At 73.7% G+C, this 57,671-nt stretch carries 44 protein-coding genes (1 of these 44 running past the window's edge); 30 read left to right on the top strand and 14 right to left on the bottom strand.

Annotation, left to right across the window (positions count from 1 at the left end; genetic code table 11):
* The 6 genes in view from AB5970_RS12580 to AB5970_RS12555 are tightly spaced (at most 39 nt apart) and all read left to right on the top strand, a layout consistent with a single transcriptional unit that may run on beyond the window.
* Positions 1-3,496 carry the 3' portion of an SdrD B-like domain-containing protein gene (locus AB5970_RS12580; protein WP_370504287.1) on the top strand. It extends 1,682 nt beyond the left edge of the window, so 3,496 of the gene's 5,178 nt are visible here — the last part of the coding sequence; the start codon falls outside the window, past its left edge; it ends in the stop codon at positions 3,494-3,496.
* A 39-nt stretch (positions 3,497-3,535) separates the two neighbouring features.
* Positions 3,536-4,825: a multicopper oxidase domain-containing protein gene (locus AB5970_RS12575; protein ID WP_370504286.1), complete on the top strand. Its 1,290-nt coding sequence runs from the start codon at positions 3,536-3,538 to the stop codon at positions 4,823-4,825.
* 37 nt (positions 4,826-4,862) lie between these two features.
* Positions 4,863-6,851: a multicopper oxidase domain-containing protein gene (locus tag AB5970_RS12570; RefSeq protein WP_370504285.1), complete on the top strand. Its 1,989-nt coding sequence runs from the start codon at positions 4,863-4,865 to the stop codon at positions 6,849-6,851.
* Positions 6,852-6,880: 29 nt separating this feature from the next.
* Entirely contained in the window at positions 6,881-7,873 is a 993-nt protein-coding gene (locus tag AB5970_RS12565) for a multicopper oxidase domain-containing protein (RefSeq protein WP_370504284.1), read from the top strand.
* Between the two features lie 7 nt (positions 7,874-7,880).
* A complete protein-coding gene (locus AB5970_RS12560) occupies positions 7,881-8,426 on the top strand; it encodes a hypothetical protein (protein WP_370504283.1) in 546 nt (181 codons plus the stop codon).
* Positions 8,410-11,043, top strand: coding sequence for a S8 family serine peptidase (locus tag AB5970_RS12555; protein ID WP_370504282.1), 2,634 nt, complete (start codon positions 8,410-8,412; stop codon positions 11,041-11,043). The genes AB5970_RS12560 and AB5970_RS12555 overlap by 17 nt, the downstream gene beginning before the upstream one ends.
* Positions 11,044-11,045: 2 nt before the next feature.
* On the opposite strand, the gene AB5970_RS12550 is transcribed toward AB5970_RS12555, so the two are convergent.
* Entirely contained in the window at positions 11,046-12,968 is a 1,923-nt protein-coding gene (locus AB5970_RS12550; protein WP_370504281.1) for a copper resistance protein CopC, read from the bottom strand.
* A gap of 142 nt (positions 12,969-13,110) precedes the next feature.
* Here AB5970_RS12550 and AB5970_RS12545 point away from each other — a divergent pair, with 142 nt between their 5' ends.
* On the top strand, positions 13,111-13,902 hold the full coding sequence (locus tag AB5970_RS12545; protein WP_370504280.1) for a COG4705 family protein: 792 nt from the start codon (positions 13,111-13,113) through the stop codon (positions 13,900-13,902).
* A 5-nt stretch (positions 13,903-13,907) separates the two neighbouring features.
* Positions 13,908-15,302, top strand: a complete 1,395-nt coding sequence (locus AB5970_RS12540; RefSeq protein WP_370504279.1) for a sensor histidine kinase — start codon at positions 13,908-13,910, stop codon at positions 15,300-15,302.
* Here the strand turns inward: AB5970_RS12540 and AB5970_RS12535 are convergent.
* Positions 15,275-15,952 (bottom strand): winged helix-turn-helix domain-containing protein, encoded by a 678-nt coding sequence (locus AB5970_RS12535; protein ID WP_370504278.1) that lies wholly within the window; start codon positions 15,950-15,952, stop codon positions 15,275-15,277. The two genes, AB5970_RS12540 and AB5970_RS12535, sit on opposite strands and share 28 nt — an antisense overlap.
* A 52-nt stretch (positions 15,953-16,004) precedes the next feature.
* Positions 16,005-16,763 (bottom strand): ABC transporter permease, encoded by a 759-nt coding sequence (locus AB5970_RS12530; protein ID WP_370504277.1) that lies wholly within the window; start codon positions 16,761-16,763, stop codon positions 16,005-16,007.
* A gap of 107 nt (positions 16,764-16,870) precedes the next feature.
* Between AB5970_RS12530 and AB5970_RS12525 the strand changes: the two genes are divergently transcribed.
* From AB5970_RS12525 to AB5970_RS12510, 4 genes are read left to right on the top strand one after another with little or no spacing between them, the layout of a single operon-like run.
* A complete protein-coding gene (locus tag AB5970_RS12525) occupies positions 16,871-17,698 on the top strand; it encodes a COG4705 family protein (protein ID WP_370504276.1) in 828 nt (275 codons plus the stop codon).
* Positions 17,695-18,351 (top strand): DedA family protein, encoded by a 657-nt coding sequence (locus tag AB5970_RS12520; protein WP_370504275.1) that lies wholly within the window; start codon positions 17,695-17,697, stop codon positions 18,349-18,351. Before AB5970_RS12525 ends, AB5970_RS12520 begins: the two co-directional genes overlap by 4 nt.
* Before the next feature lie 15 nt (positions 18,352-18,366).
* Positions 18,367-19,896 (top strand): hypothetical protein, encoded by a 1,530-nt coding sequence (locus AB5970_RS12515; protein ID WP_370504274.1) that lies wholly within the window; start codon positions 18,367-18,369, stop codon positions 19,894-19,896.
* Between the two features lie 32 nt (positions 19,897-19,928).
* Positions 19,929-20,723 (top strand): class I SAM-dependent methyltransferase, encoded by a 795-nt coding sequence (locus tag AB5970_RS12510; RefSeq protein ID WP_370504273.1) that lies wholly within the window; start codon positions 19,929-19,931, stop codon positions 20,721-20,723.
* Here the strand turns inward: AB5970_RS12510 and AB5970_RS12505 are convergent.
* Positions 20,684-21,244, bottom strand: coding sequence for a CGNR zinc finger domain-containing protein (locus AB5970_RS12505; RefSeq protein ID WP_370504272.1), 561 nt, complete (start codon positions 21,242-21,244; stop codon positions 20,684-20,686). The genes AB5970_RS12510 and AB5970_RS12505 overlap by 40 nt on opposite strands.
* A gap of 85 nt (positions 21,245-21,329) precedes the next feature.
* On the opposite strand from AB5970_RS12505, the gene AB5970_RS12500 reads away from it, so the two are divergent.
* A complete protein-coding gene (locus tag AB5970_RS12500; RefSeq protein ID WP_370504271.1) occupies positions 21,330-22,295 on the top strand; it encodes an EamA family transporter in 966 nt (321 codons plus the stop codon).
* A gap of 38 nt (positions 22,296-22,333) precedes the next feature.
* Positions 22,334-23,281, top strand: a complete 948-nt coding sequence (locus tag AB5970_RS12495; protein WP_370504270.1) for a hypothetical protein — start codon at positions 22,334-22,336, stop codon at positions 23,279-23,281.
* Here the strand turns inward: AB5970_RS12495 and AB5970_RS12490 are convergent.
* The gene (locus AB5970_RS12490; protein ID WP_370504269.1) at positions 23,267-25,348 is read right to left on the bottom strand and encodes a tachylectin-related carbohydrate-binding protein; all 2,082 of its coding nucleotides are present in this window, start codon (positions 25,346-25,348) and stop codon (positions 23,267-23,269) included. The genes AB5970_RS12495 and AB5970_RS12490 overlap by 15 nt on opposite strands.
* 185 nt (positions 25,349-25,533) lie before the next feature.
* Complete coding sequence (locus AB5970_RS12485; protein WP_370504268.1) at positions 25,534-25,797, bottom strand: GlsB/YeaQ/YmgE family stress response membrane protein; 264 nt, start codon at positions 25,795-25,797, stop codon at positions 25,534-25,536.
* Positions 25,798-25,917: 120 nt separating this feature from the next.
* Between AB5970_RS12485 and AB5970_RS12480 the strand changes: the two genes are divergently transcribed.
* From AB5970_RS12480 to AB5970_RS12450, 7 genes are all read left to right on the top strand, one after another.
* Positions 25,918-26,733 carry a class I SAM-dependent methyltransferase gene (locus tag AB5970_RS12480; RefSeq protein ID WP_370504267.1) on the top strand — a complete coding sequence of 272 codons (816 nt, stop codon included), beginning with the start codon at positions 25,918-25,920 and terminating at the stop codon, positions 26,731-26,733.
* 62 nt (positions 26,734-26,795) lie between these two features.
* Positions 26,796-27,716 carry a S1C family serine protease gene (locus tag AB5970_RS12475; RefSeq protein WP_370504266.1) on the top strand — a complete coding sequence of 307 codons (921 nt, stop codon included), beginning with the start codon at positions 26,796-26,798 and terminating at the stop codon, positions 27,714-27,716.
* Between the two features lie 85 nt (positions 27,717-27,801).
* Positions 27,802-28,542, top strand: coding sequence for an SDR family oxidoreductase (locus tag AB5970_RS12470; RefSeq protein ID WP_370504265.1), 741 nt, complete (start codon positions 27,802-27,804; stop codon positions 28,540-28,542).
* A gap of 22 nt (positions 28,543-28,564) precedes the next feature.
* Positions 28,565-29,509 (top strand): RNA polymerase sigma-70 factor, encoded by a 945-nt coding sequence (locus AB5970_RS12465; RefSeq protein ID WP_370504264.1) that lies wholly within the window; start codon positions 28,565-28,567, stop codon positions 29,507-29,509.
* 37 nt (positions 29,510-29,546) lie between these two features.
* Positions 29,547-30,881 carry an NAD(P)/FAD-dependent oxidoreductase gene (locus AB5970_RS12460; RefSeq protein ID WP_370504263.1) on the top strand — a complete coding sequence of 445 codons (1,335 nt, stop codon included), beginning with the start codon at positions 29,547-29,549 and terminating at the stop codon, positions 30,879-30,881.
* 42 nt (positions 30,882-30,923) lie between these two features.
* On the top strand, positions 30,924-31,247 hold the full coding sequence (locus AB5970_RS12455) for a hypothetical protein (protein WP_370504262.1): 324 nt from the start codon (positions 30,924-30,926) through the stop codon (positions 31,245-31,247).
* A gap of 39 nt (positions 31,248-31,286) precedes the next feature.
* Complete coding sequence (locus AB5970_RS12450) at positions 31,287-31,952, top strand: hypothetical protein (RefSeq protein WP_370504261.1); 666 nt, start codon at positions 31,287-31,289, stop codon at positions 31,950-31,952.
* Positions 31,953-31,965: 13 nt separating this feature from the next.
* Here AB5970_RS12450 and AB5970_RS12445 read toward each other — a convergent pair whose 3' ends face one another.
* Positions 31,966-32,541 (bottom strand): DinB family protein, encoded by a 576-nt coding sequence (locus AB5970_RS12445; RefSeq protein ID WP_370504260.1) that lies wholly within the window; start codon positions 32,539-32,541, stop codon positions 31,966-31,968.
* Between the two features lie 39 nt (positions 32,542-32,580).
* Here AB5970_RS12445 and AB5970_RS12440 point away from each other — a divergent pair, with 39 nt between their 5' ends.
* Complete coding sequence (locus AB5970_RS12440) at positions 32,581-33,375, top strand: alpha/beta hydrolase family protein (RefSeq protein WP_370504259.1); 795 nt, start codon at positions 32,581-32,583, stop codon at positions 33,373-33,375.
* Between the two features lie 11 nt (positions 33,376-33,386).
* Here AB5970_RS12440 and AB5970_RS12435 read toward each other — a convergent pair whose 3' ends face one another.
* On the bottom strand, positions 33,387-36,791 hold the full coding sequence (locus tag AB5970_RS12435) for a S8 family serine peptidase (RefSeq protein WP_370504258.1): 3,405 nt from the start codon (positions 36,789-36,791) through the stop codon (positions 33,387-33,389).
* A 249-nt stretch (positions 36,792-37,040) separates the two neighbouring features.
* Between AB5970_RS12435 and AB5970_RS12430 the strand changes: the two genes are divergently transcribed.
* Positions 37,041-38,183: a class I SAM-dependent methyltransferase gene (locus AB5970_RS12430; RefSeq protein WP_370504257.1), complete on the top strand. Its 1,143-nt coding sequence runs from the start codon at positions 37,041-37,043 to the stop codon at positions 38,181-38,183.
* Here the strand turns inward: AB5970_RS12430 and AB5970_RS12425 are convergent.
* Both AB5970_RS12425 and AB5970_RS12420 read right to left on the bottom strand, forming a co-directional pair.
* Positions 38,180-39,808 (bottom strand): MFS transporter, encoded by a 1,629-nt coding sequence (locus tag AB5970_RS12425; RefSeq protein ID WP_370504256.1) that lies wholly within the window; start codon positions 39,806-39,808, stop codon positions 38,180-38,182. The genes AB5970_RS12430 and AB5970_RS12425 overlap by 4 nt on opposite strands.
* A 60-nt stretch (positions 39,809-39,868) precedes the next feature.
* Positions 39,869-42,709: a BTAD domain-containing putative transcriptional regulator gene (locus tag AB5970_RS12420; RefSeq protein ID WP_370504255.1), complete on the bottom strand. Its 2,841-nt coding sequence runs from the start codon at positions 42,707-42,709 to the stop codon at positions 39,869-39,871.
* A gap of 88 nt (positions 42,710-42,797) precedes the next feature.
* On the opposite strand from AB5970_RS12420, the gene AB5970_RS12415 reads away from it, so the two are divergent.
* Positions 42,798-43,493, top strand: a complete 696-nt coding sequence (locus AB5970_RS12415) for a hypothetical protein (protein ID WP_370504254.1) — start codon at positions 42,798-42,800, stop codon at positions 43,491-43,493.
* A gap of 6 nt (positions 43,494-43,499) precedes the next feature.
* On the opposite strand, the gene AB5970_RS12410 is transcribed toward AB5970_RS12415, so the two are convergent.
* From AB5970_RS12410 to AB5970_RS12395, 4 genes are read right to left on the bottom strand one after another with little or no spacing between them, the layout of a single operon-like run.
* The gene (locus AB5970_RS12410) at positions 43,500-43,853 is read right to left on the bottom strand and encodes a hypothetical protein (RefSeq protein WP_370504253.1); all 354 of its coding nucleotides are present in this window, start codon (positions 43,851-43,853) and stop codon (positions 43,500-43,502) included.
* Entirely contained in the window at positions 43,853-45,040 is a 1,188-nt protein-coding gene (locus AB5970_RS12405) for a hemopexin repeat-containing protein (protein ID WP_370504252.1), read from the bottom strand. Before AB5970_RS12405 ends, AB5970_RS12410 begins: the two co-directional genes overlap by 1 nt.
* A 23-nt stretch (positions 45,041-45,063) precedes the next feature.
* Complete coding sequence (locus AB5970_RS12400) at positions 45,064-45,423, bottom strand: hypothetical protein (RefSeq protein ID WP_370504251.1); 360 nt, start codon at positions 45,421-45,423, stop codon at positions 45,064-45,066.
* On the bottom strand, positions 45,423-46,592 hold the full coding sequence (locus tag AB5970_RS12395; protein ID WP_370504250.1) for a hemopexin repeat-containing protein: 1,170 nt from the start codon (positions 46,590-46,592) through the stop codon (positions 45,423-45,425). The genes AB5970_RS12400 and AB5970_RS12395 overlap by 1 nt, the downstream gene beginning before the upstream one ends.
* 114 nt (positions 46,593-46,706) lie before the next feature.
* Here AB5970_RS12395 and AB5970_RS12390 point away from each other — a divergent pair, with 114 nt between their 5' ends.
* The 6 genes from AB5970_RS12390 to AB5970_RS12365 all read left to right on the top strand — a co-directional run.
* Positions 46,707-47,462, top strand: a complete 756-nt coding sequence (locus AB5970_RS12390; RefSeq protein ID WP_370504249.1) for a M64 family metallopeptidase — start codon at positions 46,707-46,709, stop codon at positions 47,460-47,462.
* A gap of 51 nt (positions 47,463-47,513) precedes the next feature.
* Positions 47,514-49,904, top strand: a complete 2,391-nt coding sequence (locus AB5970_RS12385; RefSeq protein WP_370504248.1) for a hypothetical protein — start codon at positions 47,514-47,516, stop codon at positions 49,902-49,904.
* A gap of 14 nt (positions 49,905-49,918) precedes the next feature.
* Entirely contained in the window at positions 49,919-52,237 is a 2,319-nt protein-coding gene (locus AB5970_RS12380; RefSeq protein ID WP_370504247.1) for a hypothetical protein, read from the top strand.
* 4 nt (positions 52,238-52,241) lie between these two features.
* Complete coding sequence (locus AB5970_RS12375; RefSeq protein ID WP_370504246.1) at positions 52,242-54,569, top strand: hypothetical protein; 2,328 nt, start codon at positions 52,242-52,244, stop codon at positions 54,567-54,569.
* A 15-nt stretch (positions 54,570-54,584) separates the two neighbouring features.
* Positions 54,585-57,443 (top strand): hypothetical protein, encoded by a 2,859-nt coding sequence (locus tag AB5970_RS12370; protein ID WP_370504245.1) that lies wholly within the window; start codon positions 54,585-54,587, stop codon positions 57,441-57,443.
* Positions 57,440-57,671: hypothetical protein (locus tag AB5970_RS12365; protein ID WP_370504244.1), on the top strand; the 232-nt coding region annotated here is incomplete at its 3' end. The genes AB5970_RS12370 and AB5970_RS12365, both read left to right, overlap by 4 nt.

The raw sequence follows: 57,671 nt of genomic DNA, 5'->3' as shown, positions 1-57,671 counted from the left end.
GGCGATCCCCGACGTCACCGTGCTGCTCGAGGGCCTCGGTCCGGACGGCCAGCCCAACACGGCCGACGACACGATCCTCAACAAGTACGTCACCGACCACTGGCAGCAGCCGAGCGCGGACCAGGACCCGCAGGCGGACGGCAACGCGTTCACGCAGAGCTGCAACCCGATCCGCGACTTCTCCGGAACCGAGGTCACGGGCCAGTTCGCCGCGAAGATCGGACCGAACTGCCTCGAGGTGCCGCTCACCGGAGCGCACACCAAGGACGGCGCGTTCGACGGCGGCTACGCGTTCGCCGACTACTGCCCGAACGGCTACGACACGGCGGCCGACGACGGCACCTGCACGGGCGGGTCCGACCCCGTCCCGCTGGTCGCCGGCACCTACATCACGCACGTGGTCATGCCCAAGGACGCCCAGGACACCCGACCCTGCAACCCCGCGAACACCGACGGGTTCAAGGCCGTCAGCAGCGCCAAGGGCGTCATCCCCGGCGACGGCGAGGGCTGCCTCTACCGGCCCGTCCGTGAGGAGGACGTCAACGTCGACCTGGGCAACAAGTTCACGCCCGCGATCCCGCCGCCCGCGTGCACCGGCGACGACCACGTCATCGACCAGACCTCCCTGGTGACGCGCAGCACGTACTACGGCGTCGCGGGTGCGCACGCGCCCCTGTGCGACAAGCGCCTCGTCGTGCTGACCAACGGCCAGAACGCCAACGCCGACTTCAACATGATGACGAACTTCCGCACCGACCCCAACGGGACCGACGCGGCCGACGCCCGCACGGGCGACGTCCCCGAGCCGGGCCGCCTGGTCGGGCAGGTGTTCAACGACATCTACTTCGAGCGCAACCTGGCGTCCCCCTGGTACGGCGAGCCCCGGCCGATCGTCGGCATCCCGGTAGGCATCTACGCGCGCGTGGACACCGTCTGCCCGCAGGATCAGCCCGGCTGCGCCACGCCCAACGTGAACCTGCCGTACGACGCCAACAACTGGCGCCTGCTCACGACGGTGACCACGAGCCCCGACGGCTCGTTCGAGGCGCTGGTGCCGTCGACCGAGACGTTCAACTGCCCGATCCCGCAGGGCCCCTGCCCGGGCATGTACCTGGTCAAGGTCGACGACCCGGGCTCGAAGGCGCAGCCGAACGCCGGCTACAACCCGAACCTGCTGACCGCGACGACCCCGGCCGAGGCCTGGCCGGGCCTGACCACCCAGCTCGACCTCCCGCTCGACCCGATCTCGGGGACGGGCTGCGAGGACCCGGCCGTGCCGGCCCGCCCGGAGGTTCTCCAGGTGTCCACGCCGTACGTGCCGAACGCGGTCGCCGCGAACGGCGGCAACGCGGCGAACCCGCGGCGCATCACGATCCAGGCCGACTTCATCGGCACGGCCGGACCGACCGGGGCTACCGGCGGGCGCGTGACGCTCACGGACGACCGGACGGGCGGAGTGACCACCCTCACGCGCGCCAACGGCGGCATCGTCAGCTGGACCCCCGGGTCCGGCGCCATCCCGGACACCATCGTCATCCAGGTCCCGGCGCTGAGCCTCACGTTCCCGGCCGGCCAGAAGCAGCTCGCCATCACGACGGCGAACGCCAACGGCGGCGTGTCCAGCGTCAACGGGATCACCGTGCACGCCCTCGGCACGGGCGGCGGGGTCACCTACAACCCGCCCGTGGTCAACGTGGCCGCGCCCCCGCCGGGCGCCGGCACGGACGCGCACGCCATCCAGAACGCGATCGACGGCGCGGCCGCCGGCAGCCTGCTGGTGCTCCGCCCGGGCGTCTACAACGAGAACGTCGTGCAGTGGAAGCCCCTGAAGATCCAGGGCCTGGGGGCCGGCGGCATCATCGGCGCCCACGAGCTGCAGGCACGCGATCCCGAGGACCCGCGCTTCCACATCACCGGATCCGTCATCGACGGCCGCTACTTCCAGCAGAACGCGACGGCCTACGACGCGGTCATCGCCGCGCACGCGCCGTACGCGGTCGACGCGACCCTGCCCGCCATCCTGCGCGGCGCGGACCTGACCCTGGTGGCGAAGACCACCACGGCGTACGACGTGCCGAGCGGCGCGATCGGCGTCTTCAGCGCGGCGCGGACCGACGGCGTCGGCCTCATGACCGGCCAGGGCGAGGGCGCCGGCGGCATCCAGGTGCAGGCCAACGTCAACAACCTCCAGGTGACCAACACCGTGCTCGAGAACAACGGCGGCGTCGTCGCCGGCGGCATCGCCGTCGGGCAGCCGTACGCGCCCACGAGCCACAACTACAACGTCCGCATGGCCTACGACCGGTTCCTCGGCAACGGCGGCCTCACGCAGGCGGGCGGCGTCGGGATCTTCGACGGCTCGAACAACTACGAGCTGGCCAACAGCATCGTCTGCTCGAACTTCAGCGTGAACTACGGTGCCGGCGTCTCGCACATCGGGCTGAGCCCGAACGGCAGCATCCACGACAACCAGATCTACTACAACGACTCCGTCGACTCCGGCGGCGGCCTCGCGATCGAGTCCGAGCTGCCCGTCGGCGGCGGCCTCGGCGCGGGCACCGGCCCGGTCAACGTCGACCGCAACCTGCTCGCGGCCAACTTCAGCGGCGACGACGGCGGCGCGGTCTTCGTCCTCGACGCGCTGACCGCGGCGATCAACCTCCGCGACAACCTGGTGGTCGACAACGGGGCCGCGGACATCGCCGGCGGCATCATGCTCGACGACTCCTCCAACGTGCGGATCATCAGCACGACGGTCGCCAACAACGTGTCGACCGCCTCGTCGGAGAACTCGGACGGCCTGCCGCACTCCGCCGGCCTCGCGTCCGAGGCCAACGACCCGCTGTTCCAGGCGACGCTGCCCGCCGGTTCACCCGACTTCTCGCGGCCGGCCGCACTCTTCGACAACGTCTTCTGGAACAACACGGCGTACACCCTGAGCCAGCCCGGCCCGGGCGCGACGCTGGTCAACCAGGGCGTCATCGACCTCGAGATCCACGGGACGACCAACAACGCCGACACGTTCACACCGCGCTACTCCGACCTCACCAACGGCCAGATCCTCGGGCCGGACGGGGTGCAGCGCCCGGTGCCGGCCGGCCAGGGCAACATCAGCGTGGACCCGCTCTTCGTCAACCCGATCGGCATCACCAACGAGCTGACCGTGACCGGCTCCCGGCTCGACCCGCAGACCGCCGCGGTGACGCTCACCGCCGGCGACCCGCCCGTCGGCCTGACGAGCGACTTCCACCTCACGGGGGCCTCGCCGGTGGTCGACCGCGGCGTGCGCTGCTCGAACACCGCCTTCCCCGCTCCTGCCACCGCACTGAACGCGTGCACCGGTGGCGGCATCCAGGCGCCGACGCTCTCGCCCGCGCTCGGTGGCCTGGGCGACTACGACGGCCAGTACCGGCCGATGCTCCGCACCCTGCGGGTCAGGACGCCGTGGGACCTGGGTGCCGACGAGCTGGTCGGCGTCCCGGTCGTCCTGCCCTGACCGGCCCGATCGACCGTCATCGCCTCGAAGGAGGGTGACATGGACCATCGCCAGAACGGCCTCGACCGGAGGGCATTCCTCCAGTTCATGGGTCTTGGCGCCGTGGGGACGGTCGTCGCTGCCGACGTCGTCGGGCAGGGTCTCGTGGTGCCCGCGTCGGCGGCCACCTCCACGCTCTCCCTGATCGCGACCGACGGGTACATCAGCGTGCCCGGCCGCGAGGGCAACCCGCTCTACATCTTCGGGTTCGTCCCGGTGGACCCGAACCTGTCCGTCTCGCAGCTGATCTCCACCTACAAGGGCCACGCGAAGCACACCGCCCCGACGCTGGACTTCAAGCAGAACGACGACATCAAGATCACGCTGACCAACCTCGGCCTGGTGCAGCGCCCCGACCTCACGGACTCGCACACCATCCACTGGCACGGCTTCGACGTGCCGTCACCGCTGAACGACGGCGTGCCCGAGGTGTCCGTCGCCGTCCCGATCGCCAAGCAGTTCACGTACTTCTACCGCCCTCACCGGGAGGGCACGTACATGTACCACTGCCACTTCGAGGACGTCGAGCACGTGCAGATGGGCATGACCGGCATCGTCTTCGTGCGCCCGCTGCAGGACGGCACGCCTGTCGGCGGGTTCACGAAGTTCGCCTACAACGACGGTGACGGGTCGACGGGCTACCACCGGCACTTCGCCATCCTGCTCAACGAGCTGTGGCGGAACTTCCACGACGGCGACCGGGACATCCAGGAGTCGATCGCGACGGACTACGACCCTCAGTGGTTCACGCTGAACGGCCGCGCGTACCCGCAGACCCTGCTGCCCAACGACTCGCCGAGCCTGCCGCCGACCTCCCGCATCGCCACCCCGAACCCGAACTACGGCGACGTGGCCGACTACAGCCAGCCCAACTCGGCGCTCGTCCAGGTGAACCCGGGCGACCGGGTCCTGCTCCGGCTGGCGAACCTCGGCTACCAGCAGCACGCCATGCAGCTGCCGGGGATCCCGATGCACGTCATCGGCCAGGACGCCTCGCTGCTGCGCAACGGCGGCGTCGGCGGCGTGGACACCTCGTACTGGACGAACACCCTCTACATCGGGCCCGGTGAGGCGCGCGACGTCCTCTTCGACGCGCCCCCCTACGACCCGGCCCGGCCGTCGGGGTCGGACACGCGGGGCAGCTACAACGTGTACGTCTTCAAGAACCGCGACTGGCGCAGGCTCACCAACTTCGGAGCACCTCCCGGCGCGGGCGGGATGATGACCGAGGTCCGCGTCTACCAGACCCCTCTCCCCGCACAGACCGTCGTGAGCCAGACCTATGTCTGAGCGTGCGGCGACCCCGCGTCACGGAGAGAAGACCACGATGAGGCCACGAGCCCGGCACGCCGCCGCCGTCGCCGCCCTGGCGGCCGCGCTGGTGACCGCCGCGCCGTCGCCGGCCCTCGCCCTGCCGCCGGACGCGCCGAAGACCGGCATGGTGTGCACGCCGGGCACGGTGGTCGGCAGCACGCACACGTTCAACCTGGTCGCGCGCACGGGCTACATCGACACGCCGGACGGCAACAGCGTCTTCATGTGGAGCTACGCCAACGCGGACGCCCCGGACAACGGCGCCTTCCAGAGCCCCGGTCCGGTGCTGTGCGCCACGCAGGGACAGACCGTCGTCGTCAACCTCACCAACACCCTGCCGGAGGCGTCGGGCCTCGTGTTCCCCGGCCAGGACGGCGCCGTCACGGCGACGGGAGGGACACCCGGCCTGCTCACCACCGAGGCCGCGCCCACCTCGGGCACCGTGAGCTACAGCTTCGTGGCCGGCAGCCCCGGCACGTACCTGTACGAGAGCGGCTCGGACGTCGCCAAGCAGGTCGAGATGGGCCTGTTCGGCGCGCTCATCGTCCGCCCGAGCCTGGGCGCGGGCTTCGCCTACGGCGCGTCGACCGCGTTCGACCCCGGGCGTGAGTACCTCCTGCTGCTCAACGAGATCGACCCCGACCTCCACCACGCGGTCGAGACCGCGGGCACCTACGACCTCAACGCCCAGCGCGACCGGTACTTCGCCATCAACGGGCGCGAGTTCCCCGACACCGTGCAGGACAACGGCACGGCCCTGCTGCCCCGCCAGCCGTACGGCTCGCTCGTGCGGATCCGGCCGAACACGTCGCCGAGCACCCTGCCCGCGCTGGTCCGGATGATCAACGTCGGGCTGCTCAACCACCCGTTCCACCCGCACGGCAACCACACCACCCAGATCGCGCAGGACGGCCGACCCGTGGTCGCGACCGAGCACTTCGGCGAGACGATCGGCTCGGGGCAGACCGAGGACTTCCTGCTGCGCTGGGACGACGCCGACGGCTGGAGCCCGACCAACGCGTTCCCGGTCACTCCCCCGAACTACCGGAACGTGTTCTTCAAGGACGGCAACACCTACTACAGCGGCAGCCCGTACCTGGGCTACAGCGGGACCCTGCCCACGGGCACGGTGTCGCAGAACGTGTGCGGCGAGTGGTACTTCCCCTGGCACAGCCACGCTCTGAACGAGTTCACCAACTTCGACCAGGGCTTCGGCGGCATGGGGACCCTGCTGCGGGTCGACCCGTCCGGCGGCTGCACCGCCTACCCCACGTCGACCAGCATCGTCGGCGGCACGCTCAAGACCGGCACCGTCACGGCGCTCGGGGTCGACGACACCAGCTACTACCAGGTGAACCCCCGGACGACGACGCGGCCGACCGCGACCACGGCGGGCGCCACAACCATCACGGTCGCCTCCGCCGCTGGCTTCCCGACCACGGGCACCTACGCCGTCCGGATCGACAACGAGGTCCTGCTGGTCACGGGCGGTCAGGGGACGACCACCTGGACGGTCGCCCGCGGGCAGCTCGGCACGAGCGCAGCGACCCACCTGAGCGGAGCGACGATCACCGCGCTGGCCGACGACTGGTACGGCGGGTTCACGTCCGTGCCGGCCGGCAGCCAGAACCTCAAGGTGACCTACAAGGGCGCCGACTGCGCGACGACGACGGGCACCACCTGCGCGACCCTCACCACCAACGTGCCGCAGCAGACCGTCAAGATCTGCGACTGGACCGTGGGCGGGGCGGCAGGCTGCGCCACGGCGACGTCGGCCGGGTGGGTGACGCTGCCCGCGCCGCCGGCCCAGCCCCAGGGCGTGGGCTCGGCCGACGTCAGCTCGACCTGGACCGTGCCCAACCCGGCGACCGCCTACATCGGCACCGGGGCGAACACCGGTCAGATCCGGGTGCTGGTGCACAGCCAGCGCTTCACCGCACCCTCGCCGACCCCCTTCTCGACGTGGGGGAACCTCCTCAAGATCACGTACGACGCGCCATGACCAGGCACGAGCAGACCCGGAGGTGGGCGATGCCTGCACCCCTGCGCACGAGGATCACCGCACTCGTCGCGCTCGTCCTGGCCCTGGCGGGGCTCACCGTCGCCGTCCCGGCGGCGTCGGCCGCCCCGGTCGCCGTGTCCCTGTGCGCCGAGGCGGGCAGCGTGACGCTGCCCGGCGAACCCGCCGCCGTCCCGATCTGGGGCTTCGGTGTCGCGACGACGCCGGGTGACTGCTCGACCGCCACGCCGAGCCTGCCCGGCCCGGTCCTGTCGGTCACCGAGGGCGACACCGTCTCGATCTCGGTCGTCAACGCCCTGCCGCCCGGGACGAGCGGCGTGCCGCACACGATCTCGTTCGAGGCGCCGGGCATCGCGTTCGACCCCGGTCCGACGGACGCGCCGGTCGGCGGGACCGTGACGCGCACGTTCACCGCGGGCGCGCCGGGGACGTACGTCTACGAGAGCGGCGGCGACGCGGGCCGGCAGGAGGCCATGGGCCTGTACGGCGCGCTCGTCGTGCGACCGACCACGGCGGGCCAGGCCTACGACACGGCGGCGTCGGCCTACGACGTCGAGGCCGTGCTCGTGCTGAGCGCCGTGGACCCGGCGTTCAACGCGGCACCGGACACGTTCGACCTGCACGCCTACCGGGCGACGTCGTGGCTGATCGGCGGCAAGCCCTACCCGCAGACGGCGCCGGTGATCGCCACGGCGGGCCAGCGGGTGCTGCTGCGCTACGTGAACGCGGGCTTCGACAACTCAACGATGCTGCTGCTGGGCATGCACCAGCAGGTGCTCGCCCGGGACGCCCGGCTGCTCGCCCACCCGTTCGACGCCGCCGCAGAGACCATCCCCGCCGGCGCCACCGAGGACACGATCGCGACGGTGCCGGCCGGCGCCCCGCCCAGCCCGAACGGCTTCCCGCTCTACAACCGCCAGCTGCACGTGACCAACGGCCCGCAGAACGCCACCGACCCGAGCCCCGCGACCGGCGGCGGCGCGCTGACGTTCATCCACCCGTGAGCCCCCGGTGACGAGCCAGGCGACGGTCGGGGCGGACGCGACCCCACCCGCGACGAGCCCCGCGCGCCGGGTCGGGCCCCGCGTGCTCGGCCTGCTCGCGGGCGTGCTCCTCGCCGCGGCGGCGGTCGCGGTGGTCGTCTGGCTGTCGCAGCGGTCGTCGGCACAGGAGTCCGCCCCGGCGGCGGAGCCGGTCGCCGCGGTGTCGTGGGGACGGCCCGCCGTCACCGCCGACGAGCTGGTCCAGCGGAGCGGGGTCGTGATCACGGGCGTCGCTCTCACGGGCGGCGGGGGCCTGGTGGACCTGCGCTACCAGGTGGTCGACCCGGACACGGCGAACGCCCTGCACGACCCCGAGACGCCCCCGGCCGTCGTGGACGAGGAGACGGGGCTGGTGGTGCACGACCTGTTCATGAACCACTCGCACAGCGGCGCGTTCAAGGCCGGCGTCACCTACTACCTGGTCTTCGAGAACCCGAACAACTGGATCCACGAGGGCAGCGTCGTCTCGGTCCTCCTGGGGGACGCGCAGGTGGAGCATGTCGTCGTCGAGTAGCCGGGGCCCCGGCCGCCGGGCGCCGCTGCTCGCCGCGGTCCTCGGGATCGCCATGATCCTCGCGGGCGGTCCCGGCGCCGCCGCGGCGGGCCGGTCGGCCGTGCCCGCCGGCTCGATCGACCCGGTGCTGGCACAGCAGCTGGCCACCGCGTCGCCCTCCGACCTGCTCGACGTCGCCGTCGTCCTGACCTCGCACGCCGACCTCAGCGCCGCCCGCAACCTGCGGCGCCACGCTCGGCTCGGCGCGGTCGAGCGCGCCCTGCGCACCCACGCCGACCGGACGCAGCGGGGCCTGCGGTCGCTGCTCGCCACGCGGCAGGCGCAGCACCTCGCCACCGACGTTGTGCCGTTCTGGGTCACCAACGAGATCGACGTGCGCGCCACCCCGGCGGTGGTCCGGGAGCTCGCCGCGCGCGGCGACGTGGCGACGGTCCGGCCGCGGATCGTCCTGCACGCCTCGGCCCTGGAGCCCGTCACCACCGCGCCGAGCGCGGCGACGGAGCCGAACATCGACCGGATCGGTGCGCCCGCCGTGTGGGCGCAGGGGTTCCGCGGCCAGGGGATCGTCGTCGCCACCATGGACACCGGTGTCGACGCGTCCCACCCGGACCTCGCGAGCACGTGGCGGGGCGGCACGAACAGCTGGTACGACCCGAACGGCCAGCACCCCACGACGCCGACCGACGTCAACGGCCATGGGACCGCGACGATGGGGGTCATCGTCGGCGGCGCCGCGGGCGGCAGCTCGATCGGGGTGGCGCCCGCGGCGACATGGATCGCGGTGAAGATCTTCGACGACCGCGGGGCCGCGACGTCGACCGCCATCCACCGCGGCTTCCAGTGGCTCCTCGACCCCGACGGGAACCCCGCGACGGCCGATGCGCCGAACGTCGTCAACGACTCGTGGACCATGTCCACCGCGGGCTGCTCGCTCGAGTTCCAGGCGGACCTGCGCAGCCTGCGGGCGGCCGGGATCCTGCCCGTCTTCGCGGCAGGCAACGAGGGACCCACCGCGGGCTCGGTCCGCAGCCCCGCGAACAACCCGGAGGCCCTGGCGGTCGGGGGCACCGACAACGCCGACGCCCTCTACGCGGCGTCCGGCCGCGGGCCCTCGAGCTGCGCGGGCGCGAGCAACCCGACGCTCGCCGCGCCGGCGGTCGGCATCCGCACCACCGACCTGTACGGCCTCTACCTCACCGCCGACGGGACCTCACTGGCGGCGCCGCACGTCACGGGCGCGCTCGCGCTGCTGCTCGACGCGTTCCCGGACCTGTCGGCCGACCGTCAGGAGACCGCGCTCGAGGTAGGGGCGGTCGACCTCGGGCCCGTCGGGTTCGACGACGACGTCGGCTACGGACGCCTCGACGTCGCAGCCTCCTACCAGTGGCTGGCGACGACGCCGGACTTCACGCTCGCCGCGACGCCGACGTCCGTGACCGTCGCCGCCGGTGGCTCCACCACCGTGAGCCTGTACGTGGCGGCCGTGCGCGGCTTCACCGGCGACGTGGACCTGTCGCTGGCGGGTCTCACCCCGGCGCAGGGCGCCGGCACCTTCTCCCCCGTCCGCGTCGTGGGCGGGGTGGGCGGCTCGACGCTCACCGTGACCACCGACCCGACCCTGCCCGCCGGCTCCTACCCCCTCACGGTCACGGGGACCTCCGGCGCGATCGCGCACGCCGTCCCGGTGACGCTCGTGGTCCCGGCCGCCCCGTCGTTCACCGTCGGGGTCTCGCCCGCGACGGTCACGGCGCCCGCGGGCGGCTCCGCCACCGTCGCCGTCTCCGTCGCCTCGGTGAGCGGCTTCTCCGGCGACGTGTCGCTCTCGCTCGCCGGACTGGCGGCGCCGAGCGCGTGGAGCTTCGCACCCGCGGTCGTGACCGGCGGCGCGGGCAGCTCCACGCTCACGGTCACGACGGACGCGGCCCTGGCCGCCGGCTCCTACCCGTTGACGATCACCGGGACGAGCGGGACGACCACGCGATCGGCGACCGTCACGCTCGTCGTCCCGGCGCCGCCCAGCTTCACGCTCGGCATCGCACCCGCAGCTCGCACCACGAACGCGGGCGGCTCCGTGACCTTCACCGTCTCGGTCGCAGCGCTCAACGGGTTCGCCGGACCCGTGTCGCTGTCGTTCGCCGGCGTGCCGCAGGCGGCGGGCACGGGCACCTTCAGCCGTCCAGTGGTCACCGGCGCAGGAACCTCCGTGCTCACGATCGCCACGCCGACGACCGCGCCGGGCGGCACCTACCCGGTGACGGTCACGGGGACCAGCGGCGCCCTGGTGCGGACCGTCAGCGCGAGCCTGGTGGTGGTCGCCCGCGACTTCTCGGTCGCGGCGGCACCGTCCTCGGTCACCGTGACGCGCGGCCAGACGGCGTCGTCCGTGGTCACCGTGGCCGCGGCGGGCGGGTTCACCGGCCCCGTCTCGCTCGCCGCGACGGGCCTGCCCGCCGGGTCGTCCGCCACGTTCACCGTCAACCCGGTGGCGACCGCGGGCACGTCGACGATCCGCGTCCGGACGACCTCGCAGACACCGCGGGGCACGTTCACGGTCCGGGTCACGGGCACGAACGGCTCGCTCGCGCACCAGACCACCGTGACGCTGGTCGTGCGGTAGGCCTACCGCCGGCCCTCCACGGCCAGGTCGTGCGTGACCTCCACCGGCTGCGCGGCCGGTGCGCGGCGGCGTCCCGACCGCAGGTGGACGAGAACAGCGACGACGGAGGCGACGACCAGGAGCGCCGCGAGGACGTCCGCGTACGGGGCGAGCGGCCGTGCCTCGACCGGATCGGCCGGCGGGTCGACGCGCCACGCGACCGGGACGACGACGCGGGTGCCGGCGCGGTCCACCAGGGCGTCAACCCGGACCAGGCCCGCGGCGGTCACGTCGGCGGTGCCGAAGTACCGCTCGGCGGCGACCTGCCGGAGCACGACCTCGGACGTCTCCCCGCCGATCGCCAGCTCGAGCCGCACGGCGTCGATCGCGGCCGGTGCGGGCCGTCGGGTGCTCGTGACGGTCACGGTGAAGCCGTTGAGGCCGGGCCGGCTCGGCGTCGCGGCCAGCGTGACCAGCAGGTCCCCCACCGAGCCGCTGGCGACCTCGACCGATGCGGACGGCGGCACGGCCGCGTCGCCCCGCGGCGCGGTCTCGACGAGCAGGCCGACGGCCACGAGCAGCGCCGCGCCGACGCCGGCCTCGACCACCACCAGGCGGCGCGAGAACGGCCGCCCGCGGCCGAGCAGGCGCGCGCCGTGCAGGGTGGTCGAGTTGAGCAGCCCGAGCACGAGCACGACGGCCACCAGGGCCACCTTGACCAGCAGCGCGCGGCCGTAGGCGGTGCCGGTCAGGTCGTCGACCGACGCGATCTGGCGGCCGGCGCCGTAGAGCCCGGTGACGAGCACCAGGCCGACGCTCGCCAGGACCACCCGCGTGAACGCGGTCCGGCACTCGCGAGCCAGGGCCACGCCGCTCGCACCGGAGGCGTGCGGCCAGAGCAGCACGGCCAGCGCCGCGACCGCGCCCAGCCACAGGCACGCGCAGAGGATGTGCACGGCGTCGGCGACCACCGCGGTGGTCGGGTCGGGGTCCAGCGCCGCGGCGTGGCTGCCCAGCGCCTCGATCACCACGACGGCGAGGGCTGCCGCGGCTGCCGCACACGCGACCGCTCGGCGCGCGCGGGTCGATCCCCTCGGCGACCGCAGGGCGGCGAGGAGCACCAGCGCCGCGAGCAGCGCGACCTCGCGCCCGAGCCACAGCCGGCCCCACCGGGTGCCACCGAGCAGCCCGCCGGCCGTCGCCGCCCACGATCCGGCGGGCGGGCGCAGGAGTCCGACCTGCGCGGCCAGGTCCGCCAGGCCGACCAGCGCGCCGAGCGCCGCCGCGAGGCTCCCCAGGACGAGCAGACGGGCGCGCGCGGTGCGGGCGGTGACCAGGAGCGGCGCGGGCAGGCTCGGACGCCGGGACCGACCGACGACGATGCCGAGGACCGCCAGCGCCCCCACCAGCCCGGCCAGCGCGACCAGGCGCGCCCACCGCAGCGCGACGGCCTGCGGCGTCGGGCCGGTCGACGCGCCGACCGCCGGGCTCGGTGCCGCCGAGGCCGCCCCGACGGTGAACACCACCGTGCCCGACGACGTGTGGCCGTCGTCCTGCGCCAGCACCTGCCACAGGACCCCGTAGGTCCCGCTGCCGAGCACGGGCAGCGCCAGCGTGAGGACCTTCCCGTCCTCGGTCGGGACGGCGACCCGGGTGCCCGCGACCTCGCGTCCGCCGCCGTCGACCAGCCGCGCCGAGCTCAGCCGCGCGGAGATCTCCTCGTCGAACCAGAGGGTGACGGCCGACGGCGACGCGGTGAGCGCCGAGCCGCTGGCCGGGTCGGAGCGCACGAGCAGGGCGTGCGCCTGCGCGGCCGGTGCGGACAGGACGAGGGCGAGCAGCACGCCGGCGACGAGCACGCACGCCCGCACCGCGAGGACGCGCGCGCGACGGCGTGCGGCCGACGCGGGACGACGGCCGCCGACGGAGCCGATGGACGCGTTCACCGACGGATCCACCTTCCTGGCGATGGCGCACACACTAGGCGGGCAGGCTCGCGGGTGACGCGGGGATGACGAGACTGTCATCCGGCGGTCATGCGGACCGGGTCTCAGGCGATCCCAAGGTTCGCGCCGCCACCATGTGCCCGTGACGACCAGCGAGCCCACCGCCACCCGATCGACCACGAGCCTGACCGACGCGGCCAGCAAGGTGCCCGAGGTCACCGCGATCTTCTGGGCGGCGAAGGCCCTGACGACGGCGATGGGCGAGTCGAGCTCCGACTTCCTGGTCCGCGCCATGCCGCCCGAGCTCGCGGTGCTGCTGGGCGCCGCGGCGCTGGGCGTCGCGCTGGTGCTCCAGCTGCGCGCGCCCCGGTACGTGCCCTGGCGCTACTGGCTCGCGGTCTCGATGGTCGGCGTGTTCGGGACGATGGCGGCGGACGTGGTGCACGTCGGCCTCGGGATCCCGTACGAGGTCTCCACGGCGTTCTTCGCGGTGACGCTCGCCGCCGTCTTCGTGCTCTGGCACCGCACCGAGGGGACGCTGTCGATCCACAGCATCCGGACGGCCCGGCGCGAGTGGTTCTACTGGGCGGCCGTGATGGCCACGTTCGCGCTCGGCACCGCGGCGGGCGACCTGCTCGCGGTGACGTTCCACCTGGGCTACCTCGCCGCGGGGCTGGTCTTCTCCGTCCTGCTGCTGGTGCCGGCGATCGGGTACCGCTGGTTCGGGCTGAACGCGATCCTGGCGTTCTGGTGGGCCTACGTCCTGACCCGACCGGTCGGGGCGTCGTTCGCCGACTGGCTCGGGGTGTCGCCCGACCGCGGCGGCCTCGGCCTGGGCTCGGGGCGCGTCGCCCTCGTCCTGGCCGTCGCGATCGCGGCACTGGTGGTGCGGATGACGTCCGCGGATCGTGCGGAGCGTCAGCGGCTAGCGTGACCCGCATGATCGGACGCCGGCAGCTCTCCGTCCGGGCCCGGTCCGCGCTCGCGGCGGCGGGTGCCGTGACCCTGGCGCTCGTGCTCGCGTCGCTCGCGCTGCTGGTCGTGCTGCACGACTCCGTCGAGACCAATGCCGTGGCCACCGCGACCACCCGGGCGCACGACGTGGCGTCCGAGCTCACCACCGACGGCTCCGTGACCTCGGGCATCAACCTCACACCGGCCCCCGGCGACGTCGCCTTCCTCCAGGTCCTCCACGCGGGCGAGGTCGTCGCGTCGAGCCCCGCCGTCGCCGGGTTCCCGCCGCTGTCGAGCGTCCCGGCGACCGCAGGAACGGCCGTCGAGGTCCAGCCGGACGCGGTCGGACCGGGCGAGGGCCCGTTCGTCACCGTGGTGCTGGGGACCTCGGACGGCGTCGACGGCGCCGACACCGTGATCGTCCAGCAGTCGTACTCCGAGGGCAGCGAGACCGTGCAGGACGCCGCCCAGGCCCTCCTCGTCGCCGTGCCGCTCCTGGTGCTGGTGGTCGGCGCGATCACCTACCTGCTGACCGGGCGGGCACTGCAGCCCGTGGAGCAGATCCGCCGCCGCACGGCGCAGATCAGCGACGCGGACCTCGACACCCGGATCGACGTGCCGCGCACCGGCGACGAGATCGCGCGGCTCGCCGTGACCCTCAACGGGATGCTCGACCGGCTGCACGACGCGCAGCAGGCGCAGGTGCGGTTCGTCGCCGACGCCAGCCACGAGCTGCGCAGCCCGCTGGCGGCCGTCCGCGCCGAGCTGGACGTGGCGACGCGACGACCTCAGGAGGCGGACTGGGCGGCCACCGCGGCCGCCCTGCGCGGATCCACCGACCGCATGCAGCGCCTCGTGGACGACCTGCTGGTGCTCACGCGCACCGCGGAGAGCGGGTCGACGGACCGCGACCACGACGTGGACCTCGACGACGTGGTCGAGCACGTCGGCTTCGACGCGCACGCGCCCGCCGGCGTGGCCGTGGAGGTCCACACGACACCGGCGCAGGTGCGCGGCAACCCCCACGAGCTGGAGCGCGTCGTGCGGAACCTGACCGACAACGCCGTCCGCCACGCCGCCGGCCGCGTCCGGCTGTCGATGAGCGTGCACGGCGCCGAGGTGACGGTGCACGTCGAGGACGACGGGACCGGCATCCCGCCCGAGTCCCGCGAGGTCGTGTTCGAGCGGTTCGCGCGGCTCGACGAGGGGCGCGCGCGGTCCGCGGGCGGCTCCGGGCTCGGGCTGGCGATCGTCCAGGGCATCGTCGAGTCCCACGGCGGGCGGGTCGAGGTCGGCTCGTCGCCGCTCGGCGGTGCCGACGTCGTCGTCCGGCTGCCGCTGCGGCGCGATCCTCAGTCGTCGTCGGCCGCGACCCGGTAGCCCATCCCCCGCACCGTGAGGATGGAGCTGCGGGCGAACGGGGCGTCCACCTTGCGCCGCAGGTAGCTGATGTAGACCTCGACCACGTTCGGGTCGCCGTCGAACGCGGAGTCCCAGACGTTCTCGAGGATCTCCCGCTTGGTCACCACGTCGCCGCCGCGGCGCATGAGGAGCTCCAGCACGCCGTACTCGCGCGGCGTGAGCGCGATCTCGACCGCCCCGCGCGACACCCGCCGCCGGGCGGGCTCCAGCCGCAGGTCACCGGCGGTGAGCACGACGGGACGCTCGGGGGCCCCGCGGCGCACCAGCGCGCGCAGGCGCGCCAGCAGCACCTCGAACGAGAACGGCTTGGGCAGGAAGTCGTCGGCACCGCGGTCGAACAGGCTCACCTGCACGTCGTCGCCGTCGCGCGCCGTGAGCACGAGCACCGGGGTCCAGACGCCGCGCTCGCGCAGGCTCACCAGCACCTCGCGACCGCTGAGGCCGGGCAGCATGAGGTCGAGCACGATGGCGTCGTACGGCGTCTCGGTCGCGGCCCACAGGCCGTCCACCCCGTCGCGCATCACGTCGACCGCGATGCCCTCGCCCTCGAGCCCACGCCGGACGGCGTCGGCGATCTGCTCCTCGTCCTCGATCACCAGCACCTTCACGTGGGACCTCTTCCTGGCGCCGGACCGCACCGGACACCGTCCGTAGTCTGACCTAGTCGCGCGCCCCGACGCTCGGCCGCACCACGCCGACCCGGTCCGCCAGGAGCCGGGCGGTCACCACGGACGCCACGGACTCGGCCGCCAGGAGCCCGACGAGCACGAGCAGCTGCACCTGGGCCGCCTCCGCCGGCGAGGCACCGCCCAGCAGCAGCCCGACGAACGCACCGGGGAGCACCACGAGCCCGGCGCTGCGGGTCTGGTCCAGCGCCGGCACGAGCGCGCGCGCGACCGCCCGCCGCGCCTGCGGCACCACCGCCTGCCGCGGCGTGGCACCGATCGCGAGCCACCCCTCGACGGCGTCCCACCCGGCCGCGACGTCGTCCCGCAGCCGGATGCCGGTCAGCGACGTCGCGGTCATGGACCCGCCGATGATCTGCGCCGCGAAGGGCACCACGGTCTCCGCCCGCAGCGGCAGCGCGCCGCTCGCCAGGACCGGACCGGTCGCCGAGACGGCCCCGGCGGCGATGGCCAGCAGGGCGACGGGCAGGACGCCAACGCCCAGGCCGATCCGGCCGGTCGACGTCCACGCCGCGGCCGTGAGCATGACCGCGAGGTACAGGACCACGCCCCCGGGGTGCAGGAACACCCACGCGATGACGAGCGCGACGAGCGTCAGCTGCACCGCCGCGCGGGCGACCGCGACGATCGCGTCCCGCCGGACGTGCACGCGCGCGACGGTGAGCACCACGAGGGCGACCGCCACCAGGACGACGAGCGCGAGGGCGACCCGCGCGAGGGGTGCCGCCGTCATCGTGGGTCTGCGGGAGTGCTGGCGTGCATCGCTGCACCGTACGGCCTCCGGGCCCGTCCGTACGCCGACTCAGGGAATCTTCAGCGTCGCTCCCGGAGGCTGCGGGCATGACACTGAACCCGAGCGCCCGGCGCGCACTCAACAAGGTCCCCGAGATCACCCTCTGGTTCTGGGTGATCAAGGTCCTGGCCACCACCGTCGGCGAGACCGTCGCCGACTACCTGACCGGGACGATCGGCATGACGCTCACCGGGGCGTCGATCGCGGTCGGCCTCGTCCTCGTCGTCACCCTGGTGGCCCAGTTCCGCGCCGCCGCGTACGTCGCCCCGCTGTACTGGCTCGCCGTCGTCCTCATCAGCGTCGTCGGCACCCTGATCACCGACAACCTCGTCGACGTGGCCGGCGTCCCGCTGTGGGTGACGACCGTCGTGTTCGCGGTCGCGCTCGGCGCGACGTTCGCGATCTGGTACCGCGTCGAGGGCACGCTCTCCATCCACTCGATCACGAGCACCCGCCGCGAGGTCTTCTACTGGCTCGCGATCCTGTTCACCTTCGCGCTCGGCACCGCCGCCGGTGACCTGCTCGCCGAGGGCCTCGCGCTGGGGTACCTCGCCTCCGCGCTCCTGTTCGCCGGCGCGATCGCCGTCGTCACGATCGCCCACTACCGGTTCCACCTCGGCGCCGTCCTGTCGTTCTGGATCGCCTACGTCCTCACCCGGCCGCTGGGCGCCTCGATCGGCGACCTGCTCTCGCAGAGCACCGCCGACGGCGGCCTCGGCCTGGGCACCACGACCACCAGCGTCCTGTTCCTCGCCGCGATCGCCGCCACGGTCGTGTTCCTCACGATCACGCGACGCGACGTCGAGCCCGCGCAGCTCGACGTGCCCGACGACCTGGACGAGCTGGACGCGTACGCGAGCGACCCGACCCGATGAGCGTTCTCGCGGCAGCCACCGACCCGAGCACCCTGACCGGCGTCGCCGGGTGGGCCGTGCACCTCATGGACACCCTCGGGGTGGTGGGTGCCGCGATCGCCATCGCGCTCGAGAACGTCTTCCCGCCGCTGCCCAGCGAGATCATCCTGCCGCTCGCGGGATTCACGGCCAGCCAGGGCTCGTTCAGCCTGGTGGCGGCGATCGCCTGGACCACGGTGGGCTCGGTGGTCGGCGCGGCCGTGCTGTACCTCGTCGGCGCGCTCATCGGGCGCGAGCGGACACGGGCCCTGGTGGCCCGGATCCCCCTGGTGAGCCTCGACGACGTCGACCGGTCGGAGGCGTTCTTCGCCCGGCACGCCCGCACGGCCGTGTTCGTCGGTCGCATGGTGCCGGTGTTCCGCAGCCTGATCTCGATCCCCGCGGGGGTCGAGCGCATGCCGGTCGGCACGTTCCTGCTGCTCACGGCGGCGGGCAGCGCGGTGTGGAACACGATCTTCGTCTGCGCGGGCTACCTGCTCGGCGAGAGCTGGGGGGCGGTCGACCAGTACGCCGGCATCTTCCAGTGGCTCGTCATCGCGGTGGTGGCGGCCATGGCCGTGTGGTTCGTGGTGTCCCGGCTGCGCGCGCGCTCCCGGGCGACCGCCGGGGTCTGAGACAGCCGGCCTCCGGTGGGCGGGCTCGAACGCCTGGACGGCCCCGGCGGCCGCGGGTCGGTCGCCGCCCCGTCGCGGGCGGCCGGCTGGTCCGTCGCCGCGACCGCGGCGGTCCTCGCGCTCGCGGTCCGCTGGAGCATGGTGGGCGGCCGGGTCGGGCTGTACGGCTACCAGGGGTACGACGACGGCGTGTACTTCGCCTCCGCGGTGGCGTTCGTGCACGGCCAGATGCCGTACCGGGACTTCCTCCTGCTCCATCCCCCGGGCATCATGCTGGCGCTCGCGCCCTTCGCGGCCCTGGCCCGCCGGACCGGCGACGCCACCGCCCTGGCGGCCGCCCGGGCCGCGTTCATCGGGCTCGGCGCCCTCAGCACCGTGCTGGTGACGCGCATCGCCCGCCGGTGGGGGACGGCGCCGATGGTCGCCGCCGCGCTCCTGTACGCACTGTCGCCCGCGGCCGCGTACGCCGACCGGATCACGCTGCTCGAGCCGCTCGGCACGGTCACCCTGCTCGGCGCGGTCGTGCTCCTGGTCCGGGCGTCCGACACCGGGGCCCCGGGCTGGTGCACCTGGGTCGGCGGCGCGGTGCTCGGGCTCGGACCCGCCGTGAAGATCTGGAACGTCGTGCCCGTGCTGGTCGTCGTCGCCTGGCAGGCGCACGTCCGTGGCGTGCGGACCGCGCTCGTCGTCGGGTCGGCCGCGGCGGCCTCGACCACCCTCGTCCTGCTGCCTTTCGCGGTCACGGCGCCCGCGCGGATGCTCCGGCTCGTCGTGCTCGACCAGCTCGGGCGCGCGCGGACGCCGGCGTCCACCGCGACCCGGCTCACGGGCATCGCCGGCCTCGACGTGACCTCGGCGCCGACCACCGGTCCCGGCGGGGCGGCCCTGCTGGTCCTCGTCTGCGGCCTCGTCGTCGCCTGCGCGGCCGTGGCCTGGCACGGACGCCGCGGTCGCCTGTGGGTCGTGCTGCTGGCCGGGGAGGTCGCGGTGCTCCTGCTCTCGCCGTCCTACTTCGCGCACTACGCCGCGTTCTCGGCGGCTGCGCTGGCGCTGGTGGTCGCGGCGGCCGTCCCGGTCGTGCCCGCTCCGGCCCGCGTCGCGACCGCCGCCGCGCTCTGCCTCGCCCTCGGGGCCCTCGCCGTCGCGGTCCAGGCCCCCGCTCCCGTGCCCTTCCCGGCCGCCGAGATCCGCCGGCACCTGCCGGCGACCGGGTGCATCCGGTCGGACTCCCCGGGGGCGTTGGCGCTGCTCGGTGTCCTGTCGCGCGACGTGGCCCGGGGCTGCCCGGTCCCGGTCGACCTGTCGGGACAAACGTACGACGTCGGCAGCCGGGACCGGCACGGCAAGGCGGTGCCCCGGATCCTCAACCAGCGCTGGCAGCGCGACGTCACGCAGTACCTCACCTCCGGCGCGGCGACCGTCCTCGCGCGCGGCGTCGGCGACGGGTTCGACGCCGGCACGACCCGCGCGCTTGGCCGGCTGACGACCGTGGTGGACCGCCACGGGATCCGGCTGCTGCTCCCCCGCCCGGATCGCTCGCCCTAGGCCGGTCCTCCGGGCGGGGCTACGGTCGCTCGATGGGGTTCGACGTCGCCGCCGACGCGTACGGGCGGTTCATGGGCCGCTACTCCGAGCCGCTCGCGGAGCGGTTCGCCGCGGCTCTCGGCGTGTCGCCGGGCGCTCGCGCGCTCGACGTCGGCTGCGGGCCCGGCGCCCTGACCGCGCAGCTGGTGGCGCGCCTGGGCGCGGACGCGGTCGCGGCCGTCGACCCCTCCGAGTCGTTCGTCGCGGCCGCGCGTGCGCGGTTCCCCGGCCTGCGCGTCGACGCCGCCGGCGCGGAGTCGCTGCCGTTCGACGACGACGCCTTCGACCTGACCGTGGCGCAGCTCGCCGTCCCGTTCATGAGCGACCCGGTGGCCGGGCTAGCGGAGATGGCGCGGGTGACCCGGCCCGGCGGCGGCGTCGCCGCGAGCGCGTGGGACCACGCCGGCGCCGGCGGCCCGCTCCGCACGTTCTGGCGTGCCGTGCGCGACATCGACCCGGCAGCACCGGACGAGTCGACCCTGCCGGGTGTGCGCGAAGGCCACCTGGCGGAGCTGTTCCGCGGGGCCGGCCTCGAGGACGTCACCGCGTGGAGCGAGAGGGTCAGCGCCCACTACGGCGCCTTCGACGAGTGGTGGCAGACCTACACGCTCGGGGTCGGCCCGGCGGGCGAGCACGTCGCCGGGCTCGACGACGCCGGGCGGGACGCGCTCCGCGCCCGGTGCGCCGAGCTGCTGCCGTCCGCGCCGTTCGACGTGACCGCCGTCGCGTGGTGCGTGCGGAGCCGGGTTCAGGCCGGGTCGGTCGACGCCGAGCGCCGGGCGCGGTAGGCCGCGACGTGGGCGCGGTTCGCGCACCCGTTGACGTCGCAGAACCGGCGCGACCGGTTGCGCGACAGGTCGACCAGGACGGCGTCGCAGTCGTCGGCCTCGCAGTGTTGGAGCCGGTCGTACTCGTCCGTGCGCACCACGTCGACCATCGCCATGGCCGTCTCGACCAGGATCACGGTGGCCAGCGGGGTGTCCGGGCCGGTGGCGTGCAGGTGCCAGTCGAGGTCGTCGTGCCGCACCAGGTGCAGCACCGCGCCCCCGCGGTCGAGCATCTCGTTGAGCAGCGGCACGGCCGTGTCCCGGTCGACGTCCCAGAGCGCGGCGACCCGCGCCCGCGCGGCGCGGACCCCGGCCAGCTCGTCGGCGTCCTCGTCGTGCCGCACGGTGTAGCCCCAGCGCCGGTAGAACTCGGACAGGTCCTCGACCGTGGCCAGCGCGTCGCGCCCGTCCCGTCGGCGCGCCGTGTTCACCAGGTCGACGGCCGCCCCGAGGTTCATCTCGGTGTCAGGTGCGAAAACCACTTTGACTCCTGTCGATTCACTCGGCTACTGTCATGAGCGTACTCGCACTTGACTCATGACAGCCCTGACCGCGACAGGAGCGGCGATGTCCACGCCCGCCAGCCAGGACCGCGCCGTCGGCATCGTCGCCGGGCTCGTCGCCGCGGCCGCGTTCGCCACCAGCGGCCCCGTGGTCAAGCCGCTGCTCGTCGCCGGCTGGTCCCCCGGCTCCGCGATCCTCGTCCGGCTGTCGGTGGCCGCGCTGCTGCTGGCGGGGCCGGCGGCGTGGGCCCTGCGCGGCCGCTGGGACGTGCTGCTCGCCGAGTGGCGCACGGTCCTCGGCTTCGGGGTGCTCGGGGTGGCCACCGCGTCGACCATGTACTACCTCGCGGTCGACCGGCTGCCCGTCGCGGTCGCCCTGCTGGTCGAGTACACCGGGCCGCTGCTGCTGGTCGCGTGGCGGTGGGCCCGCGAGCGGCGGGCGCCGGCGCGCGCCACGCTGGTGGGTGCCGCGCTCGCCACCGGCGGACTCGTGCTGGTCCTCGACCTCACCGGGTCGCTCGAGCTCGACCCCGTCGGGCTGGTGTTCGCGCTGGTCTCCGCGGTGGGCAACGCCGCCTACTTCGCGTTCACGGGCCGCCGCACCGACCTGCCTGCCATCAGCCTCGCGGGCGCCGGCATGGTCGTCGGCGCGCTGACCGTGGCCCTGGTCGCCGTGCTCGGGGTGCTGCCGCTGGCTGCCCCCGACGTGCGCGTCGGGCTGCTCGGCGCGCAGGTGCACTGGATCGTGCCGCTGCTCGTCGTCGCCACAGTGCCGACCGCCTTCGCCTACGGCGTGAGCGCACTGTCCGTGCGGCTGCTCGGGGAGCGCCTGGCCTCGTTCCTCGCCCTGTCGGAGGTGCTGGTCGCCGTGCTGCTCGCGTGGGCGCTGGTGGGCGAGGCGCCGCTGCCCCTGCAGATCGCCGGCATGGTGCTGGTCGTCGCGGGGATCGCGCTGGTCCGGCGCGGGACGGACGTGCCCGAGGTGGTCGCCGTCGTGCCGACCCCGGCCGTGGTCGACGCGCGGACCTGAGCCGCGACACGTCCGCGGCCGGGTCCTAGCCTGGCCGGATGGGTGCGATCGACTGGCTGCTCGAGGGCGACCCCGCCATCCGCTGGCAGGTGCTGCGCGACCTCACGGACGGCTCGCCCGGCGCGGTCGCGGCGGAGCGGGCGCGCGTCGAGCACGAGGGCTGGGGCGCCCGCCTGCTCGCGCTCGAGGACCCGGACGGGCTGTGGGCGGGCGGCGCGTGCTTCCCGGCCGGGTACACCGGCGACGAGCCCGGGCAGCCGTGGACCGCGACCATGCACACCCTGCAGACCCTCCAGCTGCTCGGGCTCGACCCGGAGTCCTCCGCGGCCCGCCGCGCCATCGCCGGCATCGCCGAGCACGGGCGCTGGGAGCACGCCGGGCAGCGGTACTTCGACGGCGAGGTCGAGCCCTGCATCAACGGCCGGACCATCGAGGCGGGCGCGTACTTCGGCGTGGACGTCGCCCCGCTGGTCGACCGGGTGCTGGGCGAGCGCCTGGCCGACGGCGGGTGGAACTGCGAGGTCGAGAACGGGTCGGTGCGGTCGTCGTTCGACACGACGATCGACGTGCTCGACGGCCTGCTCGCGTTCGAGCGCGCGACGGGCGGGTCGGCCGCGCTGCGGGAGGCGCGCCGCGGCGGCGAGGAGTACCTGCTCGAGCGCCACCTGTTCCGTCGCCTCAGCACCGGCGAGGTGGCCGAGCCCCGGTACCTCGAGCTCGCCTTCCCCTACTACTGGCAGTACGACGTGCTGCGCGGCCTGGACTACTTGCGGGGCGCCGGCGCGGAGCCCGACCCGCGCATGGCCGAGGCCGTCGAGCACGTGCGGTCCCGGCGGCAGCCGGACGGTCGCTGGCTGCTCGACCGGGTCCCCACGGGTCGCGTGCACTTCGATCTGGAAGAGGGCGTGGGCAGGCCGAGCCGGTGGAACACGCTGCGCGCGCTCCGGGTGCTCGCGTGGTGGGACGCGTCGTCAGCGCACGACTGAGGGCTCGCGCGGCAGCAGCGCGAACACCGTGGTGAAGGCGTCCCACCCCGTGCCGACCTCCACCGGCCCCTGCCACTGCACGGCTCCCGTCGCGTACCCGTCGTGGCGGAACCACCGCAGCGTCCCGTCGGGCATCACCGCGTAGATGACGCCCGCGCCGCTGCTGAACACGCGGGTGACGTCCGCCCAGCCCCAGCCCACGTCGACCGGGCCGGACCACGCGCCCGGCGACTCGAGCCCGCGCCCGTCGCCGACGCCGTCGTGCCGGTACCAGCGCAGCGTCCCGTCGGGCATGACCGCGTAGATCACCCCGCCGCCGGTCGAGAACACGTGGAGCGCCGAGTCCCAGCCCACGCCGACGTCGCGCGGCCCCGACCACGCGCCCGGCGTCTCGAGGCCGTCGCCGGTGGCCACGCCGTGGTGCCGGTACCAGCGCAGCGTGCCGTCCGGCATGATCGCGTAGATCACCCCGTCGCCCCCCGAGAACACCCGGGCGACGTCGCCCCACCCGTGGCCGACCTCGCGCGGGCCGGCCCAGCTGTCGGGGCTCGCGAGCCCGGCGCCGGTGTTGAATCCCTTGTGCTCGTACCACCAGAGCCGGCCCTCGGGATCGATCGCGTAGACGACGTCACCACCACCGGGGAACACGTGCGGCGCCTGCCCCCACCCGACGCCGACCGTCGCCGGCCCCCGCCACGTGGCGACCCCGCCGCCGGTCTGGGCACCGTCGTGGCGGTACCAGAGCAGGTCGCCGTCGGGCTCGATGCCGTACACGAACGCGGGGACCACCGTCAGGCCGGTCGGGAAGTGCATCTGCTCCCGCAGGCACTCCTGGTACAGGGCGCTCACCCGACCCACGACGTTGACACCGGCCGCGCCCTGCCCGGAGTTGGCCAGCACGACGAGCTCCATGTCCTCCGGCAGGAAGAGCGCCATCGACTGCTGCGTGCGTGCGCCGTCGACCCACCAGCCGGTCTTCTCGTGCACGGTGCCGCCGCGCGTCGGGATGGGCGCATCCACCCCGAACCTCCGGTCCAGCATGGCCTGTGCCGCGTCGGGCGCCATGATCGTGCCGCCGCGGCGCAGGGTGCCCATGATCCGGAGCAGCTCGTCGACCGAGAGCACCCAGCCGACGCCGCCGCTCCACGCCCGCAGGTCGCCGCTGGCGAAGCCGGGGACCATGCGGGGGAACGGGTAGCCGAGCGCGTGGTCGTCGGCGTACGTCATGCCCACCCCGGACACCCCGGCCGGGGCGAGCACCTTGGTCTCGACGTAGCGCACGTAGGCGTCGATCGTCGCGGAGTCCCACAGCACGTCGTTCAGGCCGAACGGCACCGACAGCGACGGGTCCACGTCACCGTTGACCGTGGCCACGAGGATGCGGCACAGGCCAAAGTTCAGGTTCTGGTAGAGGTAGAACGCGTCGCCGACGCCCACCGACCCGTCGGCGACGCGCTGCTTCATCAGCGGGAGGTCCGACGCCGACACGGCCGTGGTGCCCAGCCCCGAGGTGTGCCGCATGAGGTGCGCGAAGGTCACCTGGCCGAGGTTCGGGCCCCGGCTCCAGTAGGCCGGCAGGAACCCCGCGACGGGGGTGTCGGGCGAGATGCCGTGCTCGGCGAGCACGCGCGTCATCGCGATCGCCGTGACGAGCTTGCTGCAGCTCGCGACGTGCATCCGCGACCGCGTCGACCACGGGACGGCCGGCACCCCCGCGGTCGAGTCGCCCGCCATCCGGGCGTCCTGGAACGAGCCGGAGAAGACGGTCTGCCCGCCGCGCCGCAGCTCGTAGGAGCAGCCGGCGACCGAGGCGGAGAGCTCGGTGCGCAGCGCCGCCTCGAAGGCCTGGACGTCGAGAAGGTAGGTGGTGGGCAGGGGCACGCGGACCGGCGCCTCGAGCGTCACCCCGGTCAGTCCGCGGTCGGCCACCTCGCCGACGACGTGCGGGCTGAGCTCATGCCGCGAGATCCGGTCGACGTCGAGCGTCAGCTCACCGAGGCCGTCGATCCCGGAGCTGACGAGCGTCCGCAGCTGCGTCACCTGCGCGTGGTCCAGCGTCTGTGCCATGGCCGACTCCTCTGGCGCGCCCGGCGACGGGGCGTCCGAGCCGGCACACCGGACGGGGCACGCTCAGGTGCGGTGCGCGGGAGGGCTCGACGACCTCCCGCTCATGCTCCGCCGGTCGGTCGCCGCGGTCCAGGCCATTCGGGCACCCCGGCCGGCGCAGGGCCGGCGCGGGGTGCCTCGAGGTGTCAGCGACGGCGTCCGGTGCCGGCGACGATCGCCACGCCGATGGCGGCGAGCACGACCTGGAAGATCAGCTCGATCCAGTCGATGCCGTTGGTGTCCTGCACACCGACCAGGCTGGCGAGCCACGTGCCCAGCAGCGCGGCGACGATGCCGACGATGATGGTGACCAGGATCGAGATGTTCTGCCTGCCGCGGACCACGAGGCGGCCGAGGACTCCGATGATCGCGCCGATGACGATGGCGGAGATGATGCCTCCGGGTGTCATGACAGTCTCCTTGCGTAGGGCGGACGAGAACGGCGTCAGCGAATCTAGGGGCGATCTGTCCGGTCCGCGCGCTGGACAGAACCCTGGTGGAGGGCGGGGCGACCCTGACAAGGTGACGGCATGGGACCACCGGACGGCATCGCCGGCGTCTTCGACCGCGCCGCGGACACCTACGACGACGTGGGGGTGCCGTGGTTCGGTCCGATCGCCCGCGGGCTGGTGGACGAGCTGGCCGTCGCACCCGGCGAGCGCGTGCTCGACGTCGGGTGCGGACGCGGGGCGGCCCTGGCCCCGCTGGCGCGGGCGACCGGACCGGCCGGCTACGCCCTCGGCATCGACCTCGCCCCGCGGATGGTGGACCTCGCGGCACGGGACCTGGCGGACCTCCCGCAGGTCGAGGTGCGGGTCGGCGACGCCCAGGTGCCGGAGCTGCCGCCGGCGACGTTCGACGTCGTCGCGTCGTGCCTCGTGCTCTTCTTCCTGCCGGACCCCGCGGACGCGCTGCGCGCCTGGACCAGGCTGCTGGTGCCGGGAGGGCGGATGGGCGTGACCACGTTCGGTCCGCAGGACGACCGCTGGCGCGCGATCGACGCGCTCTTCGACCCCTACCTCCCGCCGGCCATGCTCGACGCCCGCACGAGCGGTCGACGGGGCCCGTTCGCCTCCGACGACGGCATGACCGCGCTGTTCGACGCCGCCGGGCTCGGGTCCGTCCGCACCGCCCACCGCACCGTGGAGGCGGTGTTCCGCGACGCCGAGCACTACCTGGAGTTCTCCTGGTCGCACGGGCAGCGGGCTATGTGGGAGGCCGTGCCCGTGGACGCCCGGGACGCGGTGCGCGCCGACGTCGTCGCCGCGGTCACGGCCCTGCGCGACGGCTCGGGAGCCCTCCGGTTCGAGCAGGACGTCCGGCACACCCTGGGCACGGCGGGCTGAGCCGGTTTGCGCCTGCGGCGAACCGCGGGCATATCGGCGCCGCCCGGGCCGCTGTACCGGGCATGTCCGAGGAGCCCCTGGACGCGTACTCGCGCACCGTCGTCGCCGTCGCGGAGGCGGTGCTGCCCAGCGTCGCCAGCCTGACCGTCCGCACCTCGCGCGGCACGGGTGCGGGCAGCGCGAGCGTCATCACCACCGACGGCTACCTGCTCACCAGCGCGCACGTGGTGGCGGGGGCGACGATCGCCGAGGCCGCGTTCAGCAACGGCAGCACGCTGCAGGCGGACGTCGTCGGGCGCGACCCGCTGTCCGACCTCGCGGTGCTGCTGGCCCGGGGCGACGTGCCCGCGCCGGTCGAGCTGGGCGACGCCGCCGGGCTGCGGGTGGGCCAGCTGGTCATCGCGCTGGGCAACCCGCTCGGGCTGGCCGGGAGCGTCACGGCCGGCATCGTGTCGGCGCTCGGCCGGTCGCTGCCCACCGCCTCGGGCCGCGTGGTCGACGAGGTCGTGCAGACCGACGCCGCGCTCAACCCCGGCAACAGCGGCGGGGTGCTGGCCGACAGCGCCGGCCGGATGGTCGGCGTGAACACCGCGCTGGCGGGCATCGGCGTGGGGCTCGCGGTGCCGATCAACGCCACCACGCGGGAGATCATCACGGCCCTGATGACCACGGGCCGGGTGCGCCGGGCGTGGCTGGGCATCATCGGCTCGCAGGTGCCCCTGCCGCCGCAGCTCGCCGAGCGGATCGGCTCCCCCACCGGCCTGCAGATCGTCGGCGTCTCCCCCGGCAGCCCGGCCGCCCAGGCGGACCTGCACCGCGGCGACATCGTCGTCGAGCTGGACGGCAGCCGCGTGGTGAGCTCGACCGCCGTGCAGAAGCTCATGGTCGAGGACGCCATCGACCGCCGGATCGAGCTCACCGTCTGGCGCAACGGCGCCCTGGTGGACGTGCTGGTGTTCCCCCGCGAGCTCTCGCTGCCCTGAGGTGTCACGTCCGCCGCTCCTGCGCGGTCGAACGGGGGTGACCAGCGCACCGCTGCGTCGCACGGCACCCACCGGAGGTTCGCTCATGAAGATCGTCGTCGTCGGAGGCACGGGGCTCATCGGCTCGAAGCTGGTCGCGCTGCTCGCCGCGCAGGGCCACGAGGCGGTCGCCGCGTCGCCGGGCACCGGCGTGAACACCCTCACGGGCGACGGGCTGGCCGAGGTGCTGGTCGGCGCCGAGGTGGTCGTCGACGTCTCGAACTCGCCGTCGTTCGAGGCCGCCGCCGTGCTGGAGTTCTTCGAGACCTCGACGCTCAACCTCCTCGCGGCCGAGAGCGTCGCCGGCGTCGGCCACCACGTCGCCCTCTCGGTCGTGGGCACGCAGCGCCTGCCCGAGAGCGGGTACTTCCGCGCGAAGATCGCGCAGGAGCAGCTCATCGAGGCCTCCTCGATCCCGTACTCGCTCGTCCACGCCACCCAGTTCTTCGAGTTCCTCGGCGGCATCCTCGACGCGGCGACGCAGGACGGCACGGTGCGCCTGGCGCACGTGCTCATCCAGCCGATGGCCGCCGACGACGTCGCCGCCGCCCTGCGGGACGTCGTGCTCGGGGCACCCCGCCAGGGCCGCGTCGACGTGGCGGGGCCCGAGCAGTTCCGGCTCGACGACCTCGGGCGCCACGTGCTCGCCGCGCGCGGGGACGCGCGCACGGTGGTGACGGACCCGGCCGCGCCGTACTTCGGAGCGGTCCTGGCGGAGGACTCGCTCGTCCCCACCGGCGAGGCCGTGCTGGCCACCGAGCGCCTCGACGACTGGCTCGCGCGGTGACGTCCGGTCCTATCGTGTGACGGTGGCCAGCGACGACACCGACCTCACCGGCACGACCGACAACCCGGACGCGCCCGCCGCAGGGTGGAACACCAACGTCCCGGACACGGACGTCGACGCGTTCGAGGACGTGCGCCCCCGGCTGTTCGGCATCGCGTACCGGATGCTGGGCAGCGTCGCGGAGGCCGAGGACGTGGTGCAGGACGCCTGGCTGCGCTGGCAGGGCACGGACCGCAGCGTGGTGCGCAACCCGGCCGCGTTCCTCACGACGACCACGACCCGGCTGGCCATCAACGCGGCCACCTCCGCGCACGCCCGCCGGGAGACGTACGTCGGGCCCTGGCTGCCGGAGCCCGTGGACACCGCGGCGGACCCCGCGCTGGGGGCCGAGCGGACGGAGGCGCTCGGGCTCGCGGTGCTGCTCCTGCTGGAGAAGCTGACGCCGGCCGAGCGGGCCAGCTACGTGCTGCGCGAGGCGTTCGACTACTCCCACCGCGAGATCGCCGACGTGCTCGACATCTCCGAGGTGAACGCGCGGCAGGTCGCACGGCGGGCACGCGAGCGCCTCGACTCCGAGCGGTCCGCGCCCGTCTCCCCGGCCGAGCAGCGCCGGCTCCTCGAGTCGTTCGTCGCGGCCGCCCAGGCCGGGGACCTCGACGGGCTCGAGCGCCTGCTCGCCCGGGACGTCGTGGTCCGGCCCGACGGGGGCGGGGAGGTGCACGCCTCGCGCGTCGAGCTGCACGGGTCCGCACGCACGGTGACGTTCCTCGACAACATCCTGCGCAAGTACTGGCAGGACTCGACGCTGCGGGTCGTCGACGCCAACGGCGGCGCCGCGCTGCTGGTCACGTCGGCCGACGGCGAGCCGCAGGCGCTCGTCGCCCTCGACGCCTCGGACGAGGGCATCGACCACCTCTTCATCCAGGTCAGCCCGAGCAAGCTGCGGCAGTTCGCCCCGGTGGCGTGAGATGTCACGTCCGGGGCACCCACGCGGTCGAGAGGGTGTGAACGAGACGAAGAAGGACATCGTGGTCGTCGGCGGTGGCTATGCGGGCTTCTACGCCGCCTGGAACCTGGAGAAGACGCTGCGGCCCGACGAGGCGCGGATCACCGTGATCGACCCCCGCCCGTACATGACGTACCAGCCGTTCCTGCCCGAGGTCATGGCCGGCTCCGTCGAGGCCCGGCACGCCGCGGTGTCGCTGCGCCGCCACCTGCGCCGGACGCGGATCGTGGCGGGCAGCGTGACGAGGGTGGAGCACGCACGCAAGACCGTGGTGGTGCGGCCTCCGGACGGCGACGACGTGGAGCTGGGGTACGACGTCGTCGTGATCACCGCCGGCGCCGTCACCCGGACGTTCCCCGTGCCGGGGATCGCGGAGCAGGCCATCGGCATGAAGCACGTCGAGGAGGCCGTCGCCATCCGCGACACGCTCCTCACGGCGTTCGACCGGGCCGCCCTGCTGCCGCCGGGGCCCGAACGTCGCCGGCTGCTCACCGTGACGTTCGTGGGCGGCGGGTTCTCGGGGGTCGAGGGGTTCGGCGAGCTGTTGTCGCTGGCCACGTCGCTGCTGCGCGCCTACCCGGAGCTGACGGCGCAGGACGTGAGCTTCCACCTGGTCGAGGCGGCCGGCCGGATCCTGCCCGAGGTGACCGACGGTCCCGGGCGGTGGGTCGTCCGGGCCTTCGAGGCTCGCGGCGCGCACGTGCACCTGAACACGCAGGTGCTCTCGGCCGTGGGCGGGCACGTGGTGCTCTCCACCGGGGTCGAGTTCGACTCCGAGCTCATCGTCTGGGCGGCGGGCAACGCGGCCAACCCCGTGGTGGCCCGGCACACCGACCTGCCCGTCGACGAGCGCGGCCTCGTGCGGGTGCGGGCCGACCTGCGGGTGGGCACCGAGGACGCCCCCGTCGCGGACGCCTGGGCGGCGGGTGACGACGCCGCGGTGCCCGACCTCGCCACCGACGCGCCCGGCCGCCGGACCGTGCCCAACGCGCAGCACGCCGTGCGGCAGGGCAGGCACCTGGCGGCCAACATCGCCGCCGTCCTGCGCGGCCAGGAGCCCCGGGACTACCGGCACGCGAGCCTCGGCGTCGTCGCGACCCTCGGCCTGGGGCAGGGCGTGTTCCAGTACCGGCGGATCGTCGTCACCGGCTTCCCGGCCTGGGTCATGCACCGCGGGTACCACGTGCTCGCGGTGCCCACCTGGGAGCGCAAGGTCCGGGTGGCGGCGGTCTGGGTCTCGGCCGTCCTCTTCGGCCGGGACATCGTGTCGCTGGCCAGCGTCCAGCGACCGCGCGAGGCCTTCGTGACCGGCGGCGCGCCCCGGCCCCGGTAGCCCGGGAGGTATCTCCGCCCGGCCGGGCCACCCCTGACCTTCATGGACGTCGCCGTGGAGTACGTCGGGCTCCTGGCCTCGGTCGGCTCCCTGACCCTGTGGTGGCCGCAGGCCGTCCGCCTCTGGCGGCAGCGGCACGACGCGGTCGCGCTCGTCGGCCTCTCGATCACGACGCAGGTGGTCCTGCTGGCCACGGAGACCCTCTGGGCCGCGTACGCGCTGCTCACCGCGTCGTACTGGGTCGGCGTCCCCGCCATGGTGAACATCCCGCTGTCGGTCCTCGCCATCCGGCTCCTGCGCCGCGCGCGCCGTGCCAGGTCGTCAGCCCCGCCGATGCACCGGCACGCCGCGACGGCACGCCGCTGAGAGGCGCCCGGAGCGCGGCCACCCTGCCAGGATGGGTCGGTGACCCCACCGGCGACGGTCCTGACGGCCAGGCGATGGCGCAGCCGCCGGTCCGCCGCGGTCGCCGGCATCCTGTTCGCGGCGCTGCTCATCGCCGCCCTGGTCATGCTCCGCGTCGCGATCTCCGGCGAGACGGTCGAGTCGGTCGACCTCGACCCGACCCGGCGGGCGCTGGTCCGCGTCAGCCTCAACCTCGTGCCGTTCGCCGGCATCGCGTTCCTGTGGTTCATCGGCGTCGTCCGGGACCAGCTCGGCGAGGTCGAGGACCGGCTGTTCTCCACGGTGTTCCTCGGCAGCGGCCTGCTCTTCCTGGCCATGCTCTTCCTGGGCGCGGTCACCGCGAGCACCCTGGTCGAGATGGCGCCGGGCGGTCACCTGGACACCGGGATCTGGGTGTACGGGAGCGGCAGCACCGAGACGCTCGTGTCCGTCTACGCCATGCGGATGGCCGCGGTGTTCACGCTGTCGGTCAGCACGGTCGCGCTCCGGACGGCGACCGTGCCTCGGTGGATCGCGATCTCGGGCTACGCCGTCGCGCTCGTGCTGCTGGTCGTCGCCGGGACGTACAAGTGGGCCCAGCTCGTGTTCCCCGTGTGGGTGCTGGTGCTCAGCATCGCGATCCTGGCGACCCCGCCGGCCCGGCGGCCCGACCGGCCGGAGGCCTGAGCGCGCGGCCGTCCTACGACGCCGCGCCCGCCTCGCGCGCGGCGGTCTCGAGCCGCTCGCGGTAGGCAGGCCAGTCGACCTCGGGGATGTTGGGGTCGTCGGGGCGGCTGCCGACCGCTCCGTCGATGAGCTCGCGGACGATGTCCGCGTGGCCCGCGTGCCGCGCGGTCTCGACGCACATGTGCACCATGATCTGGCGCAGCGTCACGTGCCGCTTCGCCTCGCCCCACCACGGCACCTCGCCGGGGGCGTCGAGCGGCAGGGCGGCGATCGTGGCGTCGCTGAGCGCGGCCGAGTACCGGTGCAGCTCGACGATCTCCTCGCGCGTCTGGTCGGCCGGCGCCCACATGTCCGCGTTGACCTCGGCGTCGTCGGCGAACCACGGCAGCTCGCGGTCGGCCGGCCGGCCGAACACCTCGCCCAGGTAGCCCATCTCGACGCTGGCCACGTGCTTGACCAGCCCCAGCAGGTTGGTGCCCGTGGAGGTCATCGGTCGACGGACGTCGTACTCCCCCAGCCCGTCGAGCTTGCTCAGCAGGCTGTCGCGCTGGGCCCGCAGGTAGCCGTGCAGCATCTCTTTCTCGTCCATGCCCGCCACTATGCCGTGCGCGCCCAGTACTTTCCCTGGGTGACCTCGACCGAGACCGTCCGCTACGGCGCGCTGCCCGACCAGGTGGCCGACGTGACCCTCCCGGCGACGACCGGGCCCGCCCCGCTCGTGGTCCTCCTGCACGGCGGGTTCTGGCGCGTCGCCTACGACCGCGCGCACGTGCAGGTGGTCGCCGACGCGCTGGACCGCGAGGGCTACGCCGTCGCGAACGTCGAGTACCGCCGCGTCGGCGGCGGCGGGGGCTGGCCGACGACGTTCGAGGACGTCGCGCGCGCGATCGACACGCTCGAGGAGGTCCTGGCCGGTCGCGTCGACCTCGGCTCCGTCGCCTACCTCGGCCACTCCGCCGGCGGCCACCTCGCCCTGTGGGCGGCGCTGCGCGACCGGCTCCCCGCCGGCGCACCGGGTCGCGCGGACCGGCCGCCGCGCGTGCGCGGCGTCGTGGCGCTGGCGCCCGTCGCGGACCTCGTCGCGGTCGACCGCCTCGGGCTGAGCCGCGGCGCGGTCGCGGAGCTCCTCGGCGGCGGTCCGTCCGAGGTGCCCGAGCGCTTCGCCGCGACCGATCCGGCCGCCCTGGGCGCCCCCGCCGCGAGGACCCTGGTCGTGCACGGCCGGCTCGACGACACCGTGCCCGTGTCCGTCTCGCGCGGCTACCGCGACCGCACCGGCGTCGAGCTGGTCGAGGTGCCCGGCACCGGCCACTTCGAGCTGATCGACCCCGCCTCGGCCGCGTGGCCGGTGGTCGTCGGCGCGATCCGGTCGTCCCTGCACCAGGGACCCGGCGCGAGCGCCGGGTCCCTGGGTCTCACCTGATCACCGGGTGACTAGCGGGTGACCTTGATCGCGACCGGCGCGATCGACGTCGTCCGCAGGAGGGGCGAGGTGAGCTGGGCGGCCAGCGTCCAGGTCCCCTTGCTCACGCCCGTCGCGGTGTACCCGAAGGTCACCGACCCGCCGGGCGTCGGAGGCGCCGTCGTGACGACGAACTGACCGTCGGCGACCGGCGTGATGTTCGCACCGCTGGTCCCGTCCCGGTTCTCCGCACCGGCCCCGAGCGGCGACGTGATCGGGCTGAGCGCGCCGTACGCGTACGACACACCCTCCGTGTCGCCGGTCTGGATCCAGATCTGGAACGAGTTCGGCGCGTTGGTGCCGTACTCGGGGACCGAGTTGTAGTCGACCACCAGCCACGTGGAGACCCCGTCGGACAGGGTGCCCACCCGGAGCGCGGCGGTACGACCGGCGGCCGGCGTGAGGTCGAGGTCCGTCCAGTACGGCGCCAGGACGTTGTTCGGCCGCGCCGGGTCCGGGAACGTCTGCACGTTGCAGCAGCTGTTGTCCTCGGACGAGCCGCCGCCCACGATCACGTAGCCGTTGGAGTCGACCCCGATGCGGGTGTAGGTCTCGGAGCCGTACTTGAAGGCCGGGACCGTGAAGTTGGTGATCGTCTCGTCACCTGCGCCGGCCACCGGGGCGATCCCGAAGAGCGACAGAGGCAGGTAGCCGCCGCCGGGCGTCTCCCCCGGCACGATCGAGGTGATCGTCGGGGCGAGGGCCGGGCTGAGCGTGCCGTTCCACACGGCGCCGAGCGTCGTCTTGCGCGCCGGTGCCGTGACGGACCTGATGGGCAGGCCCGACAGCGACGGGACGACGATCTTGGCCTGCGCCTCCACCGGCAGGGTGTTGGTCGCGGTGACCGTGCAGCTGGTCTGGGCCCCGATGCGGATCGCGGTCGGGTCACAGGTCTGCGCGAGGGTGATCGCGGCGTCGCCCGTGTTGACCACGACGGGCAGGACCGCGGCGTTGCCCCGGGTGGGCTTCACGGTGATCTGTCCCGAGTGCCAGCCGGCCGTCGTCGCCGTGCCGTCGACCAGGACGGTCAGCTTCTGCTTGTCGTTCTGCCGCAGCGTGAACGTCGACGGGGAGACCACGATCTTGAGGCCGTCGGCGCCGGTCGCCGTGACCCGGTACGTCTGGGTGGCTCCCGAGACGTTCTTGGCCACGCGCGTCGTGGTGACCGCGCCCGGGAGCGGGTTGACCGCGATGCTCGGCAGGTTGAGGTCGACACGGTGCAGGGCGTCCGTGACGACCCCCGTGATCGCCTTCGTGCTGTAGCCGAACGTCAGGCTGGGCGCGACCGCGCGGTCGGCCCGGATGGAGCCGGCGCCGCGGTCGAAGACCCCGGCGGGGCTGCCGTCGACGTTGACCACCGACTGCAGCGACGACGTCATGAGCGCCGACTTGACCTGCGCGGGCGTCCAGCCGGGGTGGGCGGCACGCACGAGCAGCGAGACACCGGCCGCGTGCGGGCTGGACATCGACGTGCCGGCGATCGCCTGGAACAGCTGTCCGGGCGGGCCGGACGCGATGTCGACCGGCGTCGGGGTGTTCCCGGCCAGCACCTGCACGCCGGGGGCCGTGATGTCGGGCTTGAGGAAGTCACCCAGCGGGCCGCGCGAGCTGAACCCGGCCATGACGTCGCCCTGGCTGGCGACCACCTGGCCCGTGGCCCACGTGGCCGTGATGCCCGGGTGCCCCGCGAGGAACGCGAGCAGGTCGGTGTTCGGGCCCTCGAGGTGGATGGCCGGCAGGAAGTGGTTGTCGGTCTCCGTGTCGCTCGCCGTCGGGTTGAACAGGATCATCCCCGCGGCGCCGCCCTGGAACGCGTTGAAGCCCTTCTCGACGCGCCCGTTGGTGCCGCGCTGGCACACCACGACCTGCCCGGTGAGCGAGCCCGCCGCGAACGGGGTGAGGCACAAGGCCCCACCGGTGTAGCCCGGCACCGACGCGGCCAGCACGACCGGCACGCCGGTGACGCCCGTGGTGATGGTCGAGCCCGCCTTGCTGTAGGTCGCGCCGTCCGACGAGGTCAGCGTGAGCGTCGAGGAGAACGCGCGGTCAGACGTGGACGCGCCGACCGTGGTGACCCACGGGCCGGCGTGGTTGGCCGTGCCGGCCCCGGGGCCGTCGTTGCCGGCGGAGGCGTTCACGCTGATGCCGGCCGCGGTGGCGTCGAGGAACGCGAGCTCGACGGGGTCGGTGTACGCCGACTCCCCGCCGCTGATCGAGAAGTTGATGACGTCGACGCCGTCGATGATCGCCTGCTGGATCGCCGCGACCGAGTCGGACGAGTAGCAGCCCGCGCCGGCCGAGCACACCTTGTAGGCGATGACCGACGCTCCGGGCGCGATGCCGCTGACGGGCCCGCGGTCGGTGCCGAGCATGGGCGCGCTGGCCACGTAGCTGCCCGCCGCCGTCGTCGCCGTGTGCGTGCCGTGACCCTCGGCGTCACGCGCCGAGCAGCGGGCGGCCGAGACGCAGTACTCGCCCGCGCCGACGCCGCCCACCGAGAGGTTGGTCGCCAGGAACGTGTACGCGCCGATGAGCTTGTTGTTGCAGGTGAACGCCGCGCCGAGGTCCGCGCCGCCGTCGCCGAACTGGCAGGCCCACGGGCCACCGGCGGGCTTGGGCAGCCCGACGTCCGCCAGCATCGGGTGCTCCGGCCAGATGCCGGTGTCGATGACGCCCACGATCTGGCCCTGGCCCGCGTGGTCGCGGCCACCGAGCGACGGCCAGACCTTCTCGGCGCCGATGAAGCCCGAGGTGCCGTTCTGGGGGGCCGCGGCCGTGAGGACGGACGGCGCGCCGGCCGCCACCGGCGAGGAGGTCACGTCGGTCTGGACGTGCTCGACGGAGTCGACCTGGACGGCAGCCACGGCCGGGATGGCCAGCAGGTCCTTGGCGCTGCTCTCGGGCAGCGTGACGGCCAGGCCGCCGTACGCCACGTTGAAGGTGCCGGTCACGCGGGCGGACGGCACCGCGGCGCGGATCGCCTTGGCGGCCGCGGCGGCGCGGCCGTCGAGGTGCTTGAGGTAGGTCGACACCGCGGGGTCGCTCGTGCGCAGCGTGGTGCCGGTGACCTCGGGGCTCGTCGCGGCGAACCCGTCGACGCCGCCCTCGTAGGCGGCGGCGGCGTCGTAGTCGAGCTTGACCATGATCGTCGTGGGCGTGGAGTCCGTGCTCGCGAGCAGTGCGGGGTCGCTCTCGGCGAGCTTCGCGCTGGGCGCCTTGGCCGTCTCGATGACGTCGCTGTCGGGGGTCAGGGCGGTCGCGGTCAGGCTGTCCGGGTCGGGCGGTGGAGCGGCGAAGGTCGGGGTCACGGCCGCTGCGGTCACCAGGACCGTGGTGGCACAGATGGTCAGGACTCGAAGTCGCCCGCGACGGCCCATCGGAGATCTCCTCGCTGTGGGTTACCGATGCGTACGTTGTGCGCACCTGCGGCGCAAACTACCGCTATCCGCCCAGAGACGACATGCCTTGAAATATCCGGCTCTGACTGGGAAAGATAGAGGGCTCACTGACCCCTCCCCCGGACGACGCGTCGGCGCGAGCCTCCTGCGAGCGATCTGCGAGCACCCGGGTCCAGCCTCGTGGCACGGACTCGGCGGGTTCACCCGCCTCGACGAGCGGGAGGAACCATGAGCGCCACGACGTCGACCAGCACGGCCGGCACCAGCGACCTGTTCGAGACCCCGGACCCGGACGCCGGCGTCGACGTCTTCTCCGCGCGGGTGGTGGCCGCGACGATCGGCGTCATCGAGTCGTTCGCGCTGCACCTGGGGAGCACGCTCGGCTGGTACCGGGCGCTCGTCGACGAGGGGCCCCTGACCTCGGTCGAGCTGGCCCACCGCACGGGCACCCAGGAGCGCTACGCGCGGGAGTGGCTCGAGCACCAGGCGGTCAGCGGCTGGCTGCTGGTCGACACCGACGACGCGACCGTCGCGCCGACCGAGCGCCGGTTCCGCGTCGCCCCGGGTGCCGTGGCGGTCCTCACCGACCCCGACAGCCCCGCGCACACGGCTCCCCTGGCCGGGTTCGGCGTCGCGGTCGGGCGCCTGTTCGACGACTACGTCCAGGCGTACCGCTCCGGCGGGGGCGTGAGCTGGGCGCAGCTCGGGCCGGACGCGCGGACGGCACAGGCCGCGATGAACCGGCCCCTCTTCCTGCACCAGCTGGCGCAGGAGATCGTCCCCACCCTGCCGGCGCTGCACGCGGCCCTCCGCGGGCCGGCCCTGGTGGCCGACGTCGGGTGCGGCGAGGGCTGGTCGTCGATCGGCCTGGCCACCGCGTTCCCCTCGGCGCGGTTCGAGGGGTTCGACGTCGACGAGCCGTCCGTGGCGGCGGCCCGGCGGCACGCGGCCGCGTCCGGCCTGCACGACCGGGTCACCTTCGCGTCGGTCGACGCCGCCGAGCTGCGCGAGACCCGGGCCGGCGCGTTCGACGTGGTCATGGCCTACGAGTGCGTGCACGACATGCCGGACCCCGTCGGGGTGCTGGCGGCGATGCGGGCGATGGTCCGCGACGACGGCTACGTGCTGGTCATGGACGAGCGGGCCGAGGAGACGTTCGGCGCACCCGGCGGCCCGGTCGAGCGGCTGCTGTACGGGTTCTCGATCCTGTGCTGCCTGCCGGACGGGCTCTCGACCCCGGGCAGTGTCGGCACGGGGACGGTCATGCGGCCGAGCGTGCTCAGGGGCTACGCCGAGTCCGCCGGCTTCTCCCGCGTCGAGGTGCTCCCCGTCGAGCACGACTTCTTCCGCTTCTACCGGCTGCACCTCTAGGCACGGCGGGCCGGGGGTGGTGCCGCCGTCGGCTCCGACCCCACGGGCGCCGTCGGCAGGAGCCGCGAGAAGTAGAGCGCGAGGGCGGCCACCATCGCGAGCACCGCGAGGCTGGCCCGGAGGGCGTCGATCCGGGCCGCCTCGTTCTCGTCCACGATCGCCGCGACCTCGTCCGACGGCAGGCCGGCGTCCGCGAGCGCGGTCTCCAGCTGGGCGTCGGAGACGAACGGGACGCCGCCCGCGAGCGCCACCTGCGCGGTCGCGCTGACCTCGGCGCTGACCTGCGGGTTGTCGCCGAGGCCCACCAGCAGGCTGGACGTCAGGGTCGCGACGAGGATCGATCCCGCGACCGCCGTCCCCAGCGAGGCCCCGAGGTTGGTCATCGTGTTCTGCACGCCCCCGACCTCGCCGCTCTGCTCGTCGGGCACCGCCGACACGGTCACGGCGCCCAGCTGCGAGGCCAGCGCGCCGACGCCGAAGCCGGCCAGCAGCAGCGGCACGGCGACGATCTCGGCCCCGGCCCCCACCTCGAGCGCGGCCATCAGCACGACGATGCCGAGCAGCATCGCCACGACCCCCCAGCGCACCACCTCGCGCGGTGAGGCACGGGGGAAGAAGCGCGGGATGCCCACGGCGGCGACCAGCAGCGAGACCGAGAGCGGCAGGAGCCGCACGCCGGTCTGCAGGGCGGTGAGGCCCAGGGCGATCGACAGGAACAGGGGGACCACGAAGAACAGCCCCGCCTGGATCATGAACTGGAAGAAGAACATGGTCAGGCCGCCGACGAGCCTCGCGTTGCGCAGCATGGCCAGGCGGAGCAGCGGCTCGCGGCCGGCCGCCTCGACCCGCTGCTCCCAGGCGACGAACAGGCGCAGCACGACCAGGCCCGCCAGCACGAGCCAGACGGTCGGCGACAGCCCCAGCCAGGACGGCCCACCGGGACGCGTGAGCACCCACCCCCACTCCCCGGACCGGAGCACGCCGAACACCGCCAGCCCGAGGCCGAGCGCCGAGAGCGCGGAGCCGACCAGGTCGAGCGGGAACCGTTCCTCGGGCTCGGCGTCCGCGATCCGGCGGGTGAGCGCAAGGATGCCGATCACCAGCACGACCTCGCCGGCGAACACGTAGCGCCACGTCCAGTAGGTGGTGACGAACCCGCCGATGAGCGGCCCGGCCGCGACCGCGATCGCGCCGGCGGAGGCGACCAGGCCGTACGCCCGCGGCCGGTCGGGCGTCGCGAAGTTCGAGGCCACCAGCGCGACGATCGCCGGCATAATCAGCGCCGCACCGAGCCCCTCGAGCACCGACCACCCGATGATCAGCACGGTGAGGCTCTGCGAGATCGAGGTGACGAACGACCCGCAGGCGTAGATCACGCAGCCGATGGCGAACGCCCGCCGGCGGCCGATCAGGCTGCCCACCTTGCCGCCGGTGATCATCATCGTCGCCATCACGAGCGTGTAGAGCGTGATGGCGGTCTGGATGCCGGTGACGGTCGTCCCGACGTCGTTCGCCACCTGGGCGATGGACACGTTCATCACCGAGCTGTCGAGCGTCATGAGGAACTGGGCCGTGGCGAGCGTGAACAGCACGAGCCCGGCAGCTCCACCCGCACGACGAGCCATGGGCACCGCGTCCCTCCTCCGGGCGACGACCAAGGAGTACCACCGACCGGTGAGCCGCCGCTACGCCGTCGCGGTGCCGGTCCCCATCGCCGCCAGCGCGCGCCGGGCGGCGGGCTCCGGGGCGAGGGTGCCACCGACGTCGGCGCGCTCGGCGAACCGGTCGGCGCCCAGCCGCGCCTCGAGCTCGTCCCGGGCCCGGTCCAGCCGCTCCCGCTCCGCCCCGAAGCTCACCGACCCACCCGTGGCGACCGCACCCCAGAGCTCGGCCGCCGCGTCGTCGGCGCGCAGGCGCACGAGGAGGTCGACGAGGTTGCGCAGCGTGGTGACCAGGTGGGTCCGGTCGGCCCGCACGAGCCACCACCGGACCACCTCCTCGAACGCGGCCACGGCGGCACCGGGATCGCCGTGCCGGGCCAGCACGGACGACGCCGAGACGCGCGCGATCCCGCCGAGGAACAGGCAGCCGGACGCCTCCGCGAGGGCGACCGCGCGGTCCAGGTGCGCGAGCGCGACGGCGGGCCGGCTCTCGACCTCGATCTCTCCCGCCGCGTACTCCAGGTTGCCCCGCACCGTCGGTCCGAGGTCGGGGTACCGGGCCAGCTCCTCGCGCGCCACCGCCAGGAGCTCGCGCGCCTCGTCGAGCCGGCCGGAGTACGCCGCGCGCAGCAGCGGGTAGCTCAGGCCGGCCAGGTGGTAGTGGGCGTCGCGCCGCGCACGGGCGATCTCCGCCATCCGGGTGCCGATGGCCGCGGCGTCGTCCAGCCGGCCGTCGTACAGCGCCACGTCCGCGACCATCTCGAGCGCGGTGAGCCGCGTCGCGTCGTGGGTGGTGACCTCCAGCGCGCGCCGCGCGCGGGCCTCGGCGGCGCGCAGCTCGCCGCCCAGCACGAGTCGCGACGCGACGGCGACCTGGGCCGGGGCACCGTCGGGGTCATCGTCCGCGAGCACGGGCCCGAGCCGGGCGCCCCACCCGAGGATCTCGTCGTTCATGGTGCCCAGCGCGTGCACGTGCAGGGCTCCCGAGAGCCGCGCGGCGAGCGCCGGGTCGGCGCCGCGGGCCCAGGCGTGGGCCGCGCGCAGGTCCGCCACCTGCACCGACAGCAGGCGGCACGCCTCGGGCTCGGCGGACGTCCGCAGCGCGGCGTCCGCCTCGGTGGCCACCCGCAGGAACCACTCCGCGTGCCGGGCCCGCAGCGCCGGTCGGACGGGGGCGGCCTCGAGCACGGCCGAGCGGACGGTCTGCAGCATCCGGTAGCGCGTGCGGCCGTCGCGGACGTCGAGCGCGAGCAGCGACCGCCGCACCAGGTGGCCCGGCACCTCCGCATCGGCGTCGAGCACCGCGACGGCGTCGACCGGGCGCACCGGCCCCGCGAACACCGGCCAGTCCTCGAGCACCGCGCGCTCCTGCGGGGGCAGCAGCGCGCGCGACCACGCGATGACCGCGCCGAGCGAGCGGTGCCGGTCCGCGACCGCGCGCGCCGGGTGGGACAGTGCGGCGGCGCCGGCCTCGAGCTGGTCGCCGAGGTCGGCGAGGCCGACCGTGGCCACGCGGGCAGCCGCCATCTCGATGGCCAGGGGCAGCCCGTCGAGCTCGCGCACGACGCGGTCGAGCGCCGCCTCGTCGGGTTCGGTGGTCCACGCCCCGGCTGCTCTCGCCCGGTCGACGAACAGCCTGCGGGCCGGTGGGTCGTCGCCGTCGACCGGCAGCGGGGCCACGGCGTGCACCCGCTCCCCCGCGACCTCCAGCCGCTCCCGGCTGGTGACCAGGACACGCAGCGGGCCACCCGCGGCGAGCAGGTCCTCGACGACGGTCACGACCGCCTCGATCACGTGCTCGCAGTTGTCGAGCACGACGAGCAGGTCGAGGGTGCCGGCGCGACGCAGCAACGCCGATGAGCTGCCTCCGTCGCCGGACAGGCCGAGGGCCGCGACGGTGGCCGGCGCGACGGCCGCCGCCTCGGACAGCGTGGCGAGCTCCACCAGGCGGACGCCCGCCCGGTGCCGCGCCGACCGTCCGCGGGCCACCTCCAGGGCCAGTCGCGTCTTGCCCACGCCCCCGGGCCCGAGCACCGTCACCAGCGGCGCCTGCGTGACCAGCGCGTCGACCGCGGTGAGGTCCGCCTCCCGGCCGATGAACGTCGATGCCGGGGCCGGCAGCGACGGCGGTGCCGACGGCGCTGGCCGTCGGTCGTCGCCCGCGCGCAGCGCGTCGTGCTGGGCCTGGCGCAGCGCGGCAGATGGCCGCAGGCCGAGCTCGTCGAGGCTCCTGGTGGCGCGGGCGACGGCAGCGACCGCCTCGGCGGGGCGGCCGGCGGCCGTGAGCGCGCGGGTCAGCAGCGTCCACGCGGTCTCGCGGTACGGCTCGTCCCCGACGAGCTCCTCGAGCACGGACAGCGCGTCCTCGAGCCGCCCCTGCGCGCCCAGCGCGGACGCCAGGTGCTCGCGGGCCGCGCTCCGGGCCGCCTCGAGCCGCACCGCCTCACCCCGCACCGCGACCAGCTCCGCGGCCCGGCCGAACGCCGGCCCCCGCCAGAGCGCGAGAGCCTCGGTGAGCAGGCGCGCGGCCACCGGCGCGGGCTCCCCGGCCGCCTGCGCGACGAGCGCGTCGAACCGGGCGGAGTCGAGCCGATCGGGGTCCAGGTCGAGCACGTACCCGCCGTCGACGGCACGCAGCGCCAGCCCCTGGGTGCGGCGCAGCCGCGAGGCGTGCGTGTGCAGCGTGTGCGTCGCCGTGGCCGGCGGGTCGTCGCCCCAGAGCGCCTCGACGAGCACCTCCGCCGGCGCGACCTGCCCCCGGCGCGCCGCGAGCACCGCGAGCAGCGCCCGCTGCCGGGCGCCGCCGACCGGCACGCTCCGGCCGTCGGCGCGCAGCTCGATCGGGCCGAGAACCGCGACCTCCATGCGCCCGATGCTACGAGTACGTTCGTGACAGCAGGGACGAACCGGACATCGCCGCCCCCGTGCCGGGGCGCTGCGTCGAGGAGTCGAGGTGCCCATGGTCGACGAGCCGCAGGCGACGCCCGCCGAGACCGGCTGGTACCGCCACCTCGACCTCGTCGCGACCGTGGTCCTGGCGGTGGCCACGGTGCTCACGGCGTGGTCGGCGTTCCAGAGCAGCCAGTGGAGCGGGGTGCAGGCTGCCGCCTACAGCGCCGCCTCGCGCGAGCGCGCGGAGTCGAACCGCGCCCAGACCCTCGCCGGCCAGCAGTCGATCATCGACGTCATGCTGTTCACCGACTGGCTGGACGCCCTGCACAGCGAGGGCGACACGGTCGTCGTCCCGGACCCCTACGTGCCCGACCCGACGGTGTACTCCGGCTTCCTGTTCGAGCGGTTCCGCCCCGAGTTCCGGCCGGCCGTGCACGCGTGGCTCGCGGAGGAGCCGCTGACCAACCCCGCGGCCCCGCCCAGCCCGTTCGCCATGGACGAGTACGTCCTGGCCTCGGCGCAGGAGGCGGCCCGGCTGGAGAAGGCCTCGGACCGGTCGGCCGCCACGGCCCGCCTGGCCATCGAGCGCAAGGACAACTACGTGCTGGCCACCGTGCTGTGCGCGTCCGTGCTCTTCTTCTGCGGCATCGGCTCCAAGCTGGGCTCGCCGCGGCGCCGCGCGGTCATGATCGCGATCGGCGGTGCGGTGCTGCTGGCCACCCTCGTCGTGGTCCTCACGTTCCCGGTCCACTTCTGAGGCGGCTCACCCCACCAGCGGGCTCCCGGGGTCGCCGCGGAGCTCCGCGGGCCAGCTGGCGGACTCGTCGCCGAGCGTGACCGTGATGGTGTCGGGCACGAGCCCGTCCGGGTTGGCGAACGCGAAGTCGGCGACCGCCGTGACCGCGATCGTCTCCAGGTGGTAGTACGCGCCGGGGTCCGGCGCCTCGAGCACGGGCAGCTCCTGGTCGCCAGCCCGGAGGCTGACCGCGACAGGCTGGCCGCTCAGCTGGTCCACCTCGCCGACCGCGATGCTCACGTGCAGCCGGGCGACACCGCCGGTGTTGCTCTCCAGGGTGGGCAGCACCCAGTGCCCGCCCACCCTCTGCGCCTCGTTCATCAGGCCGTCCCTCCGCAGTTCACCGACCAGTCGGACCGTCTGAGCACGAGCGGGTCACCCGCCGAGTCCACCGTGGCCGAGTCGACCGCGTCGCCGTGGAAGTCGAGCTGGACCACGACCACCTTGCCCGTCGGTCCGGGCCAGCCGGGCCGGTCCCTGCCCCGGAACGAGCACCCGGTCTGGGGGTCCGGCGTGTACTCGCTGTTGCCGAACTGGATCCCCCGCCGGTGCCCGTAGTAGTACTGCTTGCCGTCCTCTTCCTTGCCGTCCTCGAGGAAGTTGTCCGACGTCGACCCGGCGGGAGGGGTCGGCCGCATCGGTCGGGGCGGACCGCCCAACGGGTCGGCCAGCAGGTGCTCCTTGACCTCGCCTCCGACCGTGAACTGGCCGCGCACGTACTGCCGGTACTCCCCCACCGCGCACGTCGTCGGGTAGGGCGTGCTCTCGAACTCCACGGCCATCTCGAAGTACTCGCGGAAGTACGTGCCCCCGGCGATCGGCGCGGCCTCGCAGCCGCCCCGGGCCATCGGCACCCGGAACCCGCCCGCGAGCGCGTCGGCCATGGGCCACTCGACGGCCGCGCTGATCAGCATCGGGAACACCCCCGGCCACCCGGCGGTGATGAGCTTCGGGTACCCCGGGTCGAGCGCCTTTGTGGCCTGGTCCAGCCGCCCGTAGCAGTCGTCCTTGAACCAGTAGACCTTGCCGTTGCCCCAGTTCACGGCCGCGTCGATGCCGGGCTCGAAGATGGTGCCGGCGATGCCCGTCCAGTTGCCCTTGACCGGCTTCGGGTACCCGGGGTCCAACATGTCGTTGGCGATGTCGTGGCGGATGTACTGGCCGCCCTTGAACAGGTAGACCTTGCCGTTCCCCCAGTTCACGGCGGCGTCGACGCTCTGGTTGAACGGCTCGAAGGCCGGGTCCGCCGCGTCCGTCCACGCCCCCTTGATGTCCCGCGGGTAGCCGTCGTCGACCTTGTCCAGCAGCACGTCGTACCGGTAGTAGCGCGAGCCGCTGAAGAAGTAGACCTTGCCGTTGCCCCAGTTCACGGCCGCGTCGATCTCGCCGGGCAGCCCCGGCCAGCTCGACGCCGTGTCCTTGGGGTACCCCGCCGGCACCGAGTCGCCCGGGTGGTCGAACCGCGAGTAGCTCGGCCCGCTGAAGAAGTAGACCCGTCTGGCAGTCATCACGCCCCCCTGCGTGCCGGTCCTCAGACCATCGGGAAGTCGCCCGGACCCTGGTCGCCGGCCGGGAGCTCGGCGGGCCAGGTGGCCGACTCGCCCCCCAGCGTCACCGTCACGCTCTCGGGCGTCAGGTTGTCCGGGTTGTCGAACGCGAAGTCGGCGATGGCCGTGATCGCGAGCGTCTCCAGGTAGTACCAGGCACCGTCGGCCGGCGCCTCGCTCACCGCCAGCTGCTGGCCGCCGGCCTGCAGGGCCACCGTGACCGGCTGGCCCGTCAGCACCTCGGTGTCCTCGACCGACACGCTGACGTGCAGCCGGACCGTGGTGCCCACGCTCTCGATGGTGGGCAGCGTCCAGCGCCCACCGAGCATCGTCGAGACGTTCATCAGGCGGTCCCCCCGCAGCTCACGGACCAGCTCGACGTCTGCAGCACCTCGGTGCTGGTGGCCGAGTCCACGGCGTCGCCGCGGAAGTCGAGGTTGACGGACAGCACGTTCCCGGTCGCCGAGCTGATCCCCGGGTTGTCGATGCCCCGGAACGCGCAGCCCGTCGGGAAGTCGGGCGTGAACTGGCTGGTGGCGAACACCTGGCCGCGCCGGTGCCCGTAGAACAGCTGGGCGCCGCCGGCGGGCAGCTGGATCCCGTCCTGCTGGAAGTTGTCCCCCGCGGCCCCCACGGCCGGCCGGGGCAGCATCGCCGGGGCCGGGCCGCCGCGCGGGTCCGCGAGCAGGTGGGTCTTGACCGCGCCGTTCACCCGGAACTCGCCGCGCACGTACTGCCGGTACTCGCCCACGGCGCAGGTGGTCGGGTACGGGGCGGCGTCGAAGTCGATGTTCATCTCGAACCGCTCACCGAACCGCGACCCCGCGCCCGTCGGCACCTGCTGGCAGCCGGCCCGGTTCTCGGGCACGCGGAACCCGGCGGGCTGCACCGCGGCCATGGGCCACTCGACCGCCGCGGTGATGCCCGTCGGGAAGACCCCCGGCCACGCCGCGCTGATGAGCCGCGGGTAGCCGGCGTCGAACGACTTGGTCCCCTGGTCGACGCGGGCGTAGCTGTCGCCCTTGAACCAGTAGACCTTGCCGTTCCCGAAGTTCACGACGTCGTCGACGTCCTTCTCGAAGATCGTGCCGTCGACGCCCGGCCAGTTGCCCTTGATCGGCTTGGGATAGCCCGGGTCGAGCGTGTCCTTCGCGATGTCGTGCCGGATGTACTGGCCGCCCTTGAACAGGTACGCCTTGCCGTTGCCCCAGTTCACCGCGGCGTCGATGCCGGAGTCGAACGCGCTGGTCGCGGCGTCGGTCCAGGCCCCCGCGATCGGCCGCGGGTAGCCCGGGTCGACGGCGTCCAGGAGCACGTCGAACCGGTAGTACTGCGCGCCGCTGAAGAAGTAGACCTTGCCGTTGCCCCAGTTCAGGGCCGCGTCGATCGTGCCCGGCAGGCCGGTCCACGACGCGGCGGTGTCCCGCGGGTAGATCGGTAGCACGGTGTCGATCGCGGTGTCGAAGCGGGAGTAGTCGGTCCCACTGAAGAAGTACACGCGCTTGGCTGTCATCACGCCCCCTTGCGAATCCGAGTCAGCGCGTCCAGTTTCGACCCGTTTGGGTGATGTTGGCCACCACCTCGTGGGTGGTAGTCCGGGTGAATCGCCGTGCGCGATGCTGAGCGCGTGCCCGGCGACGCCTTCCCCACCGTGACGGTGCTGGACCACGGGCCGCCCGACCGCCGCTTCGACGTCGTCGTCCTCGCCGACGGGTTCGGGGCGCACGAGCTCGACGCCTTCGCGGAGGCGGTCCGCGCGTTCGTCGCCGAGCTCCTGGCCACCGAGCCGTTCGGCCTGCTGCGCGCGCTGGTCAACGTGCACCGGGTCGACGCGGTGGGACCGGGCACCTCCGTGCTCGACGGCCGGCTGGTCACGGTCGACGAGGACGCCGCCCTACGCCTCGCGCGACGCCACGTGCCCGACGCGGACGCGGTGCTCGTGCTGGCCAACCGCGAGGAGTACGGCGGCTCGGCGGGGTCCGTCGCGTGCCTCACCCGGCACCCGTGGGCCGCCGCGCTCGCCGTGCACGAGCTGGGGCACGCCGCCTTCGACCTCGCCGACGAGTACGGGCACGAGGGCCGCCACCCGGGCCCGGAGCCCTCCCGCCTCAACGTCACGCTCGAGCGCGACCCCGCGCGTGCGCCGTGGGCCGGGCTGGCCGGCACCGGCTGCGTCGAGGGCGGCGACCGCTACGCGTCCGGGGTCTACCGGGCCCAGGCGACGTGCCGCATGCGCACCCTGGGCGAGCCGTTCTGCGTGGTCTGCGCCCGCGAGATACGGCGGGTCCTGCTCCTGCACGCGCGCGGCGAGGGCCGTACCGCATACACGGACATTTCGCCCTCCCCCAAACGGGTGGTCGGGGATAGATTCGACGAGGCGTGACCTCCGGCGACGTCGCCGGACCGGGTCCGTCGCCGACTTCAGGGGGGCCTGATGCAGTCGATTCCGGTGTTCGACACCATCGAGGGAATGACCGTCTTCCGGGACGATGACGACTTCGCGCACTTCTACTACCTGCCGCGGACGTTGCGCATCGCGACCGGCCCGGACGGCAAGCCGATGTTCACGTTCCTCAAGTACCAGTTCCCCGTGGAGCACACCGGGGACGACGAGAAGGGCGGGGGCTACCTCGTCTTCACCACCGAGCTGGTGGAGGACCCCAAGTTCCTCGAGACGACGGTCCGCCCCAAGCTGCTGGACCGCATGCGCGCCGAGCGGCCGAACGAGCCGAACATGCCGCCGCCCAAGCTCACCTCGATGGACTTCATCGCGGGCGAGGTGCGCCTGCTGATCATGAAGGACGACAAGTTCGTCGCCGAGGTCCAGTCCGGCAAGCCGTCGCTGTTCGCGCAGAACACCGCCTCGTACGCCGTCGAGCTGAAGACGCTGGGCGCCGACCTGTTCTACCAGGCGCTCAAGAAGGGCGCCGGCGTCGGGATCGTCGAGTACTCGCTCTCGTTCGACACCCGCCTCCCGGCCGTGCACGTCTACGCCCACTGCGACTCCAACGAGGTCAAGGACGTCGTCATGACGTACACGACCTCGCAGGTCACCGACGGCAGCGTGTGGGGCGACGACACCTCGACCGAGGCCCACCGCACCTCCATCAGCGAGACGATGGAGTCGCAGGGCCTCATCACGCTGAACATCGACAAGGGGTCCAGCCAGATCAAGGACGAGGACGTCGAGGCGCTGCGCAGCTTCGCGTTCGGGCGGATGGACGAGTGGCTCAAGGACCACTTCCTCAAGGGCGGCTCGATCGCCACCGACAAGGACCGCGAGAACCAGTGGATGAGCTTCATCCACGAGGACATCCACCAGGTGTTCAACCTCGACCTGGTCCAGCGCGACGTGGTGGTGCGCCAGTACAACCCGAGCGCGACCATCGCCCCGTCGTTCATCGGTGCGCCCGTCGACGACGTGATCCTCGACATCGACCTGGGCACCGCGGAGTGGTACTTCAACACGCTCACCGTCAACGTCGACACCAACCTCGACTTCGACGTCTACGGCGACCTGGTGCACAGCGTGGTCGGGCACATCTCGTACACGGGCCAGAAGGACGGGCGTGACATCTCGAAGCGCGAGAGCTTCGCGTTCACCAAGGCCGACCACGCGCCCAAGACCTTCACCACGCGCCTCGCGCAGGTCAGCGCCGACACGTACACCGTCGACGTCGACGTCAACTACACGTCGGGCCCGGTGACCACCGCGCGGCTCTACTCCGAGACCTCGCACCTGCGCGACTACACCCTGCGCGTGCCCAACCCCGGGGTCATGGCGCTCAAGGTGGCCGCCAACGACAAGAACGCGTTCGACACCCAGAAGCTCACGTCGATCGAGGTCGAGATCGCCTACGGCGACACCGCGCACAAGGTGCCGGAGGTCGTGGAGAAGGTCATCCTCACCAAGGACGCGCCCGAGGTGGACTACCGGCGCGTCATCTACGCGCCCTGGACCGAGCCGTACCGGTACCGGTTCACGTACGTCACCGCCGACGACACCTCGGGCAGCCAGCGGATCACGACCGACTGGTACACCGCCGACCACGACGACAACGCGCAGTCCGCCTACCTGTCCGTCTCCACCCCGTTCGACGACGGCTTCCACCTCTCGGTGGTGCCCACGGTCGACTGGTCCGAGGTGCAGACCGTCATCGTCGACCTGGCGTACGAGGACAAGGCGCACGACTACCAGCAGACCCGGTCGCTCCAGTTCTCCGAGTCGACGCTGGCCGCCCTCGCTCCCCCGCAGTGGCGGTTCCTGCTGCGCGACCCCGACGCTCGCGCATACCGCTACAGCACGAAGATCGTGGGCAAGGACGGCTCGGTGGTCAGCACCGAGTGGGCACCCGTCGAGTCCGACGCCTCGACCCTGGTGGTGGGCAACGCCCGCGGCGGCGTGGTCAAGGTCAGCGTCGACCCGTCCGACACCGGCGTCGGCACCGCGCTGCGCCGCGTGATCGTGCGGCTCACGTACGACGACCCCTCCCACGCGATCCACGACACGCAGGCCCTCGCCTTCTCGGCCGCGACCCCGCAGGTCTGGTCGGTCACGCGGGCCGACGCCGCCGTCTCGGCGTACACCTATGACATCGAGTACGTGCCGGCCGTCGGCGAGCCCGTGTCGGTCAAGGGCCTGACGGGGACGCTCAGCGGCGCCTCGGACTTCCTGTTCCTGCCGGCGCCGCCCGCCCCGCCGACCCCGCCGACGCCGCCGGTCGTCGAGACGCCCACGCCACCGGTGCCCGCACCGCCGACACTCCCGGTGGTCCCCGACCCCGGCCTGCAGCCGGCTCCGCCCGCGCCCACGCCCCAGCCCTGAGCCACGGTGCCGCCGTGCTCTCGCTCGAGCCGCCGTACCCCGTCGTGGACGGGTACGCCCTGCTGCCCGACCATGCCGACCCCGGCCTCTGGTACGTGCTGCCGTCCGCGCCGCAGCTCGCGGTGCACGACGGCGTGCCCGCGCTCTCGCTGACGCAGTACCTGGGCGGGGGCGCCGGAGCCGCGAAGGTGTCCGGCGGGATCCTCTCGCTCACCACGCAGCTGTTCGTGCCGCCCGACGTCCTCGACGACCTGCCCGCGCGCCTGGCCGACGTGCGCGGCGTCGCCGGCTCGCGACCCCGCGTGGTGCCCGCACCGCTCGACACGGGCACGGTCGAGCTGGTGGTCCTCGGGCAGACGAGCACGCCGCCGAAGGAGGGGTCCGCCGCGCCGGGCGGCACGTTCGAGGTCCGGTACGCGGGCGGCGGGCGGCCCTCGATGGGCGCGACCCAGGACGCCACCTTCCAGCTGGTGCTCAACGAGGCGGCCGCCGAGATGATCGGCGCCTGCCTGGACCTGCCGGAGCAGCCGGTCATCGTCACCTACGCCATGACGTTCGCGGCCCTGCGCCCCGCGTTCACCATCGACATCCACGCCGACTGGGCGAAGGTCTACTCGTCCCTCAAGAGCAAGCTGACGACGAACGCCTGGTACGTCGCCGCGGACGTCGAGACCGCGATCTCGTCGGCGTTCGAGGAGTCGGGCGTCCAGATCGACACCGTGATCGAGGGCACGGGCGAGGGCGCCCGGGCCGCGGCCGAGCGGACCCGCACGCAGCTCACCGACTGGGTGCTGGACAAGCTGTTCCAGCCGATGATCCCGCCGCCCAGCACGGGCGAGACCGTGGCCGCGGTGGTCGACGACGTGGTGTCCAGCCTGACGCGCGCGATCATCCCCGGCGCGTCCTTCCGGCTGAAGGCCGTCGACGAGAACCAGGTGCGCCGCATGGACCTGCGCGCCCGCGAGCGGGTCGCCGAGGTCCGGGACCTGCGCCCCCAGGGCACGCTCGGCGGCCTGCTGAACGCCCTCCGGGTGGACGAGAAGGGCAAGGAGCGCCCGACGTGGCCGGCGGTGCGGTCGCGCCTCGTGCAGGAGGTCGAGCTCAGCGGGTTCCCGCGGCTCGAGGTGGGCGTCGAGGTGGTGGACCGGTTCGCGTCCGACCGCCTGCGGTCGGTGCAGGTCGAGGTCGCGCGCACGCCGGTCGAGGCCACCGCAGAGCCGACCCCCGACGCCGCCCTGACGTTCACCGCGCCCGGCCAGCACCGGGACTGGGTGGTCAACCTGCTGGAGGAGGCGCAGCGCGAGCGGGTGTGGGACCGCCCCTACGTGTACCGCGTGTCCGCCGACTTCGACCCGTCCTCCCCCGTGCGCCCGCCCGGCCCGGCGGTCTCCGCGTGGCGGACGCGGCAGTCGACGGAGCTCGTGGTGGACCCGCGCGAGGCCTACGCGGTGACCGACGTGACCGTCACCGTCGCGCCGCTCTTCTCGTTCGCGCTCTTCCCGGCCGTCACGGTCGAGCTGCACCCCGGCTCCGCGCAGGACGCGCCCGCGACCGCGCGCGTGCAGCTCGACGCCGCGAACCCCCTGCAGCACTGGCTGTTCGCGTCGCTGCCCGACGACGTGAGCTGGTCGTGGCGCGCCACCTACCACCGGCCCCCCGAGGCCGGCGGGGACGTGGTCTCGCCGTGGTCGTCGGCCGTCGAGCCGTTCTGCTCGCTGCCGGACCCGATGCCCGAGAAGCTGACCGTGACGTTCTTCGTCGACCTGCCGTGGGCCGACCTCGCGGCGGCGCTGCTGCAGGTCCGCTACGAGGACGAGGCGGCCGGCGTGCGGTACCCCGAGGAGACGGTGCGGCTCGGCGCGGACACCCCGAACCTCACCCGGACGTACTCCATCGCGGCCGGCGGGTCGCGCGCCCTCGCGTACCGACTGACCCTGCAGCCGCTGGTGGGCCCGCTGGTCGACGGGTCGTGGCGAGCGGCGACGGACGACCGCGTCATCGTCGACCGCCGGCTGGTCGAGGAGCGCCAGGTCCAGGTCAAGGTGCTGGGCACGCTCGCGCAGCGCAAGCTCCTGCGGGCCACCCTGCGCCTCGAGGTGCGGGACCCGGTGGACCAGCACGTGCGCGCGTCGAGCGACCTGACGATCACGCCCGGCGCGGAGGCCGCCGGCGTCGCGCCCTTCGTGTACCGCCTGGGCGACCCGCCCGTCCGGCAGGTGTGGTGGCAGCTGACCACGGTCGACACCAACGGGTTCGTGGCCGTGCAGCCCTGGGCGTCCGGGACGAGCGACCTGATCGTGGTCGACCTCCGCTCGACGACCGTGAGCGGGTGACCCGGTGCTGAGCCTGGAGAAGCCGCCGACGAGCGTCGGCACCCTGACGATCTTCGCGGACCACGCCGACCCCGTGCAGTTCTACTACGCGGCGCCCGAGCCCACGATCGCCCGGACCGGCGGCCAGCCGATGTTCGACCTGTTCACGTACGCGGTCGAGCTGGCGCAGTCCCCCCTGAAGGGCACGACGATCCCGGCCGAGCTGGGCGCCGGCTTCCTCACCATGGGGGTCGAGTGCACTCTCTCCGACGACAAGCACGCCGCCGCCGTGCAGAAGCTCGGCGGCCTGCTCGACCGCGACCCGGACACGATCTCGCTGTCCCCGATCCCCTACGTGCGCGGCTCGGTCTCGGTCATCGCGCTCGACCTGGCCACCGTGGTGCCCCCCGGCGGTCCCACGATCACGCCCGGGCGCCCGCGGTTCGTCGAGAGCATGGTGGGCGGCGGCACCCCGTCGCTGCTGGGCGGCCTGCGGTCGATCTTCTCGTTCGGCCTGAGCCAGGACGGCGCGACGTTCCTCGAGGCCCTCTTCAAGGACGGGGCTGCCCCGGTCGGCGTCGTCTACGACCTCACGTTCCTCGGGCTGCGGCCGAGCGTGCAGGCGCACGTGCACGCAGACGTCTCGCAGGTGTACCGCGAGCTCGGCGGGTCGGCGTCGGTGGGCTGCCCCTACATCCGCGCCGAGGTCGAGGGAACGCTGAGCGACCTGGTGCAGAAGGGCGTCGTGACGATCGAGCTGACGTCGCAGGCCATGGGCGAGGAGGCGGCCCGGAGCAAGGAGCTCGCGCTGTCGCTGTTCAAGGACAAGATCATCCAGGAGCTCTACCAGCCGTCCCCGGGCATGCCGAACCTCACGATGCCGGCGATCCCCGGGATGCCGCCCGCGCAGGCCCCGAAGACGTCGATCGTCACGCTCTCCCTCAAGGCCAAGAAGGAGGAGGAGCTCCGGGTCGTCGACTACGACTTCTCCGAGCGGTCGCCCGAGGAGCGCACGCACGCGCCGCAGGGCTTCCTGGCCACGCTGCTGAGCAAGGACGAGGTGGCCGCGCGCACCCACAAGGTGGACCTGGCCAGCCCATTCTTCGAGCTGCTCGAGGTGCTGGTCACGGGCCCGTCCCCGGAGGAGATGGCGGCGCTCTCCCTGACGAGCGTCACCGTCGACCTGGCGTACGGGAAGGCCGGCGACGCCGTCGCGCCCGAGACCGGGAGCCTGGTGTTCCGCCGGGGCGGGCCGACGGACCTCACCTGGGCCGTGCGCCGCAAGGGCCGGTCCACGCTGGCCTACACCGCGGCCGTCACGTACGAGTTCACGCGGTCGGGCTCGGTCGACGCGACCTCGCTCACGTACACGACGGGTCCGCGGCCCGAGAGCGGACGGACGCTGTCGGTGCGCCCGTACGACGACCTCGGGGTGCTGGACGTCGAGGTGGACACCGGGCACCTGGGCGCGGGCGTCACCGACGTCGACGTGACCCTCGACTACGCCGACAAGGCGTCCGGGTTCACGGCCCACCAGCAGATGCGCCTCGCCGTCGACCCTGTCACCCCGGTCGAGCAGCGCCGGTGGCAGGTGCGGACGGGGCCCGACGCCGACCGCCACTACACCGCGGCCGCGGTCCTGACCTTCGACGACGCGAGCGCGCTCACCCTGCCGCCGGTGGTCACGGACGACGCGCTGCTGCGGGTCGACGGCCCGTTCCACGGCACCCGGTCGCTGCTCGTCCAGCCCAACGTCACGACGGAGGACGTGTCGGCGGTGACCGTCGAGGTCACCTACGACGACGACAAGGCGGGGTACCACCGGCGGTTCTCGCGCACGCTCGCGCCGACCCCGCCGCCGCCGGCCGTCGAGGGCCAGCCCGCGCCCCCGCCCGTCCCCGTCCCGCTGCGGTGGCAGCCCGTCACGCTGAGCTGGCCCGTGCTCGACGCGGCGGCGCAGGAGATCCGCTACCGCGTGACGACCGCCGCGGGCGGCGTCATCGACACCACCGACTGGGAGAAGACCACGGACCCGTCGATCCTGGTCGGCAGCACCGGCAGCCGGATGCGGTCCGTCGAGGTGCGCCTGGTCGGGCCGCCCCTGGCCGAGGCCGGGCTGGACGCGGTCCAGGTGCGCGTCGCGGTGGCGGGAGCGCCGGACGACACCGCGAGCAGCGCGTTCTTCGACCCCACGACGCCGGTCGCGCAGACCCTCAGCCTGGCCGCAGGCCCCGACGCCGCGCCCGGCTTCCGCTCGCAGACCACGAGCTTCCGTGCCGACGGCACGCAACGCCAGTCCGCCTGGACCGACAGCACCGGACCGTTCATCGCGGTCTCCACCCGCACGGTCTGATCGAAGGAGAACGTCATGCTGGACCTCGAGAGCAGGCAGGAGATCCTCGGCATCACCGTGCTCGCGGACGCCGACGACCCCACGGCCTTCTACTACCTGCCGGGCAACCCGAAGATCAGCCGGGACGCCAACGGCCCGCTGTTCGACCTCTACGCGTTCCGCAAGGGCGGCGAGGCCTCCCAGGCCTACGCGGGCGGCTTCCTCGCGATGACCGTCGACGTCGGGCTGGGCGGCCTGCACGGCGCGATCCTGTCCAAGCTCAAGGCGCGCGCCGGCGACGACGTCACCCTGACCAGCGTCCCGTACTCCAGCGGCGTGGTCCGCGTGGTCGGGCTGCAGCCCGGGCCGACCGTCGGCGCGGGCGCTCCGGTGGCGGCCGGGCCGCGGTTCGTCGAGGAGATCATGAGCTCGGGCACCGCATCGCTGGACGGCGACAACCGCTCGATCATCTCGATGAGCCTCACCGAGGACGGCGCCGCGTTCTTCCTGGGCGTGCTGAACTCCACCGCGAACGCGCTGCCGATCGGCGTGGTCTACGACCTCGAGTACGTCGGGCTGCTGCCGGCCTACAGCCTGACGGTGACCATCGACATGAAGTCGTCGTACGAGTTCATGGAGAAGCGGTTCACCGCCGGCACCATCTTCTTCAAGGCCGACATCGACTCGATCACCGAGGAGCTCACCAAGAACCAGAGCATCACGATCAAGGAGACCGCACGGCTGCTCGAGATGTCGACGCCCGAGGGCATCGCCGCCCGGCAGCGGCAGATCGCCGACCTGGTCGCCACGCTGTGCAGCGGCGCCCTGTTCCAGCCGACGCTCGTCCCCGGCCAGCCCGCCGTCGCCGGCAACCTCATGACCGCCACGCAGCCGAACCCCCCGATCACGACGCCGACGACCACCACCGGCACGACGGGCACGACGACCGGGACGACAGGGACGACGACCGGCACCACCGGGACGACCACGACCGGCACCACGGGCACCACCACCGGAACGACCACAGGCACGACGGGAACGACCACGGGGACGACGACAGGCACGACCGGGACGACCACAGGGACGACGGGGACGACCACGGGGACCACAGGCACCACGGGGACGACCACCGGCACCACGGGGACGACCACCGGGACCACCGGGACCACCGGGACCACGTCCACGGTCTCGCCGAAGGACCCGCCGCCCCCGCTCGAGGACCTCCCCAAGACCACGACCACGACCGCGACGACGAAGCCGGCCACGACGACCACCACCGGCAAGCCGGCGACCACGACGACGCAGCCCGCGACGACCACCAAGCCGGGCACCACGACCGCCCCCGGCCAGCAGGCACCGGCCTCGGGCGCCACCGAGGTCTGGGACAAGATGGGCCGCCCGCAGGTGGCGTTCGCCATGAAGTCGGTGAGCCAGTCGGAGCGCAAGACGATCGTCTACAACCTGGAGCAGGTGACGGCCCAGGCGCGGCACGTCGCACCGCAGGGGCACCTGGGCACCATGGGGAGCCTGGGCGAGCTCGCGCAGCGGGTGCACGTCATCGACCTCAACAACCCGTTCTTCGAGCGGCTGCCCATCCACATCGACTGCGCGGACGTCGACTTCGCGGCGCAGGGCGTCAACCAGATGACGGTCGAGGTCCGGTACGGGCAGCGGCCCGACGGCACGGCCCCGAAGGACACGGCGTCGGCCATCCTGCGGGCGTCCACCGACGTGAAGGACCTCGAGTTCTTCGTCGACGACAAGCGTGACCTGTCCTACCAGTACCGGCTGATCGTCGACTACAAGGCGGACTTCGGCGTGGGCGTGCGCCAGACGCACGTCGAGGGGCCGTGGACCACCACCGAGCTGCGCAGCCTGTCGGTGCACCCGCGCTGGCTCGGCGTCATGGTGCCCGCGACCGTGCAGCTGGCGCCGAACACCCCCGACGACGTCACCGAGGTGCAGGTGGCCGTCCGCTACCGGCGCGCGGACGCCGGGGTGGACGACGGCGCGCAGCTCACGCTCAGCCCGAGCAACCGCAGCGAGCTGGTCAACCTCCGGCTCGTCGCGGCGGGCGACCAGGTCACGTTCACGCCGACGGTGTTCTACGCCGATGGCACGCGCGAGGACCTGCCGGCCGTCGTGCTGCCCAACGCGCAGGCCGAGGACGCGCTGGTCGTCGGCGTGCCCAAGGCCGACCGGGTGGACGGCGACGTCATCCTCGTGGACGCACTCGGCGAGCTGGCGCGCGTCGTGGTGGACCTCGAGGTCGCCCAGAAGGGCAAGGTCGTCGAGTCGAAGAGCCTCGAGCTCACCGGGGCCGCCGGGCGCACGCCCTGGTCGGTCCGGCTGCCGGACCGGGAGGTCCCGGCCACGGTCCGCTGGCGCCAGCGCCTGACCTACGCGGACGGTGGCGTCGAGACCGGCGAGTGGGTCGACGCGACCACCCCGGCGATCGTGGCCGGCATCCCCGCCGAGGGCGTGCTCAAGGTCGAGGTCCGGTACATCGGGCCCGTCCCGTCGCAGCTGGGGCTCGCGGGCGTGGTCGTCGCCCTCACCTACGCCGACCCCGGCGGGGACCCGGCGTTCACGCAGAACGAGTCGCTGTTCTTCGACGACGCCGCCGCGGCGCAGCCGCAGGAGTGGCGCGCCCGGCTCAAGGACCGCTCCGCGCGGACGTACGGCTGGTCGGTGACGTCCCTGCTCGCGGACGGTTCGCAGAAGGCGACCCCTCCGGCGACGGCCGACCAGGACCGGCTGTTCGTCGTCCCGCCGGGGCTGCCCGCGCCGACGACGCCGACCACTCCCGTCGCGACGCCGACCCCGGTGGCGCCGGTGGCCCCGGTCCCGGTCGCGCCGACGCCGCCGGCGCCCGACCCTGGCGGCACCCCGTGATCGACCTCGCCGCCCCGGTGCCGGTCCCCGGCACGGCCGCCCGCGCGTGGCGCGACGACACGGACGCGGGCCGCGTGTGGGCGTGCGCGGACGGTCCGCGGTGGACGGTCGGTGCCGACGGCGGCCCCGAGGCCTCCCTGGTCCTCTACCGCCACGGCACCGGGCCGGTCGAGGGGGGTTCCGCGACGATCGGCGTCGACCTCGCGCTGACCGCCGCCGAGCGGGCCG

Source organism: Cellulomonas sp. ICMP 17802 (assembly GCF_041295535.1).
Classification (GTDB): domain Bacteria; phylum Actinomycetota; class Actinomycetes; order Actinomycetales; family Cellulomonadaceae; genus Cellulomonas.
Note: the sequence above shows the minus strand (reverse complement) of the source record. Positions and strands in the feature narration are given on the sequence as shown.

What these genes read in the sequence shown, in the direction of transcription:
- AB5970_RS12470 (WP_370504265.1), top strand. Translation starts at nt 27,802, where the DNA reads ATGAAGATCGTCGTCGTCGGAGGCACGGGGCTCATCGGCTCGAAGCTG.
- AB5970_RS12455 (WP_370504262.1), top strand. Translation starts at nt 30,924, where the DNA reads ATGGACGTCGCCGTGGAGTACGTCGGGCTCCTGGCCTCGGTCGGCTCC.
- AB5970_RS12500 (WP_370504271.1), top strand. Translation starts at nt 21,330, where the DNA reads ATGTCCACGCCCGCCAGCCAGGACCGCGCCGTCGGCATCGTCGCCGGG.
- AB5970_RS12540 (WP_370504279.1), top strand. Translation starts at nt 13,908, where the DNA reads ATGATCGGACGCCGGCAGCTCTCCGTCCGGGCCCGGTCCGCGCTCGCG.
- AB5970_RS12490 (WP_370504269.1), bottom strand. Translation starts at nt 25,348, where the DNA reads ATGGCACAGACGCTGGACCACGCGCAGGTGACGCAGCTGCGGACGCTC.
- AB5970_RS12485 (WP_370504268.1), bottom strand. Translation starts at nt 25,797, where the DNA reads ATGACACCCGGAGGCATCATCTCCGCCATCGTCATCGGCGCGATCATC.
- AB5970_RS12570 (WP_370504285.1), top strand. Translation starts at nt 4,863, where the DNA reads ATGAGGCCACGAGCCCGGCACGCCGCCGCCGTCGCCGCCCTGGCGGCC.
- AB5970_RS12510 (WP_370504273.1), top strand. Translation starts at nt 19,929, where the DNA reads ATGGGGTTCGACGTCGCCGCCGACGCGTACGGGCGGTTCATGGGCCGC.
- AB5970_RS12385 (WP_370504248.1), top strand. Translation starts at nt 47,514, where the DNA reads ATGCAGTCGATTCCGGTGTTCGACACCATCGAGGGAATGACCGTCTTC.
- AB5970_RS12565 (WP_370504284.1), top strand. Translation starts at nt 6,881, where the DNA reads ATGCCTGCACCCCTGCGCACGAGGATCACCGCACTCGTCGCGCTCGTC.
- AB5970_RS12480 (WP_370504267.1), top strand. Translation starts at nt 25,918, where the DNA reads ATGGGACCACCGGACGGCATCGCCGGCGTCTTCGACCGCGCCGCGGAC.
- AB5970_RS12520 (WP_370504275.1), top strand. Translation starts at nt 17,695, where the DNA reads ATGAGCGTTCTCGCGGCAGCCACCGACCCGAGCACCCTGACCGGCGTC.
- AB5970_RS12445 (WP_370504260.1), bottom strand. Translation starts at nt 32,541, where the DNA reads ATGGACGAGAAAGAGATGCTGCACGGCTACCTGCGGGCCCAGCGCGAC.
- AB5970_RS12530 (WP_370504277.1), bottom strand. Translation starts at nt 16,763, where the DNA reads ATGACGGCGGCACCCCTCGCGCGGGTCGCCCTCGCGCTCGTCGTCCTG.
- AB5970_RS12395 (WP_370504250.1), bottom strand. Translation starts at nt 46,592, where the DNA reads ATGACAGCCAAGCGCGTGTACTTCTTCAGTGGGACCGACTACTCCCGC.
- AB5970_RS12495 (WP_370504270.1), top strand. Translation starts at nt 22,334, where the DNA reads ATGGGTGCGATCGACTGGCTGCTCGAGGGCGACCCCGCCATCCGCTGG.
- AB5970_RS12575 (WP_370504286.1), top strand. Translation starts at nt 3,536, where the DNA reads ATGGACCATCGCCAGAACGGCCTCGACCGGAGGGCATTCCTCCAGTTC.
- AB5970_RS12555 (WP_370504282.1), top strand. Translation starts at nt 8,410, where the DNA reads ATGTCGTCGTCGAGTAGCCGGGGCCCCGGCCGCCGGGCGCCGCTGCTC.
- AB5970_RS12430 (WP_370504257.1), top strand. Translation starts at nt 37,041, where the DNA reads ATGAGCGCCACGACGTCGACCAGCACGGCCGGCACCAGCGACCTGTTC.
- AB5970_RS12405 (WP_370504252.1), bottom strand. Translation starts at nt 45,040, where the DNA reads ATGACTGCCAGACGGGTCTACTTCTTCAGCGGGCCGAGCTACTCGCGG.
- AB5970_RS12400 (WP_370504251.1), bottom strand. Translation starts at nt 45,423, where the DNA reads ATGAACGTCTCGACGATGCTCGGTGGGCGCTGGACGCTGCCCACCATC.
- AB5970_RS12475 (WP_370504266.1), top strand. Translation starts at nt 26,796, where the DNA reads ATGTCCGAGGAGCCCCTGGACGCGTACTCGCGCACCGTCGTCGCCGTC.
- AB5970_RS12370 (WP_370504245.1), top strand. Translation starts at nt 54,585, where the DNA reads ATGCTGGACCTCGAGAGCAGGCAGGAGATCCTCGGCATCACCGTGCTC.
- AB5970_RS12525 (WP_370504276.1), top strand. Translation starts at nt 16,871, where the DNA reads ATGACACTGAACCCGAGCGCCCGGCGCGCACTCAACAAGGTCCCCGAG.
- AB5970_RS12420 (WP_370504255.1), bottom strand. Translation starts at nt 42,709, where the DNA reads ATGGAGGTCGCGGTTCTCGGCCCGATCGAGCTGCGCGCCGACGGCCGG.
- AB5970_RS12410 (WP_370504253.1), bottom strand. Translation starts at nt 43,853, where the DNA reads ATGAACGAGGCGCAGAGGGTGGGCGGGCACTGGGTGCTGCCCACCCTG.
- AB5970_RS12425 (WP_370504256.1), bottom strand. Translation starts at nt 39,808, where the DNA reads ATGGCTCGTCGTGCGGGTGGAGCTGCCGGGCTCGTGCTGTTCACGCTC.
- AB5970_RS12435 (WP_370504258.1), bottom strand. Translation starts at nt 36,791, where the DNA reads ATGGGCCGTCGCGGGCGACTTCGAGTCCTGACCATCTGTGCCACCACG.